The 57,214-nt window shown below is 66.5% G+C and carries 48 protein-coding genes, 1 tRNA gene and 3 pseudogenes (1 of these 52 cut by a window edge); 22 read left to right on the top strand and 30 right to left on the bottom strand.

The window, feature by feature from the left end; all coding sequences use genetic code 11:
- From U5775_RS32390 to U5775_RS32410, 5 genes are all read right to left on the bottom strand, one after another.
- Positions 1-221, bottom strand: a 221-nt coding sequence (locus U5775_RS32390) for a hypothetical protein (RefSeq protein WP_322062214.1), incomplete at its 3' end; no start/stop codon positions are given.
- 105 nt (positions 222-326) lie between these two features.
- Positions 327-605, bottom strand: a complete 279-nt coding sequence (locus tag U5775_RS32395) for a hemin uptake protein HemP (RefSeq protein ID WP_322062215.1) — start codon at positions 603-605, stop codon at positions 327-329.
- Positions 606-780: 175 nt separating this feature from the next.
- Positions 781-1,266 (bottom strand): SRPBCC family protein, encoded by a 486-nt coding sequence (locus tag U5775_RS32400; RefSeq protein WP_322062216.1) that lies wholly within the window; start codon positions 1,264-1,266, stop codon positions 781-783.
- Between the two features lie 36 nt (positions 1,267-1,302).
- Positions 1,303-1,701: an OsmC family protein gene (locus U5775_RS32405; protein ID WP_322062217.1), complete on the bottom strand. Its 399-nt coding sequence runs from the start codon at positions 1,699-1,701 to the stop codon at positions 1,303-1,305.
- A 116-nt stretch (positions 1,702-1,817) separates the two neighbouring features.
- A complete protein-coding gene (locus U5775_RS32410) occupies positions 1,818-2,699 on the bottom strand; it encodes a pirin family protein (RefSeq protein ID WP_322062218.1) in 882 nt (293 codons plus the stop codon).
- A 122-nt stretch (positions 2,700-2,821) separates the two neighbouring features.
- On the opposite strand from U5775_RS32410, the gene U5775_RS32415 reads away from it, so the two are divergent.
- Positions 2,822-3,880 (top strand): LysR family transcriptional regulator, encoded by a 1,059-nt coding sequence (locus U5775_RS32415; protein WP_322062219.1) that lies wholly within the window; start codon positions 2,822-2,824, stop codon positions 3,878-3,880.
- Between the two features lie 456 nt (positions 3,881-4,336).
- Here U5775_RS32415 and U5775_RS32420 read toward each other — a convergent pair whose 3' ends face one another.
- The 9 genes and pseudogenes from U5775_RS32420 to U5775_RS32460 form a co-directional block, all read right to left on the bottom strand.
- Complete coding sequence (locus tag U5775_RS32420) at positions 4,337-4,756, bottom strand: biopolymer transporter ExbD (RefSeq protein WP_322062220.1); 420 nt, start codon at positions 4,754-4,756, stop codon at positions 4,337-4,339.
- Positions 4,757-4,774: 18 nt separating this feature from the next.
- A complete protein-coding gene (locus tag U5775_RS32425) occupies positions 4,775-5,500 on the bottom strand; it encodes a MotA/TolQ/ExbB proton channel family protein (protein WP_322062221.1) in 726 nt (241 codons plus the stop codon).
- Positions 5,501-5,598: 98 nt separating this feature from the next.
- Positions 5,599-6,339, bottom strand: coding sequence for a TonB family protein (locus U5775_RS32430; RefSeq protein WP_322062222.1), 741 nt, complete (start codon positions 6,337-6,339; stop codon positions 5,599-5,601).
- A 265-nt stretch (positions 6,340-6,604) separates the two neighbouring features.
- Positions 6,605-6,856 (bottom strand): bacterioferritin-associated ferredoxin, encoded by a 252-nt coding sequence (locus tag U5775_RS32435; RefSeq protein WP_322062223.1) that lies wholly within the window; start codon positions 6,854-6,856, stop codon positions 6,605-6,607.
- A 282-nt stretch (positions 6,857-7,138) separates the two neighbouring features.
- Complete coding sequence (murI, locus tag U5775_RS32440; RefSeq protein WP_322062224.1) at positions 7,139-8,011, bottom strand: glutamate racemase; 873 nt, start codon at positions 8,009-8,011, stop codon at positions 7,139-7,141.
- 50 nt (positions 8,012-8,061) lie between these two features.
- Positions 8,062-8,541, bottom strand: coding sequence for a bacterioferritin (bfr, locus tag U5775_RS32445; RefSeq protein WP_322062225.1), 480 nt, complete (start codon positions 8,539-8,541; stop codon positions 8,062-8,064).
- Between the two features lie 249 nt (positions 8,542-8,790).
- Positions 8,791-10,314, bottom strand: coding sequence for a fumarate hydratase (locus U5775_RS32450; RefSeq protein ID WP_322062226.1), 1,524 nt, complete (start codon positions 10,312-10,314; stop codon positions 8,791-8,793).
- A 60-nt stretch (positions 10,315-10,374) separates the two neighbouring features.
- The gene (locus U5775_RS32455) at positions 10,375-10,992 is read right to left on the bottom strand and encodes a TIGR00645 family protein (RefSeq protein WP_322062227.1); all 618 of its coding nucleotides are present in this window, start codon (positions 10,990-10,992) and stop codon (positions 10,375-10,377) included.
- Between the two features lie 217 nt (positions 10,993-11,209).
- Positions 11,210-11,569: pseudogene (locus U5775_RS32460) on the bottom strand (EamA family transporter); the annotation flags it as partial.
- Positions 11,570-11,990: 421 nt separating this feature from the next.
- Here U5775_RS32460 and acs point away from each other — a divergent pair.
- The 3 genes from acs to U5775_RS32475 all read left to right on the top strand — a co-directional run bounded on the left by acs (position 11,991) and on the right by U5775_RS32475 (position 16,479).
- On the top strand, positions 11,991-13,973 hold the full coding sequence (gene acs / locus U5775_RS32465) for an acetate--CoA ligase (protein ID WP_322062228.1): 1,983 nt from the start codon (positions 11,991-11,993) through the stop codon (positions 13,971-13,973).
- A gap of 125 nt (positions 13,974-14,098) precedes the next feature.
- The gene (locus tag U5775_RS32470) at positions 14,099-14,464 is read left to right on the top strand and encodes a DUF4212 domain-containing protein (RefSeq protein ID WP_322062229.1); all 366 of its coding nucleotides are present in this window, start codon (positions 14,099-14,101) and stop codon (positions 14,462-14,464) included.
- Positions 14,461-16,479, top strand: coding sequence for a sodium:solute symporter family protein (locus tag U5775_RS32475; protein WP_322062230.1), 2,019 nt, complete (start codon positions 14,461-14,463; stop codon positions 16,477-16,479). Before U5775_RS32470 ends, U5775_RS32475 begins: the two co-directional genes overlap by 4 nt.
- A gap of 141 nt (positions 16,480-16,620) precedes the next feature.
- Here the strand turns inward: U5775_RS32475 and U5775_RS32480 are convergent, their stop codons facing one another.
- Together U5775_RS32480 and U5775_RS32485 are read right to left on the bottom strand one after the other, a co-directional pair.
- Positions 16,621-16,983 carry an FxLYD domain-containing protein gene (locus U5775_RS32480; RefSeq protein WP_322062231.1) on the bottom strand — a complete coding sequence of 121 codons (363 nt, stop codon included), beginning with the start codon at positions 16,981-16,983 and terminating at the stop codon, positions 16,621-16,623.
- 318 nt (positions 16,984-17,301) lie between these two features.
- Positions 17,302-17,392, bottom strand: a tRNA-Ser gene (locus tag U5775_RS32485).
- A 67-nt stretch (positions 17,393-17,459) separates the two neighbouring features.
- Here U5775_RS32485 and U5775_RS32490 point away from each other — a divergent pair.
- Positions 17,460-18,551, top strand: a pseudogene (locus tag U5775_RS32490) (porin); the annotation flags it as partial.
- 74 nt (positions 18,552-18,625) lie between these two features.
- Here U5775_RS32490 and U5775_RS32495 read toward each other — a convergent pair.
- Positions 18,626-19,042, bottom strand: a complete 417-nt coding sequence (locus U5775_RS32495; protein WP_322062232.1) for an HIT family protein — start codon at positions 19,040-19,042, stop codon at positions 18,626-18,628.
- 260 nt (positions 19,043-19,302) lie between these two features.
- Here U5775_RS32495 and cfa point away from each other — a divergent pair, with 260 nt between their 5' ends.
- Positions 19,303-20,469, top strand: coding sequence for a cyclopropane fatty acyl phospholipid synthase (cfa, locus tag U5775_RS32500; protein ID WP_322062233.1), 1,167 nt, complete (start codon positions 19,303-19,305; stop codon positions 20,467-20,469).
- Between the two features lie 103 nt (positions 20,470-20,572).
- On the opposite strand, the gene crcB is transcribed toward cfa, so the two are convergent.
- The 5 genes from crcB to U5775_RS32525 all read right to left on the bottom strand — a co-directional run bounded on the left by crcB (position 20,573) and on the right by U5775_RS32525 (position 26,647).
- On the bottom strand, positions 20,573-20,953 hold the full coding sequence (gene crcB, locus U5775_RS32505; protein ID WP_322062234.1) for a fluoride efflux transporter CrcB: 381 nt from the start codon (positions 20,951-20,953) through the stop codon (positions 20,573-20,575).
- Positions 20,954-21,137: 184 nt separating this feature from the next.
- Complete coding sequence (locus U5775_RS32510) at positions 21,138-21,899, bottom strand: SDR family oxidoreductase (RefSeq protein ID WP_322062235.1); 762 nt, start codon at positions 21,897-21,899, stop codon at positions 21,138-21,140.
- Between the two features lie 173 nt (positions 21,900-22,072).
- Positions 22,073-23,551 carry a phenylacetaldehyde dehydrogenase StyD gene (styD, locus tag U5775_RS32515; RefSeq protein ID WP_415913707.1) on the bottom strand — a complete coding sequence of 493 codons (1,479 nt, stop codon included), beginning with the start codon at positions 23,549-23,551 and terminating at the stop codon, positions 22,073-22,075.
- A gap of 32 nt (positions 23,552-23,583) precedes the next feature.
- Positions 23,584-24,654: a hypothetical protein gene (locus U5775_RS32520; protein WP_322062236.1), complete on the bottom strand. Its 1,071-nt coding sequence runs from the start codon at positions 24,652-24,654 to the stop codon at positions 23,584-23,586.
- Positions 24,655-24,661: 7 nt separating this feature from the next.
- Positions 24,662-26,647, bottom strand: a complete 1,986-nt coding sequence (locus U5775_RS32525) for a primary-amine oxidase (RefSeq protein WP_322062237.1) — start codon at positions 26,645-26,647, stop codon at positions 24,662-24,664.
- Between the two features lie 238 nt (positions 26,648-26,885).
- Here U5775_RS32525 and U5775_RS32530 point away from each other — a divergent pair, with 238 nt between their 5' ends.
- The 9 genes and pseudogenes from U5775_RS32530 to U5775_RS32570 form a co-directional block, all read left to right on the top strand.
- On the top strand, positions 26,886-27,887 hold the full coding sequence (locus tag U5775_RS32530; protein WP_322062238.1) for an AraC family transcriptional regulator: 1,002 nt from the start codon (positions 26,886-26,888) through the stop codon (positions 27,885-27,887).
- 314 nt (positions 27,888-28,201) lie between these two features.
- Positions 28,202-29,671 carry an APC family permease gene (locus U5775_RS32535; RefSeq protein ID WP_322062239.1) on the top strand — a complete coding sequence of 490 codons (1,470 nt, stop codon included), beginning with the start codon at positions 28,202-28,204 and terminating at the stop codon, positions 29,669-29,671.
- A gap of 199 nt (positions 29,672-29,870) precedes the next feature.
- Positions 29,871-31,094: a porin gene (locus U5775_RS32540; RefSeq protein WP_322062240.1), complete on the top strand. Its 1,224-nt coding sequence runs from the start codon at positions 29,871-29,873 to the stop codon at positions 31,092-31,094.
- A gap of 207 nt (positions 31,095-31,301) precedes the next feature.
- Positions 31,302-32,045 carry a (Fe-S)-binding protein gene (locus U5775_RS32545; protein WP_322062241.1) on the top strand — a complete coding sequence of 248 codons (744 nt, stop codon included), beginning with the start codon at positions 31,302-31,304 and terminating at the stop codon, positions 32,043-32,045.
- Positions 32,042-33,484, top strand: coding sequence for a lactate utilization protein B (locus tag U5775_RS32550; RefSeq protein WP_322062242.1), 1,443 nt, complete (start codon positions 32,042-32,044; stop codon positions 33,482-33,484). The genes U5775_RS32545 and U5775_RS32550 overlap by 4 nt, the downstream gene beginning before the upstream one ends.
- Positions 33,471-34,058: a LutC/YkgG family protein gene (locus U5775_RS32555; RefSeq protein WP_322062243.1), complete on the top strand. Its 588-nt coding sequence runs from the start codon at positions 33,471-33,473 to the stop codon at positions 34,056-34,058. The genes U5775_RS32550 and U5775_RS32555 overlap by 14 nt, the downstream gene beginning before the upstream one ends.
- Positions 34,059-34,088: 30 nt before the next feature.
- Entirely contained in the window at positions 34,089-36,371 is a 2,283-nt protein-coding gene (locus U5775_RS32560; protein WP_322062244.1) for a cation:proton antiporter, read from the top strand.
- Positions 36,368-37,198 carry a hypothetical protein gene (locus U5775_RS32565; RefSeq protein WP_322062245.1) on the top strand — a complete coding sequence of 277 codons (831 nt, stop codon included), beginning with the start codon at positions 36,368-36,370 and terminating at the stop codon, positions 37,196-37,198. The genes U5775_RS32560 and U5775_RS32565 overlap by 4 nt, the downstream gene beginning before the upstream one ends.
- 76 nt (positions 37,199-37,274) lie before the next feature.
- Positions 37,275-37,508, top strand: a pseudogene (locus U5775_RS32570) (hypothetical protein); the annotation flags it as partial.
- 327 nt (positions 37,509-37,835) lie between these two features.
- On the opposite strand, the gene U5775_RS32575 reads toward U5775_RS32570, so the two are convergent.
- Positions 37,836-39,380: an NYN domain-containing protein gene (locus tag U5775_RS32575; RefSeq protein ID WP_322062246.1), complete on the bottom strand. Its 1,545-nt coding sequence runs from the start codon at positions 39,378-39,380 to the stop codon at positions 37,836-37,838.
- 323 nt (positions 39,381-39,703) lie between these two features.
- Here U5775_RS32575 and U5775_RS32580 point away from each other — a divergent pair, with 323 nt between their 5' ends.
- Both U5775_RS32580 and U5775_RS32585 read left to right on the top strand, forming a co-directional pair.
- The gene (locus U5775_RS32580) at positions 39,704-40,987 is read left to right on the top strand and encodes an alkaline phosphatase family protein (RefSeq protein WP_322062247.1); all 1,284 of its coding nucleotides are present in this window, start codon (positions 39,704-39,706) and stop codon (positions 40,985-40,987) included.
- Positions 40,988-40,991: 4 nt separating this feature from the next.
- Entirely contained in the window at positions 40,992-42,398 is a 1,407-nt protein-coding gene (locus tag U5775_RS32585) for a cytochrome-c peroxidase (protein ID WP_322062248.1), read from the top strand.
- Here the strand turns inward: U5775_RS32585 and U5775_RS32590 are convergent.
- Positions 42,368-43,261: an IclR family transcriptional regulator gene (locus U5775_RS32590; protein ID WP_322062249.1), complete on the bottom strand. Its 894-nt coding sequence runs from the start codon at positions 43,259-43,261 to the stop codon at positions 42,368-42,370. The two genes, U5775_RS32585 and U5775_RS32590, sit on opposite strands and share 31 nt — an antisense overlap.
- 134 nt (positions 43,262-43,395) lie before the next feature.
- On the opposite strand from U5775_RS32590, the gene U5775_RS32595 reads away from it, so the two are divergent.
- Positions 43,396-45,834, top strand: coding sequence for a cytochrome P450/oxidoreductase (locus U5775_RS32595; protein ID WP_322062250.1), 2,439 nt, complete (start codon positions 43,396-43,398; stop codon positions 45,832-45,834).
- A 44-nt stretch (positions 45,835-45,878) separates the two neighbouring features.
- Entirely contained in the window at positions 45,879-46,739 is an 861-nt protein-coding gene (locus U5775_RS32600) for an FAS1-like dehydratase domain-containing protein (RefSeq protein ID WP_322062251.1), read from the top strand.
- A 42-nt stretch (positions 46,740-46,781) separates the two neighbouring features.
- On the opposite strand, the gene U5775_RS32605 is transcribed toward U5775_RS32600, so the two are convergent.
- The 3 genes from U5775_RS32605 to U5775_RS32615 all read right to left on the bottom strand — a co-directional run bounded on the left by U5775_RS32605 (position 46,782) and on the right by U5775_RS32615 (position 49,849).
- On the bottom strand, positions 46,782-47,786 hold the full coding sequence (locus U5775_RS32605) for a ferritin-like domain-containing protein (protein WP_322062252.1): 1,005 nt from the start codon (positions 47,784-47,786) through the stop codon (positions 46,782-46,784).
- Positions 47,787-47,859: 73 nt separating this feature from the next.
- A complete protein-coding gene (locus U5775_RS32610) occupies positions 47,860-48,966 on the bottom strand; it encodes a hypothetical protein (protein ID WP_322062253.1) in 1,107 nt (368 codons plus the stop codon).
- Positions 48,967-49,231: 265 nt separating this feature from the next.
- The gene (locus U5775_RS32615) at positions 49,232-49,849 is read right to left on the bottom strand and encodes a LysE/ArgO family amino acid transporter (RefSeq protein ID WP_322062254.1); all 618 of its coding nucleotides are present in this window, start codon (positions 49,847-49,849) and stop codon (positions 49,232-49,234) included.
- 181 nt (positions 49,850-50,030) lie between these two features.
- On the opposite strand from U5775_RS32615, the gene U5775_RS32620 reads away from it, so the two are divergent.
- Positions 50,031-50,939, top strand: a complete 909-nt coding sequence (locus U5775_RS32620; RefSeq protein ID WP_322062255.1) for a LysR family transcriptional regulator ArgP — start codon at positions 50,031-50,033, stop codon at positions 50,937-50,939.
- A 964-nt stretch (positions 50,940-51,903) separates the two neighbouring features.
- The gene (locus U5775_RS32625) at positions 51,904-52,212 is read left to right on the top strand and encodes a DUF3331 domain-containing protein (RefSeq protein WP_052148040.1); all 309 of its coding nucleotides are present in this window, start codon (positions 51,904-51,906) and stop codon (positions 52,210-52,212) included.
- A 372-nt stretch (positions 52,213-52,584) separates the two neighbouring features.
- On the opposite strand, the gene U5775_RS32630 is transcribed toward U5775_RS32625, so the two are convergent.
- A complete protein-coding gene (locus tag U5775_RS32630) occupies positions 52,585-53,853 on the bottom strand; it encodes an MFS transporter (RefSeq protein WP_322062256.1) in 1,269 nt (422 codons plus the stop codon).
- Positions 53,850-54,824 carry a PRC-barrel domain-containing protein gene (locus U5775_RS32635; protein WP_322062257.1) on the bottom strand — a complete coding sequence of 325 codons (975 nt, stop codon included), beginning with the start codon at positions 54,822-54,824 and terminating at the stop codon, positions 53,850-53,852. The genes U5775_RS32630 and U5775_RS32635 overlap by 4 nt, the downstream gene beginning before the upstream one ends.
- A 519-nt stretch (positions 54,825-55,343) precedes the next feature.
- Here U5775_RS32635 and U5775_RS32640 point away from each other — a divergent pair.
- Positions 55,344-56,753: an NCS2 family permease gene (locus tag U5775_RS32640; protein ID WP_322062258.1), complete on the top strand. Its 1,410-nt coding sequence runs from the start codon at positions 55,344-55,346 to the stop codon at positions 56,751-56,753.
- Between the two features lie 179 nt (positions 56,754-56,932).
- Here the strand turns inward: U5775_RS32640 and U5775_RS32645 are convergent, their stop codons facing one another.
- Positions 56,933-57,214 carry the 3' portion of a hypothetical protein gene (locus U5775_RS32645; RefSeq protein ID WP_322062259.1) on the bottom strand. Its footprint extends 129 nt past the window's final position, so only the last 282 of its 411 coding nucleotides appear in the window; the start codon falls outside the window, past its right edge — the gene reads right to left on this strand; its stop codon occupies positions 56,933-56,935.

Here is a 57,214-nt window from a genome sequence, read left to right on the forward strand (position 1 = left end):
GGCGGGCTACCCGGCCGGGGCCGGGTTGAAAACCCCGGCGGCGTGGCGGGCTTGCGGCGCGCCACGACGTGTGCAGATGCAGCAAAAAGCAAAAAGCCGCGGACATGCCGCGGCTTTTTGCTTCGTGCGGCCAGCGCTTCGCGCGCCGCCACGATGGTCACAGGTGAGAACAAAAAAATGGCCTGGCTGGCTGCGACGGCTGGCTTGAAGGAAATGTGCACGAAGGGGTCTAGATCTCGCGTGCAAGCCGTCGTTGCTGGCTAATGCCTAACGCCTCTCAGGGAGGCGGTCCCCACAATACCCGGTATTTACCTCAATTTTTTACTTCATTTGGTCAGAATCAGCTTGCCCAGACGCGTCGCGCGCAACTGGTAAGTCTCGCCGTTGTGCACGATGCTCACGTGGCTGCGGCCTTGCAGCAGCGCCGTGCTGTCGAGCGCGCGCTCGCTGCCCGCCGGTGCGCCGGCTGCGCCAGCCGTCGTGCTGGCCGGGCTCGCGGTTTTACGCGTGACGGCGGGCGCTGCGGGTTTCTGCGGACGCGAGCCGGTGAGCGCGGAGCCGGTGCGGGGCAGGCTGAGTGTCGGCGAGCGGTTGAATTCAGTCATGACGTTGCGTAGGCGTGTCTTGATTCGATGGGTTGATATTAAATGATAATCGTTCCCATTTGCAACTTCGCGAAATTCATCGAAACCGTCCAGCGATAGCGTGATGCCCAAAAGACAACGCCCGGCATCGAGCCGGGCGCGCGAGAAGCGTGCGGGAGCGTCCGCCCGAAGCGGCTCAGTGCAGCGGCGCTTCGGGCTCGCCCGGACCTTGCACGTACTGGCGAATGAGCCGCACCGTGTCGATATCCGATTCGCGATACGCCGATTTCACGATCTCCGAAGTCTGTCGATCGTCTTCGGTGTCGGCCGTCGGCAGCGTCGTGCGGTATTCGAAGCGCAGGAATAGCTGGAGCTCGTCGGGCTGCTCGATCGTCATCGTGAGCGAGCCGCCCACGTACTCGGCGGTCGCGAGGATGTCGTAGCGCACGTTCTCGTTCGGCGTGAGCGTGACGCGGTCGCGCACCGTGGCATGGCCGTAGTGCAGCTCGCGCTCGAGCGTGTTGCCCTCGCGCGAGAGGATCGTGCAGCTGTCGAGGCCGATCACGAAAAGCTGCGGCTGCTCCGCGCGTAGCACGAGGCCTTCCCAAAGCTGCTCGCGCGTCATGGGCAGGACGAGCGGGTTCAGCGGGTCGTTGATCTGGATGAGGTGTTCGAAATTCAAGGCGGCGCCTCTAAGTCTGTTTCCGTCCGCCGCCGCTCACGCGGCGACGAGGCCCGAGCGGATCGTGATCGCGTGGGTCAAGACCTTGTGGACCGGGCAGGCGTTGGCGATCTGCAGCAGGCGCTCGCGCTGCTCGTCCGAGAGCGGGCCTTCGAGCGCGATCTGGCGGTCGATCGTGGTGCCTTCGTTGCCGGTTTCCATCGAGAGCTTGACGCGCACGCCTTCGAGCGGCCACTCCTTCCTCTGCGCATACATCTTCAGCGTGATCGACGTGCAGGCGCCCAGGCTCGAGAGCAGCAGCGAATAGGGCGAAGGGCCGCGGTCGCCGCCGCCGAGCGATGCCGGTTCGTCGGCGAGCCACGTGTGGGTGCCGTCGTCGAACTGGACCTGGTAGTTGGTCGAGCCAATGTGTGCGGTGACTGCGGTTTCGGCCATGCGCTCCTCGCGGGCGGAACGGTTGAAAGGAAACACGCCGCGGCCGTCGGGCGCGCGGCATGGAAAACCTTATTGTGACGGAAAGCGGATGAAGCTGCGGAGGTGACGACGGGGACTCAGTGCGCGATGCGTCCCATGCGCCCGGCCTGATAGTCGAGCACGGCGTCGCGGATCTCCTGCTCGGTGTTCATCACGAACGGGCCATAGCGTACGACCGGCTCGTTGAGCGGCAGACCGCCGATCAGCAGCACCTCGACGGGGCCGGTTGCGTCGGCGGGCGCGGCGATCGTGACGGTGTCGCCATCGCCGGCGAACGCCACCATCTGCTGCGCGCCGATGATCTCGCCGGTTGCGCCATACTGCGCCGCGCCGGAAAGGCCGTAGGCGAAAACATTCCAGCCGGCAGGCACCGGCTGCTCAACCTGGGCGCCGGGCGCGAGCGTGAAGTGCAGGTAGAGGATGGGCGTGCGCGTCTCGATGGCCGCCTTCGCGCCCAGCGACTCGCCCGCGATCACCTTGACCGTGGCCTTGCCGTCGGCCGAGCGGCCCTGCGGGATCTGCGCGTGCGGCATCTCCTGGTAGCGCGGCGCGATCATCTTGTCGCTCGCGGGCAGGTTCACCCACAGCTGCAGCCCGTGCATGCGGCCGCCCGTGCGCGTGAATTCGGGGTCGGGCATCTCGCTGTGGATCACGCCGGCGCCGGCCGTCATCCATTGCACGTCGCCGGGCGCGAGCGTGCCCGAATGGCCCGCCGAATCCTTGTGGCCGAAGCGGCCCGCGAGCATGTAGGTGACCGTCTCGAAGCCGCGGTGCGGGTGGTCGGGCGCGCCCTTGGCCGCGCCGGGTTCGTAATCGACGGGGCCCATCTCGTCGAGCAGCAGGAACGGGTCGAAGTCCATCAGCTGACGGGTGGGGAAGGGGCGATTGACGACGAATCCCCCGCCTTCGGTGGTGCGAACCGCGGGAAAAACGTGAGCGATCGAGCGGAGGGCCGACATGGATATCACCTCGAAAAAATGGGAATTACGCGATATGCGAAACAAACCGCTATTATAGGTAGCCGATTTGGCCTGTTTGGCGGCCTGATCGCAATGGATTGTCCCATCGCTGGAACGACGACATGAAAATCGATTCGCACAACCTGAACGACCTGATGTACTTTTCGCAGGTCGTGGAGCACGGCGGATTCTCGGCGGCCGAACGCGTGCTCGGCATTTCGAAGTCGCGCCTTTCGCGCCGCGTGAGCGAACTCGAGGCCTCGCTCGGCGTGCGCCTCTTGCAGCGCTCGACGCGCAAGCTCGCGCTCACCGAGGCCGGCGAGCTCTTCTACCAGCATTGCCGCGCGATGCTCTCGGAGGCGCAAGCGGCCGTGAACGTCGTTCAGTCGTTGCGCTCGTCGCCGCGCGGCACCGTGCGCGTGAGCGTGCCGGTCACGCTCTCGCAAACCATCTTTTCGCAGATCATCCCCGAATTCATGCATCGCTACCCCGAAGTGCGGGTGGTGATGCGCGTGACGAACCGCGTCATCGACCTCTTCGAGGACTCGGTCGATATCGCGTTGCGCGTGCGCTCGGAGCCGCCGCAGAACGCCAATATCGTGGTGCGGCCGCTATGGCGCACCGAGCAGATGCTGGTGGGCGCGCCCAGCTTGCTCGCCCAGAACGCGCCGCCGCTCACGGCCGCCGATCTCTCGGGCTTCGAGACGCTCGACACGCCCACGAGCGACGGCCGCCACGTGTTCCATCTGATCGCGCCGGACGGCACGCACCACGCGCACGAGCACGAGCCGCGGCTCATCAGCGCCGACCTCACGACGGTTCGCGAAGCCGTGCTGGCGGGGCTTGGCATCGCCGCGCTGCCGGAGATGATGTATGGCGCCGCGCTGCGCTCGGGCAAGCTCTCGCCGGTGATGCCGGGCTGGACGCTGCCGGTGCCGCAGCTCTATGCGGTTTTTCTTTCGCGCCAGGGCATGGTTCCCGCAGTGCGCGCGTTCGTCGACTACCTGGTCGAGGTGCTCGATGCGGACAAGAACCTTCAGCAGGAATGCCCGCTCAGGAGCGACGTGGCCGCGCTGATGGCCCAGGGCGGCGCGCAAGGATCGCATGGGGCCCCGGGCGCACAAGGCGCCGCGGGCGGCCTGCCGCAAACAAAGTCCGTGCGCAACATCGAAACCGCTTGAGGAGGGCGCGGCCTGTGTGGCGCATCGCGCGTCGCAGCGCTTCGATATCAAGCTTTGCGAACGTGTACGCGCGTGCGCTTGTATGAAGCATGAGCCGATACAGAGCGCAGATTGCAGGGCGTTTGCATTTTGGCATTTAAGCGTCGCCGGCAATCGTTACTTTCAATGGCCGAACTATTGAACGTGTGCCGCGAGAGGAATATATTGAAATCCCTCTCGCCAAGCACCGGTCTTGAGCGGGAATTGATGGCCGCTATCATAGCGAGCCTTCAGGGCTGAACGCGCAGTCCGTGTGGACCACGGCAAGTCGCATGTGCCGACGTGAACCGAGCGATTGTCGGGGAGTGTCGCCACCGCCCGAATGCGCCGCGTGCGCACGAAAAAAGGCCCTCATCTGACGATGAGGGCCTTTTACTTTGGACTTCGAAACGCGCCTATACGTGCTATACGCGCGGCTCAATGATGGGCGGGATCGGTGACGAAGCCGAGCTTCGTGAGGCCGCCGCTTTGCGCCGCCGACATCACCTGCGCGACTTTCTCATAGGCGACCTTGCGATCCGCGTTCAGATGCAGTTCGGGCTGCGGCTGCTGCTGCGCCGCCGCGGCGATCTTCGCCTTGAGCGCGTCGTCGCTGACGGTCGTGCCGTTCCACAGCACGGTGCCGTCCGCTTCGATCGATACGTTGACCGAAGCGGGCTTGGTGTCTTCCTTCTGGCTGCTCGCGTGCGGCAGGTCGATCTTCACGGCGTGACGGATCACGGGAATCGTCACCATGAAAACGATCAGGAGTACCAACATGACGTCGACGAGCGGCGTCATGTTGATTTCGTTCATGAGGCCATCGTCGTCGTCGCTGGCAAAGGGGCTCATCGCCATGTTGCTTGCCTCCGCGGGTTAGTGGCTGCGTGCGGCGACGCGCAGACTGCCGCCCTTCGCCGTCGACGACAAACGCGCGCCCGTCACGAAGAACGCGTGCAGGCCGTGCGCGAAGCGATTGAGCTTCGAGACGATCGCCTTGTTGGCGCGTGTGAGCGCGTTGTAGCCGAGCACCGCGGGAATCGCGACAAAGAGGCCGAACGCCGTCATGATCAGCGCTTCGCCGACCGGGCCCGCGACGGCGTCGATCGAGGTCTGTCCCGTCGCGCCGATGGTAAGCAGTGCGTGATAAATGCCCCAGACCGTGCCGAACAGGCCGACGAACGGCGCCGTGCTGCCGATCGAGGCGAGGATCGCGAGGCCCGACTGCATCTTCGCGACCGAGTCGTCCATGGTGTCCTTCAGGCAGCGGGTGACCCAGTCCGACACGTCCATGCGGTCGTGCAGATGCGGCTGCGTCTGGTGATGGTGGTCGGCGGCTTCCTGGCCCGAGAGCGCGAGCGCGAGGAACGGATTGTCTTCGCGGGTGCCGCTGCCGAGCTTCTTCACGCCGTCGCTGAAATCGTCCGAATGCCAGAACGAGGTCTCGGCATTCTTCGTGAGGCGCTTCAGGCGCGCGACGTTCCAGCCCTTCACGACGATCACGCACCACGAGAGCACCGACATGATCAGCAGTGCGAGCGCGATGCCGCGCGTCACGAAATCCCCTTGCGCCCAGACGTGGGCGATACCGTAGTTCTGCATGGTTGTTCCTTTATTTCAATTCGTCTAAACGGTGTAATTCTCTGGCGGCCGCGGTGCGGGCGCGTTGCGGCCCCGCTGTGGCCTCGGGCCCGCGCGACTCAGTCCTGCAGGCTGAAATCGAACGGCTGCGTGTAGGCCGCGCGCACGGGCTGGCCGTCTTCCATGTACGGCTTGCACGCGCTGTTGCGCATGGCGTCGAGCGCGGCGTCGTCGAGGCGACTGTAGCCGCTGCTCTTCTTGAGCACGATGTTCTCGAGCTTGCCGGTGAGCCCCACCACGAAGTGCACGTAGGCAACGCCGGTCTCGCCGCGGCGCTTCGAGAGCATCGGGTAGTCGGGCTGCACGATGTTGCAGTCGAGGTGCGAGACGTTCTTCGGTGCGGAGAGGGCCATCGTCGGCTTGCCTTGCGCGGGGGCGGCCGCTTGCGGCGCCGGGGCGGGCGGCGTGGGTGCGGGTGGCGCCGGATCGGCGGGCGCGGGCGCCTCGACCACGTGCTGCGAGGGGGCCTCGGCGACGGGCAGTGGCGTGGGCTTGGGCTTGGGCTGAAGCTTGGGTTTTTCGCGGCTCACGTGCGGGACCGGCTTGGGCGGAGGCGGCGTGGGTATCGACTGGATCGCGGCCGGTGCGGCCACGGGCTCCGGCTGGAGGAGCTCGGCCGTAATCGTGCGGGATTCGAGCGCGACGGGCGTGACGGTGTTGCGCTGGCTCAGGACGAAGGCAATGAGCGCGGCGTGCAGGGCGATGACGATCGCGCCCGCGGTCACGACGCGGCGGTTCGAGCCGAGCGTACGAAAAGCGGGAAGCACTGGCGCGTTGGCGGTGGTTTGGGAAGCCTGCATGTGTTAGCGTGGCCGGCCGGAAAACGACGGCGCACAGGCAGGGCAACGCGTCGCGACGGGCGGCTTTATTTGCGAAAGATCAACAGCGAGATGCACACGGTGGTCACGAATCCGATCAGCAATTCCATCCCGGCCTCCGGCTTTGGGAATGAGGGCTAGCTGGCTGGTCGTGAAACTGGCTTGCTGTCGGCAGTAAAGCGCCCGGGCGTGCGAGCGGTGAAGCAAAGGCGAGCGTCGTGAAGGGCGAGACACGCGCCGGGGTCTCTCAGGCGGCCTTGCGCTCGTAGAACGTCAGGGGCACGGCCTGCGGCACGTGCGCCGGGTGCGCATGGCTCACGCCGCAGCGGGTCGCGCAGGCGCCGCTTTGCGCCATCACTTCGCGAACGGATTCTTCGCACTTGCCGCAGCAGGTCGCGACGCCGAGTTCGAACTGCAACTCGTCGAAAGAATCCATGCCCTCCTCGATAGAGGCACGGATCGTCCGGTCGGAGACGGACTTGCATACGCAGACAATCATGATGGACCGCAATAGAGAGGGTTAATGCGAATTATTATCATTATGTTTGCTCGCTTTGGCAAGCGTGCAGGCGGTTTTTTTGTAACAAAACCGGACCCTTAGCAGGGATTTTGCTGGGGATCAGCGTGGGCGGGGGGTTAGCGGGAAGGGCGTAAAGCGGGGCCGGAAGGTGAGCGGCCCAAAAGGGATTTGGGGCGCGGTTGGGGAGAGGCGCGTGCGCGTGGCCGGCGCTTCCCGGCCAGTGTTTGTGACCGGCGCCTCTGATCGACGCTTCTAGTCGACTCAGGCTGTGTCGGCTTCGAACTCGCGCGTGCGCCGCGAAGGGATGCTCACGCGTTCGACTTGCGCATCGATACCGAGCAGCGCCGCCGCGAGCATCCGCAGATGGGCGCCGTCACTGGTCGAGCAGAAACGCGCCGGGATGCCACCGGCCGCGCATTCCTCGCCATCGCCGACGGGTTGCGCACGCAAGCCATGCTGATCGAGCACGCGCTCGAGCTGGCGCGCGATGGCCACGCTCGTGTCCACGAGCGTCATGCGCTCGCCCACGATCGAGCGGATGGCCGTATCGAGAAACGGGAAGTGCGTGCAGCCGAGCACGAGGGTGTCCGCGCCCGCGTCGAGCATTGGCTGCACATAGCCGCGCAGCAGCTCGACGAGCGCCGGCGAGCTCACGTCGCAGCGCTCGACCGCCTCCACGAGGCCGTGGCCCGGCTGGCACAGCACGCGCAGATCGGCGGCGTGGCGCTCGACCAGCGCCTGAAAGCGCGCGCTGCGCAGCGTCACCTGGGTGGCGAGCACGCCGGCCACGCGCGACTTCGAGAGCGCCGCCGCGGGCTTGATGCCGGGCTCCACGCCCACGAGCGGGATGCAGAGCCGCTCGCGCACGAGCGCGATGGACTGCGCGGTGGCGGTATTGCAGGCCACCACGAGCGCCTTGGCCCCCTGCGCGGCGAGCCATTCGCCGATCGCGAGCGTGCGGTCGGCGATGAAGTCGTCGTCGCGCGCGCCGTAGGGCGCATAGCGCGAGTCGGCCACATAGACGATGCGCTCGGCGGGCAATTGCGCGCGCACGGCGCGCAGCACCGAGAGGCCGCCGAGCCCGGAATCGAAGATGCCGATGGGCGCGGCGCAGGAGGGAGCCGGAAGGTTCAAATGAGTCTGGATGACGGAAGTGAGGGCGGCCGGGCTGGCCGCCGACGCGATCAGGATTCTACCGAACCCATCGCCGTCTGCTGGTAGTTCTGGATGCCGACCTTGTCGATGAGATCGATCTGGGTTTCGAGCCAGTCGATATGTTCTTCGGTGTCGTCGAGGATCTTCACGAAAATCTCGCGCGAAATGAAGTCGCGCACGGATTCGCAATAAACGATGGCTTCCTTGCAGGTCGACTGCGAAATCTGCTCGAGCTTCAGATCGCATTCGAGGATTTCCTTGGTCTCTTCGCCGATCAGCAGCTTGTGCAGGTCCTGCAGATTGGGCAGACCGTCGAGCATGAAAATGCGCTCGATAAGCCAGTCGGCGTGCTTCATTTCGCCGATCGACTCGTCGTACTCGTGCTTGCCGAGCTTTTCGAGGCCCCAGTGCTTGTACATGCGGGCATGCAGGAAATACTGATTGATGGCGGTCAGTTCGTTCTTGAGCTGGGCGTTCAGGTATTCGATGACTTTTTTATCGCCTTGCATGATGTTGTTCCTTTGGTGGGGCGTGCGGAGTTCAAAGACTGGTTTCAAACAATAAACGCTCGAAACACAAAAGCCAAGGCCAAATCTGCATTCAAATCCAGCTGAATCAGGCATTTGTGCGGTCCTGAGAATTAGTCTCAGTCCCGTTCGCGTTAATCAAGCATTATTCAAAAGAAAACCGGGGCGCTGGGCCCCGGTCTTTAGATCGGCTCAATCCATCACTGACCGATTCACAACTTCAGGTACGCATCAGGCGGCCGCGACCGGAATCTTGCCGATCTTCGCCTGCCATTCGGCGGGGCCGGTCTTGTGGACCGAGGTGCCCGACGAATCCACGGCGACCGTCACCGGCATATCCTGCACGTCGAATTCGTAGATGGCTTCCATGCCGAGGTCTTCGAACGCGAGGACCTTCGAGCCGCGGATCGCCTTCGAGACGAGGTACGCGGCGCCGCCCACGGCCATCAGGTAAGCGGCCTTGTGCTTCTTGATCGCCTCGATCGCGACCGGGCCGCGCTCGGCCTTGCCGACCATCGAAATGAGGCCCGTTTGCGAGAGCATCAGTTCGGTGAACTTGTCCATGCGCGTGGCCGTGGTGGGGCCGGCCGGGCCAACGACTTCGTCGCGCACCGGATCGACCGGGCCAACGTAGTAGATCACGCGGTTCTTGAAGTCGACGGGCAGCTTCTCGCCCTTCGCGAGCATGTCGGCGATGCGCTTGTGCGCCGCGTCGCGGCCCGTGAGCATCTTGCCCGAGAGCAGCAGCGTCTGGCCCGGCTTCCACGAAGCGACTTCTTCGGGCGTGAGCGTGTTCAGGTCGACGCGCTTGCTCGTTTCCGTGTTCGGTTCCCAGTTGACCTTCGGCCAGGCGTCGAGCGAGGGCGCTTCGAGCTTCGCGGGACCCGAGCCGTCGAGCACGAAGTGCGCATGGCGCGTGGCCGCGCAGTTCGGGATCATCGCGACGGGCTTCGAAGCCGCGTGCGTAGCCGTGGCCATGATCTTCACGTCGAGCACGGTCGCGAGACCGCCCAGGCCCTGCGCGCCGATGCCGAGCGCGTTGACCTTCTCGTGCAACTCCACGCGCAGCTCTTCGACCCAGTCCTTCGGGCCGCGCTTGATGATGTCCTGAATGTCGATGGACTCCATCAGCGATTCCTTCGCCATCAGCATCGCCTTTTCAGCGGTGCCACCGATGCCGATGCCGAGCATGCCCGGCGGGCACCAGCCTGCGCCCATCGTCGGCACGGTCTTGAGCACCCAGTCGACGATCGAGTCGGACGGGTTCAGCATCACGAACTTCGACTTGTTCTCCGAGCCGCCGCCCTTGGCCGCGACCTGCACATCCACCTTGTCGCCCGGCACGATCTCGTAGTGGATCACGGCCGGCGTGTTGTCCTTGGTGTTCTTGCGGCCGCCTTCGGGCGGATTCACGATCGACGCGCGCAGCACGTTGTCCGGGTTCAGGTAACCGCGGCGCACGCCTTCATTGATCATGTCGGTGACGCCCATCGTGGCGCCGTCCCAACGCACGTCCATGCCGACCTTCACGAAGATCGTGACGATGCCGGTGTCCTGGCAGATCGGGCGCTTACCTTCCGCGCACATGCGGCTGTTCGTGAGGATCTGCGCGATCGCGTCCTTCGCGGCCGGGCTCTGTTCGAGCTCGTACGCGCGGCCGAGCGCCTCGATGTAATCCTGCGGATGGTAGTAGCTGATGTATTGCAGCGAATCCGCAATGCTCTGGATCAGGTCTTCCTGTTTGATGACGGTCATGGCTAGCTTCTGTGGGGACAGGGGTGTTTTGAATATCGTGCTGGGGGCGGCGCGCCGGCGTTAGTCGGAGGTTGCCGCGTCGCGTACCGCGGCGCTCTCGGGCACCGGGTGGCGCGCGGCGAGGTCGTGGTAGTGCTCGGGGTGCGTATGCGTGGTGAGGCGGTCGATCCATGCCATCACGAGCGCGGAGAGCAGGAACGCGAGGTGAATGGCCACTTGCCAGATCACCGTGCGCTCGGACACCGCGTCGGGATTGATGAAGGTTTTCAGCAGATGAATCGACGAGATGCTGATGAGCGCCATCGCGAGCTTCACCTTGAGCACGCCGGCGTTCACGTGGTCGAGCCATTCGGGCTCGTCGGGATGGCCTTCGAGACCCATGCGCGAGACGAAGGTTTCGTAGCCGCCCACGATCACCATGATGAGCAGGTTCGAGATCATCACCACGTCGATCAGGCCGAGCACCGCGAGCATGATGCTCGTCTCGTCGAGCGACATCGCGTGGGTGACGAGGTGCCAGACTTCCTTGAGGAACAGCACGCAATAGACGGTCTGCCCGACGATCAGCCCCAGGTAAAGCGGCACCTGGAGCCAGCGGCTCATGAAGATGATGCTGGGCAGCAAGCGCATGCGGCGAGGGCGCGCGGCGGACGGCGGCTGAGGACGTGCAGCGGACATGGGCATTTCACGAGTAGCGGAAATCGGGCGCGGACCTGGGGCACGGGCGGCATGGGGCGCGCCGCAACAAGCCGCGAGGGCCGGGCGGGCGCTATTGTAACGCGTCGGCGCGCCGCTTCGCCGGGACGCCTGCAGCTTGAAATTACAAAATAATTACGACGCCGCGGGCGGCACCGGTTTGGTTTTGAGGGTCTTGATGCTCGCGAGCGCGATGCCGTGCGCGCGCGTCGGGCCGCTCGCGCAGGAACAGCCACGAGAACAACGCGACCACGGCCGGGATCGTGCTCGTGATGACGCCCGCGGCCACGGCACTTGTGCGATGCACGCCGCCGAGCATCAGCAGCGTAAACCCGAATGTACCGAAGAGGGCCTGAAGGAACAGATTGAGCCATTCGCCGCGCTTCACGCGCCGCATGCGCGCGACGCGCAGCAGGGACCAGAGCACGGCGAGCGCGATCACGAAGCGCAGCAGCGCGAACAGCGGAACGGGTAAAAACGCAACGATCGTTTTGCCGATGCCGACATTGCTGCCCCCCAGCAGCATGGCGGCGGCGAGGAAGAGGGAATGACGATTCAAGCTGGAATCCGGACATCTAGATCAGTTAGCATTCTAAATGGCCGCTTAACTGACTGCCATCGCGTGATGATCGGCATGGTTCGGATAGGTCGGCATGAGTCGGCGCGCTCGCACGGCGACGTACCATCGGCACGCTCGACATCATCAGCGAAGTTGTGCGCCGCGTAAGTAGCGGGTAAGTTGCGGCGCTTACTCTCGCGTGAGCGGGTTCGCGCACGGACCCGTGCGAGCGCGATTGCAACTTGTTGCAATGCGAGGCGTGCCGGGTAGCCCGGCCGCGGGAATGAGAAATGCCGCCCTCGCGCCGGCGCCCGGAATCGAGGCGATGGCGCGGCGGCGCAAGGAGACGGCGTGCGGCAGGGATCGAAGATCCTGCGCGCGTCCACGAGTTTGACGTTTCATCTTCACCAAGGGGTTGTCGATGTCTGCGATTGAATCGGTTCTTCAGGAACATCGTGTGTTTGCGCCTTCCGCGCAAACGGTGGCGGACGCTACGGTGTCGGGCATGGACGCCTACAAGGCGTTGTGTGCCGAAGCCGAACGCGATTACGAAGGTTTCTGGGCGCGTCTCGCGCTTGATGCGCTGACCTGGCAAAAGCCCTTCACGAAGGTGCTCGACGAGTCGAAGGCGCCGTTCTACACCTGGTTCGAGGACGGCGAGCTCAACGCCTCGTACAACAGCCTCGACCGCCATGTGGAAGCGGGCAATGGCGAGCGCGTCGCGATCATCTTCGAAGCCGACGACGGCACCGTCACCAACGTCACCTACAAGGACCTGCTCTCGCGCGTTTCGCGCTTCGCCAACGCGCTGAAAAAGCGCGGCGTGAAGAAGGGCGACCGCGTGGTCATCTACATGCCGATGTCGGTCGAAGGCGTGGTGGCGATGCAGGCCTGCGCGCGCATTGGCGCGACGCACTCGGTGGTGTTCGGCGGCTTCTCGTCGAAGTCGCTCAACGAGCGCATGGTGGACGTGGGCGCGGTCGCGCTCATCACCGCCGACGAGCAGATGCGCGGCGGCAAGGCGCTGCCGCTGAAGAACATCGCCGATGAAGCCATCGCCATGGGCGGCTGCGAAGCGGTGCAAAGCGTGATCGTCTACCAGCGCACGGGCGGCAAGGTCGGCTGGACCGAAGGCCGCGACCACTGGATGCACGAAATCTCGCAGGCCGAGAGCGACACCTGCGCGCCGGTGCCCGTGGGCGCGGAGCACCCGCTCTTCATCCTCTATACCTCGGGCTCGACTGGCAAGCCCAAGGGTGTGCAGCACAGCACGGGCGGCTATCTGCTGTGGGCCGCGCAGACCATGAAGTGGACCTTCGACTGGAAGCCCACCGACGTGTTCTGGTGCACGGCCGACATCGGCTGGGTCACGGGCCACAGCTATATCACCTACGGGCCGCTCACGGTCGGCGCGACGCAGGTGATGTTCGAGGGCATCCCCACGTACCCGAATGCGGGCCGCTTCTGGGAGATGATCCAGAAGCACAAGGTCACGGTGTTCTACACGGCGCCCACGGCCATCCGCTCGCTGATCAAGTCCGCGGAAGCCGATGCGAAGGTCCACCCGAAGAGCTATGACCTCTCCTCGCTGCGCATCCTCGGCACGGTGGGTGAGCCGATCAACCCCGAAGCGTGGATGTGGTACTACGAGAACGTGGGCGGCAAGCGCTGCCCGATCGTCGACACGTGGTGGCAGACCGAAACGGGCGGCCACATGATCACGCCGCTGCCGGGCGCCACGCCGCTCGTGCCGGGCTCGTGCACGCTGCCGCTGCCGGGCATCATGGCGGCGATCGTCGACGAAACCGGCCAGGACGTGCCCAATGGGCAGGGCGGCATTCTCGTCGTGAAGCGCCCGTGGCCCGCGATGATCCGCAACGTCTGGGGCCAGCCCGAGCGCTACAAGTCGGCCTACTTCCCCGAGGAGCTCGGCGGCAAGCTGTATCTGGCCGGCGACGGCAGCGTTCGCGACAAGGACACCGGTAACTTCACGATCATGGGCCGTATCGACGACGTGCTGAACGTCTCGGGCCACCGGCTGGGCACGATGGAGATCGAGTCGGCGCTCGTGGCCAACCCGCTCGTGGCCGAAGCCGCCGTGGTGGGCCGCCCCGACGACACCACCGGCGAAGCCGTGGTGGCCTTCGTGGTGCTCAAGGCCACGCGTCCGCACGGCGACGATGCCGTGAAGCTTGCCGCCGAACTGCGCGCATGGGTGGGCAAGGAGATCGGGCCGATCGCCAAGCCGAAGGACATCCGTTTCGGCGAGAACCTGCCGAAGACGCGCTCGGGCAAGATCATGCGCCGTTTGCTGCGCTCGCTTGCGAAGGGCGAGGCGATCACGCAGGACGTCTCCACGCTCGAGAACCCCGCGATTCTCGATCAGCTCGGCGAGTCGCTTTGATCGTCGGTTGATGTCTGGAGCCGGCGCTTCAGTGCTGGCTCCGGCTCCATAGCGTCTGACGAAGGCCCCCTGCAAGGCCGGATGTTCCCAATTGCCGGCCATGCGCGTTTTTGCTACACAAGCGCATGGCCGCGCCACACCCCTCACCCCAGAACAACATCAACCCGTTGCCCGAGCCGCCGCCGGTGAGCGAGGCGATGGCGCTCGCGCATCGGCGCTACTGGCGCTTCAACGTGGCGCTGATCGCCGTGCTCATGGGCATCGGCTTTGCGGTCTCGTTCATCGTGCCGTTGTTCGCGCGCGCGCTCGACAGCGTGCGTTTCGCCGGCTTCAGCCTGCCGTTCTATATCGGCGCGCAAGGGGCGATACTCGTCTACATCGTGCTCGTGGCCGTGTACATCGTGCTGATGCAGCGCGCCGACCGCGAACTGCAAGCCGCGCGCGAAGCCGACACGGCCATTCGCGACGCCAGCCAGGCACCGCAACGATGAAGCTCGCGCACCGGCTGATCCGCTCCTACGCGCTCTATACGCTCGGCTTTCTCGCCTTCGTCTTCGTGATGTGGCGCATCGAGCTTGCCACCGGCCCCGGCATGTGGATCGGCTACGTGTTCCTGTTCGTGCCGATCGCCGTCTATGCCGTGATCGGGCTGCTCTCGCGCACCTCGGACCTCGTCGAATACTACGTCGCGGGACGCCGCGTGCCCTCGCTCTTCAACGGCATGGCGACGGCCGCCGACTGGCTCTCGGCGGCGTCGTTCATCGGCCTCGCGGGCTCGCTCTACGCGAGCGGCTACGACGGCCTTGCCTACCTGATGGGCTGGACGGGCGGCTACTGCCTCGTCGCGTTCCTGCTCGCGCCCTACGTGCGCAAGCTCGCGCGCTACACCATCGCCGACTTCCTCGGCACGCGCTTTTCCAGCAACCTCGTGCGTGCGCTGGCCGTGCTGGCGACGATCATCTGCTCGTTCGTCTATCTCGTCGCGCAGATCCAGGGCGTGGGGCTGATCGCGGTGCGCTTCATCGGCGTGGATTTCGCCATCGGCATCTTCTGCGGACTGGCCGGCATCCTCGTGTGCTCCTTTTTGGGCGGCATGCGCGCCGTTACGTGGACCCAGGTCGCGCAATACATCATCCTGATCGCGGCGATCCTGATACCGGTTTCGTTGATCGCGCATCGAGATGGCCTGGGCTGGCTGCCGCAACTCGACTACGGCAAGGTGATGCAGCGCGTCCAGACGCTCGAGCGCGACGTGCGCGACACCAGCGCGGAGGCCAACGTGCGCGACGAGTACGCGCGCCGCGCGGCGCTCTGGCAGTCGCGGCTGGACGCGCTGCCGCAGTCGTATACCGAGGAGAAGACGCGGCTCGTCGACGCGCTCGCGGACATGCGCCGCCACAACGGCCCGCTGCGCGACATCGATTCGCTCGAGCACGAGATCGCGCATTTCCCGCGCGATCCCGAAGCCGCGCGCGTGGCGTGGACGCAGCAGCGCGACGACCTGCTCGCGCGCGCCGCGCCGCCCGTGCCGATGCACGAGCCGTTTCCCGCCGATAACGCCGAAGCGCGGCGCATACACGAACGCAATTTTCTTTCGCTGCTGCTGTGCCTCTCGCTCGGCACGGCGAGCCTGCCGCACATTCTCACGCGCTATAACACGACGACCTCGGTGGCCTCGGCGCGGCGCTCGGTGGGGTGGACACTGTTCTTTGTCGCGCTGTTCTACCTGACGGTGCCGGTGCTCGCGGTGCTCATCAAGTTCGAGATTCTTTCGCATCTGGTGGGGCAGCACTTCGCCGATCTGCCGCACTGGGTGATGCAGTGGCGGCGCATGGAGCCGACCATGATCGGCATTGCCGACATCAACGGTGATGGGATCGTGCACTGGAGCGACATCCAGATGCAGCCCGACATGGTGGTGCTCGCGGCGCCCGAGATCGCGGGGCTGCCGTACGTGATGTCGGGGCTCGTGGCCTCGGGCGCGCTCGCGGCGGCGCTTTCCACGGCGGACGGACTGCTGCTCACGATCTCGAACGTGCTTTCGCACGACGTGTACTACCACATGGTGGACCCGAACGCGTCGAGCCAGCGGCGCGTGACGATGTCGAAGATCCTGCTGCTGGGCGTGGCGCTGTTTGCTTCGTGGGTGGCTTCGCTCAATGCGGGCAATATTTTATTTCTGGTGGGCGCGGCGTTTTCGCTGGCGGCTTCGAGTCTGTTTCCGGTGCTGGTGCTCGGCGTGTTCTGGAAGCGGACGACACGGCTTGGCGCCGTGGCGGGGATGGTGGCCGGGCTTGCCGTGTGCGTGTATTACATCGTTTCGACGTATCCGTTTTTTACGCAGCTCACGGGGTTTGAAGGCGCCAGATGGTTTGGCATCGAGCCGATCAGCTCGGGGGTGTTCGGCGTGCCGGCGGGGTTTTTGGTGGCGATCCTGGTTAGCTTGATCGACAGGAAGCCGGACGAGTATACGGTCGCGCTGGTGGATTATATTCGGCATCCTTAGTAATTGCGCGGGCTTTGGGTTGTCGCGTGGATGTCGTATTCGAGCTTACGGATGTTTCGTCGCGATGGCAGATTGGCCGAGGACGCGGCTGTGAAGGCGCGGCCCGACGAACAGGGGGCCGCGCTCCGCGACGCAATACGGCTATGAGGCGATGACCGAGGCGACCACGGCGCGGTTGTACGGCTGGGTAGTGGGCGCGCGGAATTTCCATTGCTGACCCGGCTCGATACCCATGGCGCTCGCCGAGGTGGTGCCGATGATGGCGCCGCTCGCATCGAGGAGATTGATCGCGATCGTCGCGGTCTGAATTCTACGTGTGGACGTGTTGGTGGCCGTGCCGCTCACATAGCCCGAGCCTTCGCCTTGATAGACAGTGGCCCCCAGGTCGCTGATTTGCAGCGCATCGTTGGCGTAGGCTGCCGCGGCCGCGATGGCCAGCGTGGCGCCGAGAACGAGCTTCTTCATCATCATGTAGACCCCCTTCCGGTAGTTGTGGGTCGTCATATTGAAGCGCAGCGGCGCGCAACGTGGCCTGCGTTACGTCAAGGTAAGGGGAAAGAGTGGCTGGTTTGGCGTGCGCTTGTTGAGCGCGAGCCTGGGATGAGTGCGATGTGAATCGGGGCGATCAAGATGATCGGATCGCGCAGACGCTGAAGCTCGCGGGGCGCGTGTGCGGCGAGTGGTTTGGGCGTGGGTGATTGGTGATCGAGAGGGCTGAAACTATGGCATTAGATGCCGTCATTCCGTGGCTGTTTTTTAGCGCTTCGATCTGAGGTGATGTTTTGAAGGACCTTGTCCAGCAAGGCCTTCAAAGGAATGCTTTGGCGGAGAGAGGGGGATTCGAACCCCCGATAGGCTGTTAACCTATACACGCTTTCCAGGCGTGCGACTTAAACCGCTCATCCATCTCTCCGGCGGGACGCGAATTATAGCAGACTCTTTGCGGCAAGGGGAGGGCGCAGGAAACGCCTCGCTTGGGAACGCTCTACGGCATCGTCGATGCCGGCATAGCCGTGGTTCACAACGCGCAGGGCGCGAGCGGCCAGAACGAGAGCACGCTCGTGAAGTTCAGCAGCGGCAATCTCTCGGGCAGCCGCTGGGGCCTGCGCGGCACCGAGGATCTCGGCGGTGGTCTCGCGGCCATCTTCCAGCTCGAAAACGGCTTCAACGTAGGCACGGGCGTCGCGGGGCAGGGCCAGCGCGAGTTCGGACGCAAGGCCATCGTGGGACTCGCGAGCAACACGTGGGGCACGCTCACGCTGGGGCGTCAGTACGATCCGCTCGTCGATCTCGTGCAGCCGCTCACGCAGGATGGTCCATTCGGCGGCGTATTCGGCACGCCGGGCGACCTCGACAATTACGACAACAGCCTGCGCGTGAGCAACTCGGTCAAGTATACGAGTCCCGTTATCGCGGGCCTGCAGTTCGAGGCGCTTTATGGTCTGGGCGGCGTGGCGGGCGCGAGCGGCAGCGGGCAGACCTTCAGCTTCGGCGCGGCGTACGCGAACGGGCCGCTCGCCCTCGCGGCGGGCTACTTCTTCGCCAACGGCGGCAACACGGTCACGAACGGCGTGCGCGCCTGGACGAGCAGTTCGGACAGCCTCTTCAATACGGTGATCAACCAAGGCTTCGCGAGTGCGAATTCAATTCAGATCGTGCGCGCGGGCGGCAGCTATGCGATTGGTGTGCTGAGTTTCGGTCTCGCGTATTCGAACACGCAATACGGCAGTGACGGCTTTTCCGCCTTCCATCAGACCGCGAAGTTCAACAACGGCTCGGCCTTCGTGAACTATCAGGTCACGCCGGCGTTGCGCGCGGGCGTCGGCTACAACTACACGTCGCTCACGGGGCCGGCGTCGGCGCATTACAACCAGGTGAATGTGGGCGGCGATTACGCGCTCTCGAAGCGCACGGAACTTTACGCGCTGGCCGGGTGGCAGCAGGCGAGCGGCCACACGCTCAATGCGAAGGGCGCCGCTGTCGATGCCCAGGCGTCGATCGGCGACTTCGGCGTGAACTCGGGCACCGATACACAGGCGCTCGCCGTCGTGGGCATCCGTCACAAGTTCTAGGTGGACGGCGCGCGCGGCAGGGGGCCGTGCGCGCTCATTCGCTTATCGGCTCGACGCGTGACCCAATACGCGGCTCACAGCGCCGCGCGGATGCGCTGCGCGATCGCTTCGAGCTCGGCCTTGTCGGCCATGTCGCGCGCATGCAGGCGCAATTCTTCGCCCTTGCGGCGCGGAATCAGATGGAAGTGCACGTGCGGCACGGTTTGTCCCGCCGCTGCGCCGTTGAACTGCGCGATCAACAGCCCGTCCGGTGCGAGCGCCTTGCGCACCGCGAGGGCCAACTTCTGCACCATCGCCATCGCGGCGCCAAGCGCTTCGGGCGAGAGCTCGTAGATCTCTTCGGCCGGCTCCTTCGGCAGCACCAGCACGTGGCCCTCCGATTGCGGCATCACGTCCATGATCGCGACCGCCGCATCGTTCTCGCACAGCTTGATGGAGGGGATTTCGCCACGCAGGAGTTTCGCGAAGATGTTGTTGTCGTCGTAAGCCATGGGTTCCTCGGTAGGGTCTCGGGCGCGGCATTTGCTTGCCACGCGGATGAAGCAGGGGTCTTCCCGCAGGCGGCCGCCGATGCGGGGGCGCCCTGCGCTGATCGGCCTGCGCGGGCCGCCCGCCTTGCGATGCGGTGCTCAGCGCCGATTATCGCCTGGGCCGGCCCGGCTGTCGGGGTTCCTGCAGTTTTTTTGAAGTGGGTGCATCATAGTGGTTCTCGCAGTGAGCGCGACGATGAATGTCTTGACACGGAGCACGTATGGCAACGACTGATCTCGAAGCAATCCAACCCGCCCGCGAGGCCACTGGTTCAGGGGCCTGGCGGTTCGCAGCCCAGCTATTGGCGCGTGCCGATGTGAGGCTCAACGGTACGCGTCCCTGGGACATGCGCATTCACGATCCGCAGGTGCCGGAGCGCGTCCTCGCGCTAGGCAACCTGGGCCTCGGCGAAGCCTATATGGACGACCAGTGGGACTGCGAACAGCTCGACGAATTCTTCGCGCATGTGTTGCGCGCGCATCTGGATGACCAGATCGATCCCGCCCGGCTCGTCTTTCATGCGCTCAAGGCGCGCCTCATGAACCGGCAGACCGCGCGCCGCGCGTGGAAGGTGGGGCAGCAGCACTACGACATCGGCAACGCTTTCTATGAGGCCATGCTCGACAAGCGCATGACCTACACCTGCGGCTACTGGGCGGGCGGCGCGAAGACGCTCGACGAAGCGCAGGAAGCCAAGCTCGACCTGATCTGCCAGAAGCTCGGGCTCAAGCCCGGCATGCGTCTGCTCGACATCGGCTGCGGTTGGGGCAGTCTCATGAAGTTCGCCGCCGAAAATTACGGTGTTTCGTGCGTGGGCGTCACGATCTCGAAGGAGCAGGCCGCGCTGGGCGCCGGGCGTTGCGAGGGCCTGCCCGTGGAATTCCGCCTGCAGGACTATCGGCTGCTCGACGAGAAGTTCGACCGCATCGCGAGCGTGGGCATGTTCGAGCACGTCGGGCCCAAGAATTACCGCACTTATATGGAGGTGGCGCATCGCTGCCTCGCCGACGATGGCATCTTCGTGCTGCACACGATTGGCAAGAACCGGCGCGACACCACGCCCGATCCGTGGGTCGACAAGTACATCTTCCCCAACGGCGAGCTGCCCACCATCGGCCAGATCGCCGATGCTTCGGGCGGGCTTTTCGTCGTCGAGGATCTGCATAACTTCGGCGCCGATTACGACCGCACGCTCATGGCCTGGCACGCGAACTTCGAGGCTGCGTGGCCGCGCTTCGAGGCCGAGATGGGGCATCGTTTCTACCGCATGTGGCGCTACTACCTGCTGTCGTGCGCCGGTGCGTTCCGCGCGCGCGACATTCAGTTGTGGCAGTACGTGCTGACGAAGAACGGATTGCCCGGCGGCTATCGCCGGCCGCATGCGTGATCGCTGCGAGCGCAACGATGCCCTGAAACCGGGCCGATCCGTCAAAAGCAAAGGCCGCGTGCATCGCGGCCTTTTTCATGCGCTCGCGGGACGCGGCGCGGCGTTAGCGCATCACGGCGGCGACCGTCGCGATGCCGAGTATCGTCATCAGCAGGGAAGCGCCTACGTGTATGACGATCTGGCCCAGGGCCCAGCCGAAGCGCCCGTTTTGCAGGTGCGCGACGACTTCGGCGGAGAAGGTCGAGAACGTCGAGAGCCCGCCCATGCAGCCGGTGATGACGAACAGGCGCCATTGCGGCGAGACGTCGGGCAGGCGCGCGAAGGCGGCGAGCGCCACGCCGATGATGTAGCCCGCGAGGACGTTGGCCGCGAGCGTGCCGAGCGGCAGCGTGGGGAAGACGGCGTTCAGGCGCAGGCCGAGCACCCAGCGCAGCAGCGAGCCGAGCGCGCCGCCAATGCCGACGGCGAGAATCGAAAGATACATGGCGTGGAGTCGTTGTAGGCGCAATGAAAGGAGACGCTGTGCGGCCGGTCGTGGTCTGCCGTTGCGTCCCGATTTCGACTCCGGAGTTTAGCACTGCGACGCGTGCGGGCCGGCGCGCCTGGTTTGCGTCCGGCTGGCGCCGCGTTCGCCCACCCGGCTGCTGTCGCGCCGCGCGCCGGCCGCTTCAGGCGAGGCCGCCGTTGGCGCGCAGCGTCTGTCCGTCCACCCAGCCGCTATCCGGGCCCGCGAGGAACGAGACCACGGCGGCGATGTCGTCGGGTTTGCCGAGGCGCTCGAGCGGCGGCATGCTCGCGAAATGGCGGATCTGCTCCTCGGTCTTGCCTTCGAGGAAGAGGGCCGTGGCCACCGGCCCCGGCGCGACGGCGTTGACGGTGATGCCGCGTCCGCGCAATTCCTTGGCAAACACGCGCGTGAGCGCTTCGACGGCGTTCTTGGTGGCGTTATAGAGGCCGTAGCCGGGCAGGTTCAGCGCGAGCGCCGTGCTCGAAAAATTGATGACGCGTCCGCCGTTCGCGAGCTTCGCGGCGGCCTCGCGCATCGTGTTCAGCGTGCCGCGCACGTTGATGTCGAACATTTCGTCGTAGAGCGCATCGGTCGATTCGGCGATCGTCGTCACTTTCATGACGCCGGCATTGTTGACGAGCACCGCGGGCTGGCCGAGCTGGCCCGCCGTGGTCTCGAACAGATGGCGCACTTCATCGGCTTTGGCGATGTTGGCCTTCACGGCGATCGCGCGGCCGCCCGCGGCGGCGATCTGCGCGACGAGCGCCTCGGCTTCGCGCGCGCTCGCGGCATAGTTGACGGTGACAGGGTGGCCGTCGCGCGCGAGCCTGAGCGCCACGGCGGCGCCGATGCCGCGCGAGGCGCCCGTGACGATGGCGACGCCGCGCGCGTCGTTCGCGGTGGTGGGGATCGTGGTGGTCATGATCGGGTTCCTTTCGTTCGGGTTTGAGCAAGGATGAAACGGGAACGGGATCGATCATGAAGGAATTCGGGCGCCGGATCATTGCCTGGCGCCGGGCTTCATTATTCCATTTCGATTAACAATGCGTGAAACGCCGCGCGGGGAGGAATCGCGGTCTCCCCGCGCGCGCGGCATCAATACGCGATGCAGACCGACTTGGTCTCCGTGTACGCGTCGATGATGGCGCGGCCATGCTCGCGGCCGATGCCCGAGGACTTGAAGCCGCCGAACGGCAGCGCCGGGTCCACCATATTGTGCGTATTGACCCAGACGGTGCCCGCCTGCACGGCGTCCACCACGCGCAGCGCGCGGTCGAGCTGGTTGGTCCAGACGCTGGCGCCAAGGCCGTATTCGGACGCGTTCGCGGCGGCAATCGCTTCTTCGACGTCGTCGTAGGGCATGGCCACCAGCACCGGGCCGAACACTTCTTCGCGCACCACGGTGAGCGGTTTGTTGGCGGCGTTCGCGATCACGGTGGGCTCGACGAAGTAGCCCGCGCGGTTGCCGTCGCCGCCGCCCGCCACGATCTCGCCGCCTTCTGCGCGGCCCTGCGCGATCATGCCGGCCACCTTGTCGCGATGGCGCGCGGAGACGAGCGGACCCATCTGCGTGGCGGCGTCGAAGCCCGAGCCCAGCACGGTTTGGCGCGCGACCTGCGCGATGCCGCCGACGATCTCGTCAAAGCGCGCGCGCGGCACGTAGAGGCGCGATCCGGCCGTGCAGACCTGGCCGTGGTTGAAGAAGATCGCGCCCGCTGCGCCTTCGATCGCGCGTTGCGGATCGCAGTCGTCGAGCACGATCACGGGGCTCTTGCCGCCGAGTTCGAGCGAGACGCGCTTGAGATCGCTGGCGCACTGCTTGCCGATGATGCGGCCCACCTCGGTGGAGCCGGTGAAGGTGACCTTGTCGACGCCGGGATGGCGCACGAGCGCCGCGCCCGCGGTTTCGCCCTGGCCGGTGACGACGTTGAACACGCCCGGCGGAAAGCCCGCTTCGTGCGCGAGCTCGGCGAGCCGGATAGCGGTGAGCGGCGTTTCCTCGGCGGGCTTGAGCACGACGGTGCAGCCGCAGGCGAGCGCGGGGGCGATCTTCCAGACCGCCATCAGCAGCGGGAAATTCCACGGCACGATGGCGGCGACCACGCCCGCGGGCACGCGCCGCGTGGAGGCGTTGTAGCGCACGCCGGGCGGGAACGCGAGCGAGAGGTCGACGGTGCTGCCTTCGATCTTGGTGGCCCAGCCCGCCATATAGCGCAGCCATTGCACGCTGCCGCCCACTTCGAGCATCTTCGAGAAGCCGAGCAATTTGCCCTGGTTGAGCGTTTCGAGCGCGGCGAGCTCGTCGCCGTTGCGCTCGACGAGATCGGCGAGCTTCAGCAGCAGGCGCTCGCGTTCGGCGGGCGGCAGACGGCGCCACGTGTCGGCTTCGAAGGCGCGGCGCGCGGCGGCGACGGCCGCATCGACGTCGGCATCGGCGGCGTCGGGCACCTGGGCGATCTCCGCGCCCGTGGCCGGGTTGAATACGGCGAACGTGCGGCCATTGCCGCTGTCGCTAAAGCGGCCATCGACGAACATCTGCGTGCGGATCGTGTGCGTGAAGTCCTGGCGGTCCATGTCGTTTCCTCGGTTCGGTTCTGTGCGTAGGGTCAGCGAATGTCGATCCCGCCGCCCGAGGCGAGCGCGGGCGTTGCGGGGTGATCGGCGAAGTGCGGTAGGTAGTGCTGCGTGGAATGCGGTTGGTGCAGATGAGGCGTGCCGCCGGCGCGGCGCGCCGCGAGTGTGCATGCACACAGAAGATTGAGCGCGGCGCCTGCGAGAAAGAGCGCGTAGAAGCCCTGGCCGAAGCCCCACGACGTCGTGGCCAGCGCGGCGCCCGCGAGCATGCCCGCATGGTGCGCGAGGCCGGGGCAGCCCGCTTGCGCCGCGCGGCCGGTGCGCAGGAGCGTGGGCAGCGTGAGCGCGTCGAGCACGGCGAACGCCGGCGCGGCGAATATCGTCCAGGGCGCGAGCGTATCGAGCGTGAGCGCGGCCAGCAATGCGCCGCGCAGCACGAAGAGCGCGAGCAACGCATAACGATGATCGACGCGCTCCGCGAGCAGGCCGAAGCCGATCACGGCGCCAAGCGATAAGGCCAGTTGCGCAAACGAAAAAGGCCCCGAGCCGCACACCGCGAAGAACTGAAAGCGCGCGAGCACGCCGCTCGAAAGCCCCGCGAGCAACGCGGGCGCGAGCAGGGCGACGCTGCCGGGCAGCGCGGCCCCGAAACCTTGCTGCGCGCGTTGAAACGGAGTCCTATGTATTTGTGCAGATGGCGCTGATGACGCGATGCGCCGCGCGGGCAAGCACGGCCACGCCGCCGCAAGCAGGGCGCAACCCGCCAACGCGAGCGCAGCGGGCATGACGCCAGCGATCGAACCCGCGCGCGCCTGCGCCGCCGCTGCCGCCATCGCCGCCATGGTGAGCACGAGCGAGGCGGCCACCGGCACGGTGGCGCGCGAGTCGAAGCGCCGCGTGAGCGTCGCGGGCAGCAACGCCATGGCAAAGAGCGCCACGGCGCTTCCCGCGACCGCGGCCGCATTCGCGTCGATCTGCATCGACGCAAGCATGACGCCCGCCGCGAGCGCCGCGGCGCCGCCCGTCACCGCGCACCAGATCCACGCGGCAGCGAAGGCATCGCGGACTTGGGGCGTCACGAGGCGGCGCGCGCGGGTCGTCATCGCAGGCTTACTGCTTGCTGTGGCAGCACGAAGGCGCGTCACCCGCGTCCGGCGCGCCGTCCTGCACGCTATGCGGATCGCGCCCGCCCGGCAGGTCCATCGCCGGATTGCCGTAGAAGAAGTTGTTCGGCTTGAGCATGAAGCCGGCGTACTCCACGGGCATGACCGGGAAGTCCTCGGGCTTGCACACGTGCGTATGGCCGAAGCTGTGCCACAGCACGATGTCCTCGTTCTCCACGTTGCGGTTCGCCTCGATATAGCGCGGCAGGCCGTCGCCGCCCGCGTGCTGGTTCGGATAGTCGCCGCTCGCGTAGCGCTGCGTCGTGTCGTACGGCGTGACCCAGACGTGGCGTGTCGCGAAGCCGCCGCGCTGGCGCACCTTCGAGTGCGGATCGGCGAGCATCAGCGGCGAGTCGTTGATGATGAGCTTGTAGCCGGGGTTCGCGCCCACGCGATTTTTTACGTTAGGATTCACGACTTTCCAGAAGCGGCCGGTCTGCCCGTTCGCGTTGCGCGCCGCTTCCTGCTCGGTCCTGAGCACGCGCTTCGTGGTGTCGAAGACGTTGCCGTACGGGTTCTCCGCGCCCATCGGACGCGGCACGAACTCGTGCTCGGTGACGGAGTTCTTCTCGCCGTCGACCATCATGTGCAGGCGCGCGTTGAAGAAGTGCTGATGCGTCGGGCCGCCGAGATTTTCGGTGACCATGCCGCCCCACGGGTACGCGTCGCCGTCCGCGACCGCCGAGGTCTGGACGATGCCCGTGAGCTTGCATTCGAGCTGGATCGTGCCGTCCTGATAGAAGTACCAGTAGAAGCCGTAATCGTAGTTGCCCACCGTCGCGAAGAACGAGATCACGAGGCGGCGCGAGCGGCGCATCTCGAACACGCCGGTGCGGAATTCGTAGTGCTTCCAGAGCGTGCCGTAGTCTTCTTCATGGAGGCAGACCGCGTTCTTCATCGCGAAGCTGTTGCCGAAATCGTCGGCGGACGGAATGTCGAAATAGCGGATCGTGCCGAGACAATCGCAGCCCAGTTCGAGCTGGTTCGCGAGCTTGCCGAGGCCGTACTCGCCCGCGTCGAAGGCGCTCTTCCAGTAGTGGTTCGTGGTGGGATCGGAGTAGGGCACGCACATTTCCGTCACGCTCGCGCGGTAGACGATGGGGCGCGGCGCGTTCTTGCCGTCCTCCCAGGTGATCTGGTGCAGCACGAGGCCCTCGCGCGGCGTGAAGCCCACGCGGAATTTCCAGTTCTGCCAACTAACCTGCCAGCCGTCGATCGTGAAGCTCGGCCCTTCGGGCTGACTGATCGAGAGCGGCTTGACCGTATCGCGCGGCTTGCCGATGCTCGGCGTGTCGTAGTTGTGCCTGGCGCGCGGAATCGGAATGATGCGGCCATCGTCCACGAGCTCGATCACCTTGTGTTCGAGCAGGTCCACCACGGCCACCACGCCTTCGATCGGATGCGCGTAGCCGTTGTCGGTCAGGTTCTCGCGGTAGTAGCTCACGCAGCGCACGAGACGGCGGCCGCCCTCGTTGGGACGATCGAAAGCGCCCGCCGAGAACGGGTCGACCTGCACGCGTTCGAGATCGTCTTCGCTGAGGCCGCGCTTCTTGACGGCCTCGCGCCACGCAGGATCGGCCTTCACGATGCGCTCGGCGTTCATGAAGTCTTCGATCATCACCGGCGGCTGGCCGAATGGCGCGCTGTGCAGCGCGAGCGCCTTGCGCGACTCTACTTTCTTTTCGCGCAGATCGACGACCAGTTCGAGCGTCTGGTTGCGCGTGCGATCGATGGCGATCGTGAAGGCGCGGCGCGAATAGTAGCCGCCGGGCTGGTAGGCGACGACTTCGGCCTTGGGCGGCTCCTGGAGCTCGGTGACGGGAAAGCGCGCGTATTCGTCGAGCTGCTCGGCGGCCTTCACGATGTCACAGGCGAGCTGCATTTCGGTGAGGCTCAGCGGATCGAGCGGATGCGAGTTCGGATTCGTGTTCATAAGCTTTTCGTAAGGATGACGTTGGACCGCAACAGCGCATGAAAGGCGTCAGGCCGGCCGCGTTTTTTTGGGGGCGGAGGGCATGGCTGCAATGGCGATGTCGTGACGTCATCGTAGAAACGCCATATTTTTTTCGCGCTTGCAAAACGCGCCAAAGGGACGATAGAGTGCGCCATAGACAGAGCGAACAAACCCGGGGCGTATTCGATTGCGAAACATCGGGAGAATGGAGAGAGACATGAAAAGAGTGCCTGTCAGCAACGGTTTTCCGATGATTCGCGGCGCGGTGATGGGCCCGATCGTGCGCGCGCTCGATGCAGCGGGCGCGGACTGCGACGCCTTGCTGGCCGAGTTCGGCCTGAGCCGCAAACAACTTTCCGATCCTTATGAAATCCTGCCGCTCGGGCGCTATGTGGGCGCTTTCGAGCGCGCGGCACAGGTGCTCGACGAGCCCTGGCTCGGCCTGCGTCTGGGCAACGAATTGCAGCTCACCGAGCTCGGGCCCGCGGGGCTCGTGTTCATGTCGTCGCCCACGCTAGGCGCTGCGATCCGCAAGTTCACGGACGCCTTGGGCTCGTGGCAGAGCGGCACGCTCGTCGATCTGGTGCGCGACAACGCGTGGCCCATGTGGAGCTATCGCATCGCGCCGGCGCAGATCTGGCCGCGCCGCCAGGACGCCGAATACAGCGTGAGCGCGATGTGCCACATGATCCGGCTCGTGCGCGGCGCGGCGTGGACGCCGGTCGAGATCCATTTCGAGCATGCCGCGCCCGCGGATCTCAAGCCCTATCTGCGTATTTTTCGCGTGCCGGTGCGCTTCCAGCAGCCGGCGAGCGGGGTGGTGATCCATCCGCACGATCTCGACGCGCCGCTCAAGAGCGCCGACACGCAGCTCGCGCGCATGATGGAACGCCATGCTACCGACCTCATTTCGCGCGATACGGTGCCTCACGATCTCGTCGACCAGGTGCGCGATCTGGTGACGCGGCGGCTCGCGCGCGAAAAGCTCGTGGTCGCCGACATCGCTCGCGATCTCGGGCTGTCGAACCGCTCGCTGCAGCGCCATTTGACCGAGGCGGGCACCTCCGTGCGCGAGATCATTCGCGAGGAGCGCCAGCGCAGCGTCGCGGTGCTGCGCGAGCAGGAGGGCATGACCAACGCGGCCGTTGCGCGCGCGGTGGGCTATGCGGATGCCACGGTGCTATGGCGCGCGACGCGTAACTGGGGTCGGTCTAATTAGCTCACGAATAGATGTAAGTATATTGAAGGCATGTAGACTGAAGAAAGCCCCGGCAAATCGTTCGTCATCCGAAGCGATTTTCCGCGCCGCGATTCGGGTGAAATAGCGTTAAGTAAAAACCCGCAGGTCCCTTGGCGCAATTTATCGAGAATTTGGCGCGGTCCGCCAGGTCGTCAGAATTTTTAGCTGCCTACCATGCGCTCCTGTCGGTCTCGCAATTGAATACGCGAGATCCGCTCTCAAGAGCGCCAGAGGCACGCGGTCCTTCATCGTGTCGCACGGCGCAATTCAAAAAGACACCAGCAGAGGCAACGATGAACGAACCGCAAATACCCGTCGCGCCACCAGGCTTCGGTGGCGACGCCGTGGCAAACGATGCCGCCGTGCCCCAGCGCAGCCTGCTCGGCCTGTGGCAGATCGTGTTTCTCGTGATCTCCGCGGCCGCGCCGCTCACCGGCATGCTGGGCGCGGTGCCGCCCGCCATCAGCCTTGGCAATGGCGCGGGCATTCCCGGCGCCTTCGTGATCGCGGGCGTCGTGCTGCTCGTGTTCAGCGTCGGCTTTGCATCGATGAGCCGGCACATCGTGCGCGCCGGCGCGTTCTACGCGTACATCACGGCGGGCTTCGGTCGGCCGCTCGGCATGGCGGGCGCGCTCGTCGCGCTGCTCTCGTACACCTGCATCCAGATCGCGCTCTACGGGCTGTTCGGCTTCTTCTGCACCGTCGTGCTCGGGCCGCTCTTGCATAGCACGATGCCGTGGTACGTGTATGCGTTCGCGTGCATCGCCATCGTGCAGATCACGGGCCTGCGCGGCATCGACCTGAACAGCCGTTTGCTCGGCGTGCTGATGTGCCTCGAAATGGGCATCCTGCTCGTGCTCTCGATCGCCATCGTGATCCATCACGGCGGCCCCGATGGCCTTACGCTCGCGCCATTCGCTCCGAAGCACGTGTTCAGCGGCCACATGGGCATTGCCGTGATGTTCGCGCTCGCGTCGTTCATCGGCTTCGAGGCCACGGCGATCTACGGCAAGGAATGCCGCGATCCGAAAGTCACGGTGCCGCGCGCGACCTACGTGTCGGTCACGCTGATCCTCGTGTTCTTCGCGTTCGTCACGTGGGCCATCGTCTGCGCCTATGGCCTCAAGGACGTGGCCGACGTGGCCACGAAGCAGCCGGGCGACTTCTGGTTCATCCAGTCCGCGAAGTACCTGGGCGGCGCGATGACCACGACGATGAGCTTCCTGCTGCTGTCCAGCATCTTCGCGAGCCTGCTCTCGTTTCACAACACGATCGTGCGCTACATTCACGCGCTGTCCGTCGAAGGCATCCTGCCCGCGAAGCTCGATCGTCTGCATGCGAAGTACGGCTCGCCGTATCTCGCGAGCTATCTGCAGACGCTCAGCGTGGCGGTGCCGGTCGGGCTCTACGTGGTCGCGGGCGCCGACCCGTTCAACATCGTCTTTAGCTGCACCTCGGCGCTCGGCACCATCGGCATCGTGATGCTGCAGGCCGTGACGAGCTTTTCGGTGGCCGCGTTCTTCCGCGCCACGAAAAAGGACACGCGCGTATGGCATGCGCTCGTCGCGCCGGTGCTGGGCGGCCTGGGTCTGCTGTGGATCGGCTTCGTGCTGATCGGCAATCTCGACGCGCTCTCGGGCTCCGATAGCCCCATCGTGCGCGCGTTCCCGTGGATCGTGCTCGCGGTGGCGCTCATCGGCATCGCGCTGGGGCTCGTTTTCAGGCGTCACCGGCCCGACGTCTACGCGCGCTTCGGTCAGTAGCGCACGGCTAGACGGATTGGGGCGGGGCTGGCACCCCGCGCTTCACCCCACGCGTTTTCCCCGCATTTCCCCGGCAGTCAAACCGCACGCGGTGCGCGCATTCGAGCCGCGCGCCGCGGCCCGGCCGCGCTCGGCCGTAAGGGCTGAGTCGGGTCGCGGCGCTTGTGCGATCTCTCACTTCGAAACGAACGATACCGACATGAAAAATACATTCGTCACGCGCACGGCGCTGGCGCTGGCTTCGTGCGCCCTTGCCACCTTCACGCAAGGGGCCCACGCCCAGTCCTCGGTCACGCTCTTCGGCACGGTGGACGCCGGCCTCGTCTATTCGACCAATCAGCAAACCACGCACGCGGACGGCCGCACCGACGGCCATTCGAACTGGCAGCTGGGCGGCGGCAATCTCGTGCCGTCGCGCTGGGGCTTGTCGGGCAGCGAGGACATCGGCGCCGGCACCACGGTGAATTTCACGCTGGAAAACAGCATCTTCACGCAGAACGGCGCGCTGCTGCAGAGCGGCACGCTCTTTAACCGCAACGCGTGGGTGGGCGTGGCGAACGCGAACTACGGCACGCTCACGCTCGGCCGTCAGTACGACCCGTTCTCCGACGACATGGGCGCCTATGCGTCGAGCAACAACTGGGCGACGCTCTACGGCTCGCATTTCGGCGACGTCGACAACCTCAACGAAGCCTTCAACTTCAACAACTCGATCAAGTACCTGAGCCCGAGCTTCGGCGGCCTCACGCTGGGCGGCCTGTTCAGCTTCGGCGGCGTGGCGGGCGACTTCTCGCAGAACCGCGGCTGGTCGCTCGCGGCGAACTACACGCACGGACCGCTCTCGCTCTCGGCAGGCTATCTGCAACTGCGCAATCCGCTTCAGGCGGCGCTGGGCGGGGAGAGCGGCTATATCGGCGACCTCAGTTGCGCCAACGCAGATGCTTCGTATTGCGAACTGCAGAACGCGCAGAAGATCGACATCTACGGCGCGGGCGGCTCGTACGCGTTCGACAAGGTCACGCTCGCGCTCAGCTACACGCATACGCGGCTTTCGCAGAGCCAGTATTTCGCGAGCACGGCGCAGCCGCAGGGCGCCGATATCTCGTTCGACATCGCCGAGCTCAATACGATGTGGCAGTTCTCGCCGGCGCTGCAATTCGGCTTCGCGTACATCTTCAACGACGCGCATCCCGACCAGGGCTCGTCCACGCGCATCCACCAGATCAACCTGGGCGCCGTGTACAACCTCTCGAAGCGCACGGCGCTCTACGCCGTGGCGATCGGCCAGAAGTCGTCGGGGGCCGGGCTCGGCGTCGACGCAACGGGCAGCGGGACGAGCAATCTCGCGCAGATCCCGAATCTCGTGAACTCGGATACCGACAAGCAACTGGCGATCATCGCGGGCCTTCGGCATAACTTCTGATCGAGGGCGCACGCGTGCCCGCCGTCGCACGGCGGGGCACGCGGCTGGGCGGCCGCCTCGTTGCAGTGCGGTAAATGAGCGGGGGCGGTGCGGGAAGCCCGGCGCGGCCAGTCTCGCGTGGGGAGAAGCGGCGCTGTCAGCCTCGCGCGCCTGTCCGACGGATCGGCGCTAGAATGTTCCGGTCCGCTTTCCCGCGCGAGTCCCCGCATGAAAGTCGCCCTTTTTGTTCCCTGCTTCATCGACGCGTTCTATCCCGAGGTCGGGATCGCCACGCTCGAATTGCTGGAGCGGCTCGGCTGCGAGGTCGACTATCCGCTCGAGCAGACCTGCTGCGGCCAGCCCATGGCCAATAGCGGTGCGCGTGCCGAGGCGGCGGCCGCGGAGCGCGTGTTCGCGCGCGCCTTCGAGGGCTACGACTTTATCGTCGGCCCCTCGGCGAGCTGCGTGAACCACGTGCGCGACCATTTCACGGCCATCGAGCAGACCGAGGCCGTGCGGCGCGTGCGTACCCATACCTTCGAGCTCGTCGAGTTCCTGCACGACGTGCTGCGTGTGCGCGAATTTCCGTGGGCCGAGTTTCCCTGGCGCGTGGGCCTGCACAATAGCTGCAGCGCGTTGCGCCATCTGCACGAGGCCTCGGTATCCGAGGTGCCGGGCGAGCCTTTTTCGAAGCCGCTCGCGTTGCTGCAGGGCGTGAAGGGCATCGAGTTCGTGCGGCCGGCGCGTCCCGACGAATGCTGCGGCTTCGGCGGCACCTTTGCGGTAACCGAAGAAGCGGTTTCGGTGCGCATGGGGCAGGACAAGGTGATCGACCACGTGAGCGCGGGCGCGCAATACATCGTCTCGGGCGACATGTCGTGCCTCATGCATCAGCAAGGCTGCGCGGAGCGCATGCAGTCCGACGTGCGCTTCATCCATATCGCCCAGGTGCTCAACGGAGCGCGCGAATGAGTACGCCGAACGATCGTCCGAAGCGCGTGGAGCACGCGAAGCTCGCGGGCTCATTTCTCGCGCATCCCGAGCATGTCGACTTCCACGACAAGCGGCTCTGGGACTTGCGCACGAAGCGCGATGCGCAGGCCCATGCCATCCCCGAATGGGAGACGCTGCGCGAGCTCGCCTCGGCGATCAAGGCGCACACGCTCTCGCATCTTTCCGAATATCTCGACCAGTTCTCGCGCGCCGCGGAGGCGAACGGCGTGCAGGTCCATTGGGCCGATACGGCGGGCGAGCACAACGAGACGGTCGTGCGCATCCTGAGCGAGCGCGGCATCACGGCGCTCGTGAAGAGCAAGTCCATGCTCACGGACGAGTGCGAGATGCGCCCCTACCTCGAGCAGCATGGCATCGCGGTGATGGAAACCGACCTCGGCGAGCGCATCCAGCAGCTCGACCGGCAGCCGCCGAGCCATATCGTCGTGCCCGCCGTGCACAAATTGCGCGACGACGTGGCCGAAGTGTTCGGCCGCACGATCGGCACCGACCCGTCCAATAGCGACATTCACTATCTCGCCGAGAGCCAGCGCATGAACACGCGCCCGTGGTTCGTGCGCGAGAAGACGGCGGGCATGACGGGCTGCAACTTCGCGGTGGCCGAGACCGGCACGGTGGTGGTCTGCACCAATGAAGGCAACGCGGATCTCTCGGCCAACGTGCCGCCGGTGCATATCGTCTCGATGGGCATCGAGAAGCTGATTCCGCGCGTATCCGACCTGGGCGTATTCATCCGCATGCTCTCGCGCAGCGCGCTGGGCTCGCCGATCACGCAATACACCTCGCATTTCCGCGCGCCGCGCGAGGGTGCCGAAATGCATTTCATCCTCGTCGACAATGGCCGCAGCGCGCGGCTCGCGATGCCGGACTTCTGGTACTCGCTCAAGTGCATCCGCTGCGGCGCGTGCATGAATACGTGCCCGGTCTACCGGCGCAGCGGCGGCCTCTCGTATGGCAGCACCTATGCGGGGCCGATTGGCGCGATCATCAATCCGACCTTCGATCTCAAGCGCTTCAGCGCGCTGCCGTTCGCGTCCACGCTCAACGGCAGCTGCACCAACGTGTGTCCAGTGAAGATCAATATTCACGAGCAGATCTATCAATGGCGCGAGGTGATCGCTGCGCAGCACGAAGTGCCGTTCGTGAAGCAGGAAGTGCTCAAGATGGCGGGGCGGCTGCTCGGGAGTCCGAAGCTTTATCGCGCGGCGGTGTCGTCGCTCGACGGCGCGTTGCGGCGCCTGCCCAACTTCGTGCTCTACAACCCGCTCAATATCTGGGGCCGGCAGCGCACGCTGCCGCACGCGCCGTCCACGACGTTTCATGCGTGGTACCGCAAGAATCGCAAGAACCGCAAAGACGACAAAGGCAGCAACGGAGGCGACGATGGCGAGCCGTGAAGCGTTCCTCGCGCGCGTGCGCGCCGCGCAGCCCGCAGCCCAGGCGCTGCCCGAGGTGCCGCTGTTCGATTCGCCGCCCGGCGACTTGCGCGCGCGCTTTGGCGCCGCGCTCGCGCTGATGGGCGGCAAGGAGGCGCAGGCCGAATCGGGCGAGGCCGTGCTCGCGCTGATACACGAGCGCTTCGGCGCGCAGGCGTCGATTGCTTCGGCGGCGCCCGAGGTGCGGGGTACGGTCGCGCTCGATGCGGCCACGCCGCCCGCCTCGCTCGAAAACGTGGAAGTGGGCGTCGTGCGCGCGCGCTTCGGCGTGGCGGAGACGGGCTCGGTGTGGCTCTCCGAGCGCGAGTACGGCGTCAATGCGCTGGGCTATCTGGTCCAGCATCTCTATGTGCTGCTCGATCCCGGCGCGCTCGTGGCCGGTCTTCAGGACGCCTACCGACGCGACGATTTTCGCGGCGCGCGTTACGCAGCGCTGGTGACGGGGCCATCCGCGACCGCCGATATCGAGGGCGTGCTCATTCAGGGCGCGCAAGGGGTGAGATCGCTGACCGTGGTCTGGCTGGCGGCGCGCTGAGCGGCGCGCGCCCAAGTAACGCGAGTCACGATGATCATCCACGTTCTACTGCTGAGCGGCTTTTTGCTGGCGAGCATCGCGCTCGTGCAGGCCGTGAGCCTGCGCTTCGCGCTCTCCGAGTCGGTGCTGCTTGCGGCTTGGGGCTTCGCGCTCGGCGGCATCTATCTCGTGAGCGGCGAGGCCTGGCCGCAACTGGCCGCGAGCGTCTTCACGCCCGCGCTCGCGCCGCGTCTGCCGCCTGAAGCCTATCTGTGGATCTTCCTGCCGCTCCTGCTGTTTCAGGCCGCGCTCAGCGTGAACGTGCGCGAGATGCTGGGCGACGCCGCGCCCATTCTGCTGCTCGCCGTGGTGGCCGTCTTCGTGGCCACGGCGATGGTGGGCGGCGCGATCCGCCTCACCGGGCTCGGCCCGCTCACCGACGGCCTGCTGCTCGGCGCGATGATCGCGACCACGGACCCCTCGGCCGTGCTCGCCGTGTTCCGCGAGGTGGGCGCGCCCGAGCGTCTCGTGCGCCTCGTCGAAGGCGAGAGCCTGCTCAACGACGCGGCCGCCATCGCCATCGCGACCGTGCTGATCGCCGCCATCACCGGCGACACCGCCGCCGCGACGGGCGGCGCCGCGCTGCGCACGCTCGCCGTCGAGCTCGTCGGCGGCTTTGCCGTGGGCGCGCTCGCGGGGCGCGCGTTCGCGTATCTGCTGCCGGCGCTCGGCGGCGAGGGCAAGGCCGAGATTTCGCTGAGCTTCGCGTTGCCGTATCCGCTCTATCTGTTCGCCGATCAGATGCTGCACGTCTCGGGCGTAGTCTCGGTGGTGGCGGCGGGCCTCGTGATCAGCGGGCTCGGACGCACGCGGCTGTCGCCCGTCAACTGGCAGCACCTGCAACTGATCTGGGAGCAGGTGGCGGCCATGGCGGGCGCGGCGATCTTCTTGCTCGCGGCCATGCAGATTCCCGCCACGCTGCGCGACGCGCACTGGCTCGATCTCGTGGCGCTCGCGGTCGTGGTGGTGACGGCGCTGGCGGCGCGCCTCGTCGTGGCGTTCGGCATGCTGCCGCTCTTGAGCCGCCTGAAGCTCACCGAGCCCGTGAGCGCCGCCTACAAGCTCGTGATCGCATGGGGCGGCCTGCGCGGCGCGGTCACGCTCGTGCTCGCGCTCGGCCTCGCGCACAACGCGGCGCTGCCCGAGACCACGCGCCGCTTCGTCGCCATCCTCGCGACCGGCTTCGTGCTCGTGAGCCTGATCGTGAACGGCTCGTCGCTCAAGCTGCTCATCAAGCGGCTCAAGCTCGACCTGCTCTCGCCGCAGGAAGAGGCGCTCCAGCAGCAGGCGGTGCGGCTTTCGTCGATCGGCGTCTCCGAGCAGGTGCACGTGGCGGCGCGCACCTTCCGCATACCCGACTCGATTGCCGACGACGCCTGCAGCACCTTCCGCCGCAGCATCGACCTGAGCGCGACGGCCTTCGACATCGAGGCGGCGCTGTCCGAGCGCGAGCGCCTGGCGATCGGCCTCGTCACGCTCGCGACCAAGGAGCGCGACCTGATTCCGCAGTACGGCAGCGGCATCATCACGATCGGCAATCTCGACGCCATGATGCGCAACACCGACGCGATGATCGAGGCGGCGCGCGAAAGCGGGCGTATCGGCTACCAGCGCGCGGCGGCGAAGATCCTGGCCGATACGGCGAGCCTGCGCGTCGCGCGCTTCGTGGCGCGCTGGCTGCACATCAACCAGCCCTATGCCGATGCGCTCGCCGATCGTTTCGAACTCCTGATGTGTCGCCGCGTGGTGCTGCATCAACTGATCGAATTCGCCGACACGAGTCTCACGCCGCTCTTGGGCGAGCGGCTGGCCAAACTGCTGGGCACCATCTTGAGGAGCCGCATCGAGAAGGCCGAGCGCGGGCTGGACGGCGTGCGCCGGTGCTTCGCCCACGACGGCGCGGACGTGCTCGAGCGCCGCATGATGCTGCTCTACGCGCTGCGCGAGGGGCGCGCGCGCGTGGCGGCGATGTACGAGGACCGGTCGATTTCGAAGGAGATCTACGATTCGATCCGCCGCGAGCTGGACGCGGCGTGGAAGCGGGCGGTGCCGCGCGCGCATCCGGACCTGCTGCTCGCGGGCGGTGGCGAGGCGCGGGCGGCGGATGCCGCCGAGGCGGGCGCATCGGCCGATACTGGCGCGGATGCGAGTGTGCGTGCGCAGGCAGCGCCGATGCCGGAGCAGCAGGCTACGACCGCATCGGTCGCGATGGCCCCGAGTAGCGCAGCCACGGATACTGCCGCAAGCGAAGCGCAGCGAGGCGCCGCGCCATGACCGAAATCGGGACCGCGCTGGTGGTGTTCGTGCTGCTGCTGGGCGGCACGGGACTCGGCGTGCTGCTGCGCCCGCTGCTGCCCGAGGAGCATCGCAAGCACGAAACGGTGCAGCTCGTGCAACTGGTGCTCGGCATGCTCGTGACGTTCGCGGCGCTGGTGCTGAGCCTGCTCACGACCTCGGCGAAGAGCAGCTACGACACCGCCACCGACGACATGCGCGCCTACGCGGCGGACCTGATCCAGCTCGATGCGAGCCTGCGCGACTTCGGCCCCGGCGCCGAGGACGCGCGCGCCGCGCTGCGCCGCTACACGGCGGCGGCGATCGCCTCCACGTGGCGGCAGGAACGGCCGCCGCCCGGCGACGACTATCCGCGCGTGCCGGGCGCGGGCGACGGCGAGCTCGAAAGCGTGCAGCTCGGCGCGCTGCTCGCCTCGGTGGGGCAGCGGATCGCGGGCTTCGAGCCGCACGGCCGCTATCAGGCCGCGCTCGAGGCGCGCCTGATCGATTTGTTCGCGCGCGTGCGCGACACGCGCTGGCGGCTGATCGAAGAGGCGCACGGCACGCTCTCGCGGCCGTTCTTCGCGATGCTCACGCTCTGGCTCATCCTGATCTTTCTGAGCTTCGGGCTGATCGCCCCGCGCAACGCGCTGGCCTTGGTGATGATCGCCTTGGGGGCGGTGTCGATATCGTCGTCGGTGTATGTGATCGTCGATCTCGATACGCCGTTTACCGGGCAGATCGTGATCCCCAGCGATTCGATGCGCGATGCGCTGGCCCATATGAATCGTCCGCTCGCACCGCAGGCGTTGCAGCCAGCGGGCTAATCGATCGTTTGTGCGTTCATGCGAAACGTTGCGCTAGACTCGCTCATCGATTCGAGCATGGAAAAGGAGGTGCCCGATGCTGCGCAAGAGCCTCAACGCGTCGCGGCTGCAGGAAGAAGTGAAGCGCCGGATTCACCGGTTGCAGGAAGTCGTCGATGACGGCGTGAAGATTGGCGTGCCGCGTCCGCAACTGGAGACGCCCGATCGCACGGGCTGCAACTGGACGATGCGCCATTTCGGCAACGCGGCGGGATTCGAGGCGAGCATCGCGGGTGTGCTCGCGCAAGTGCAGGCCGAGTACAACCTCGCAGCGCTGGCGGGGGAGGAGAGCGAGGCGCCGCCCGCGCCAGCCGATGATCCGTTCGGCGGCACGCACGCACCGGCGAGCGTCGATCCGTTCGGCGAGGCGAAGCCTGCGCCGGCAGCGAATCCGTTTGGCGAAGGCAACGCATCCAACGCCCCGAAGGCGGGCGCCGATCCGTTCGGCACGCCTTCGTCGCCGAAGGAAAGCGCCAGCGAACCGGCGCCGCACAAGCGCCCGGCCAATCCGTTCGGCGACTGACGCCGCCTCGTACGCTGTACTCGACACGAACCGCACGCCGCTTCTTGCGTCACGGCGTACGTCCGCTCGCGGCGTTCAGCTTTCTTCAGCGGCCTTGCGCGGGCGGCGTGCACGCGCCGTCGTCTTCCTAGGCGCTTTTTCCTTCTTTTTTTCGGGTTCGCGATCGGAGTCGGCTGGGGGCGCGGGTGGCTCCGTCACCTCGCGCGGCTCGGCCTGGGCTTCCTGCGCGGCGGGCTGGGCAGCCTTCTTGCGTGCGGGGCTCTTGCGCGACGCGGTCTTGCGCGCGCGCCGCGGTGCTTCGGGGGCTTGCTGCTCTTGATGCGCCTCGGCGCCGGGGTGTTCGGACGCGTCGCGCGGCGGCTGCCCGAAGAGCGGCATGTCGGCTGCGTGGTGCGCCGCGTCTTGCTCGTGTGCGCGCTCATGCGTGCGTTCACGTGCACGTTCATGCGCGCGCGCGCCGCGCGATCGCGTCTCGCCGGCCTCGGTGAAGAGCTCGCCGTTCGACATCGCAGCGCTGGTTTCAGACTCGCGCGTGGGCTCGAACTCGAACGACACATGCGCCTCGGCCGTTTCCTGAGTCTCGCGGATCTCGGTCGCTTCGTTTGTTTCGCTGGCTTCGCTCGCCTCGCGCGCCTGCTCGTGCCCATTCTCGCCCGCCGCAGCCGCACCACGGCCCCCGCGCCGGCCCTTGCGGCGCGAGCGTGCATCGTCCGCGCGCGGCGCCGCGGTTTCCTCCACGGGGCTCGCGGGCGCGGCGCTCGCCGGCTGGCTCGTGCGCGTCACATAGGTGCCCGACTTCTCGTCGCGGCCCACTTCGAGCAGGCCGCGCGCCTGCGCCTCTTCGAGCAGATTGCCGAACGCGCGAAAGCCGTAGCGCGCCTCGTTGAAGTCGGGGCGCCGCCGCTTGATCGCGCTCTTGAGCACCGAGGCCCAGATCTTGCCGCTGTCGCCGCGTTCGTAGCCGAGCGCGTCGAGCGTCTCCACCACGAGCGTGATTGCCCTGGACTTGCGCTCTTCGCCACGTTCTTCGCCGCGTTCCTCCGCGTTTTCGGCCGAGGCGCGCCGCTCGTCGCCGCCCTGGCGCTTCGCGTTCGCGCCGCCTTCGCCGCGCGCCTTGGCGCGCTCCTTTTGCTCGCGCATCAGTTCGCGCACGAGGTCGTCATAGAAGATGAACTCGTCGCAGTTCGCGACGAGCAGGTCCGAGGTCGAATGCTTCACGCCCACGCCGATCACCTTCTTGGCGTTCTCGCGCAGCTTGGAGACGAGCGGCGAGAAGTCGGAGTCGCCGCTCACGATCACGAAGGTGTCGACGTGCGACTTCGTATAGCAGAGATCGAGCGCGTCCACGACGAGCCGGATATCGGCGGAATTCTTGCCCGACTGGCGCACGTGCGGAATCTCGATGAGCTCGAAGCTCGCTTCGTGCATCGACGCCTTGAAGCCCTTGTAGCGCTCCCAGTCGCAATAGGCCTTCTTCACGACGATGCTGCCTTTGAGCAAGAGCCGCTCGAGCACGGGCTTGATATCGAAGCGGTCGATCTTCGCGTCGCGCACGCCGAGCGCGACGTTCTCGAAGTCGCAAAAGACCGCCATGCTGACGTTTTCCTGGGGGGAGGCCATGTGATTCGTTCGTTCCATCTACAGTTCGAACGCACATGATAGCCCCTTGCCGCGACGCGGGCGGAAAACACGGGCCGCCACCATGCATGCGCACATATCGGCGCTCGCATGGCGTTCATCTGCGGCGGCCGCTGGACAGCGCTCGCGCATGTGTGCAGGACCTTAGTTCATTTGGACGATGCCCGTGTTTTAACGGCAGATCAGCATCGCTTTTCACGCGTTTGTCACATGGCGTACCTAACCTTGCGCGCTTCGAACGAGGCGTACCGGCGCGCATTCACCCACAAAGAATCCCACAACAACTCCACAAACAGAGGACTTCCATGGCTCTACGCTTCAGGGGCAAGCTTTGGGCGCTTTACGCGTCCGTTTTTGGCGCGCTTTGCGCGGCGCTCTTCGCGAGCGCGTGCGGTTCATCGTCGTCGGCCGCGACTGGCCAGCAGCAAATCCGTCACGTCTTCGTCATCACGCTCGAAAACGAGAACTACGCGAGTACCTTCGGCGCGAGCACGAAGGCGCCGTATCTGGCCCAGACCCTCGCTTCGCAGGGGGCGCTCGTGCAGAACTACTACGGCACGGGCCACGTGAGCCTCGACAACTACCTCTCCATGCTGAGCGGCCAGGCGCCCACCCAGCAAACCGATAACGACTGCCCGACCTACGACGACTACAACCTGAGCGGGACAACGTCCGATGGCCAGGCGATCGGCACGGGCTGCGTGTTCCCGGCGAGCATCAAGACGCTGCCCGACCAGCTCAAGGCGGCGGGCTTCACGTGGAAGGGCTACGAAGAGGACATGGGCAACGACCCGTCGCGCGAAGCCGCCACCTGCGGCCACCCGGCGCTGAACACCGCGGACCTCACGCAGCGCGCCGAGGCGCCGAGCGCGGCCGTGCCGCAAGGCGACCAGTACGCGACGCGCCACAATCCGTTCATGTACTTCCACTCGATCATCGACTCGCCCGACTGCGGGACGAACGTCGTGAACCTGGAAAAGCTGCAGAGCGATTTGCAGTCGATCGCGAGCACGGCCAACTTCAACTTCATCACGCCGAACCTCTGCGACGACGGCCACGACTCGCCCTGCGTGAGCGGCGAGCCGGGCGGCCTGACGAGCGCAAACGCGTTCCTGGAGAAGTGGGTGCCCATCATCACGGCGTCGCCGGCGTTCAAACAGGACGGACTCCTGATCATCAATTTCGACGAGAGCAGCTACGCGAGCCAGACGCTGGACACGAGTTTGAGCCCGGCTACGCTGACGCTGACCTATTCGGGCGGCACCTGCTGCAGCGAGCAGCCGGGGCCGAACCTCGCGCCGTTTCCGCAATCGCAGGCGTATGGCTCGGTGCCGGCCAGCTCGATTCCGGGGTTGCCGGCCTCGCTCGGCAATATCTCGCTCGTGATGACGAAGGCGAACTACGGCGGCGACCAGACCGGCGCGGTGATGATCTCGAAGTTCATCAAGCCGGGCACGGTCTCGACGGTGGCGTACAACCACTATTCGATGCTCAAGAGCATCGAGGACATCTTCGGCCTCAGTCATCTCGGCTATGCGGGGCAGGCGGGGCTCGCGGGCTTCGGCAACGACATCTTCACGAACCTGTAAGCGCATGATGACCTGTTTCTCGACCCGGACCGCGGCCGGGAGTGCGGTCCGGTCGGCGCGTGGCGCCGTCAAGGCCGCGCTCGCCGCGGGAGCTACTGTCAGCGTCACTGCTGGAACGTTCGCGGCGGTGGCGGCTGTTGTCGCCGTCGTGACCTTGAGCACACCGGACGCCGCCCATGCGCAGGTCCAGCGCATCCCGTCGCCGGCGGCGGCCCCGCAAGCCATCGCCAGGCCCGTCTATAGCGACGCGGCGGCGCTCGGCAAGCTGCTGTTCTACGATCCGTCGCTCTCGGCGTCGGGGCGCATGTCCTGCGCGAGCTGCCATAGCCCCGCGCATGCCTACGGGCCGCCGAACGGTCTTGCCGCACAGCTCGGCGGCGCCGATCTGCGCTCGCAGGGCACGCGCGCCGTGCCGACGCTGCGCTACGTGCTCGACCGCACGCCGATCTGGACGCACGTGCAGGCGGCGAGCCTCGGCGAGCGCTTCGAGGACGACGACGCGCCCGCGGGCGGCTTCGGCTGGGACGGCCGTTTCAACCGGCTGCGCGACCAGGCCACGTTCCCGCTTTTCAATCCCGGCGAAATGGCGAACCGCGACGCCGCCGCGGTCGTCGCGAAGCTCGCGCGCGCACCGTACGCGGCACGCTTCAAGCAGGTCTTCGGCGAGACGGTATTCGACTCGCCGCAGGCGGCGCTGAGCGAGGCCATGACGGCCATCGAGCGCTACGAGCTCGAAGAGCCCGACTTTCATCCGTACACGAGCAAGTTCGATGACTACCTTGACGGCAAGGCGCAACTCACGGCGAGCGAGTTGCGCGGCAAGAAGCTCTTCGACGATCCCAACGGCGGCAATTGCGCGTCGTGTCATATCGACCAGCCCGGCGCGAACGGCGCGCATCCGCTCTTCACGGATTTCCAGTTCGAGGCGCTTGGCGTGCCGCGCAATCCGGAGCTGCGCGTCAATCGCGATCCGGCGTACTACGACGAGGGACTATGCGGGCCGTTGCGCCACGATCTCGTTGCGGACCCAACGATGTGCGGCCTGTTCAAGACGCCCACGCTGCGCAACGTGGCGACGCGCGCAGTGTTCTTTCACAACGGGCGCTTTCATACGCTGCGCGACGCGCTGCGTTTCTATGTCGAGCGCGACACGAATCCGGAGAAGTGGTATCCGCGCGATCGTCAGGGCCAGGTCGTGAAGTTCGACGACTTGCCGCCGGCCTTGCGCCGCAACGTCGACGTCACCGACGCGCCGCTGACCAGCAAGCGCGGCGGCAAGCCGGTCTGGAACGCGCGCGATATCGACGACGTGATCGCCTTCCTGAAGACGCTCGACGACGGCTATCGCCCAGCCGCGCAGCCGGCGCGCGCGCCGATGCCTCAAGCGGGCCGCGCGGCCGGCGGCGCGTAGCCGAGCAGGGCGCTCGCGGCGGCCGCTTCGCGGCGCAGCGCGTCGGCCACGGGGGCGGCGGGCGAGGCGTCGAAGCCGCCCGTTGCGCCGAGCGCCGTGAGCACGGCGCAGAGCCGGCCGCTGTGATCGAAGAGCGGTGCGGACACGGCGCTGATGCCCTTGAGGTTCGTGTCCTTCACGCTCGTGCAGCGGTGCGTTTGCAGTTCGGCCTGCACCGCGCGGCGCAGGGCGTCGACCGGGGTGCGGGCCGGGGTTTCGCTGGCATCTAGCAGCGCGCGCAGCGCGGGCGCCGCTTGCGCGAATTCGTCCTGCGCCAGCGCGAGCACGCGCGAGTCGTCGAGCAGCCCGAGAAAGACGCGGCCCGTGGACGACCACAACAGCGACATCACCGACCCCACGCGCACATTCACCGTGACCGGCAGCCCCGGCTCCTCGAAGCGGACGATGGTGGGCCCCATGTTGCCCATCACGGCGACGAACGAAGTCACTTCGAGCGCCTCGCGCAGCCGCACGAGCGCGGACTCGGCCGCGCGCACGGGATCGGCCTGACGCATGGCGGCCACGCCGATCATGATCGCTTCGGTGCCGAGCAGATATTGCTGCGTCGCGCTGTCCTGCGCGACGAGCCCTTCCTCGATGAGACTCACGAGATAGCGATGCACCTTGGCGGGGCTCTCGCCCACATGGCCCGCGAGCGCCGAAAGGCTCGCCCGGCCGCCCAGACGCGCGAGCCCCTTGAGCACGGCCATGCCGGTCTGCGCGGACTGTACGCGCTGGCGGCGCTCGCGCGTGACGGCGCTGGCGGGTGCGCCGGCTTGAGTGCCGGCTGGCGCGGGCGTCGCCGATGCGGTCTTTTTGATCATTGAGCGATCCTGTTGACGCTGCCGCGCCGTGCGCGTGACAGCTTGCGTGGAGGTTAACCCCAATCTTGGCGTTACGCAATGCGTACTAGAGTTACGCAAAGTGACATGCGCGCAAGCAGGCAGGAGGCGACACCATGAGCGAGACACGAGGCGATACAACAGTACCCACCCCCGATTCCCGGCCCCAAGGCGCGGCGGACGGGCGCTGCCCCTTTTCCCGTTCGACGCAAGCGGCCCCGGACGCTCAAGCCGCCCGCTGCCCGGTGAGCGCGAACGCGGCGGCGTTCGACCCGTTCAGCGACGGCTACCAGCAGGACCCGCCCGAGTACGTGCGCTGGGCGCGCGAGCAGGAGCCCGTGTTCTTCAGCCCGCAACTGGGCTACTGGGTGGTCACGCGCTACGACGACATCAAGGCGATCTTCCGCGACAACCTCACGTTCTCGCCCTCCATCGCGCTCGAAAAGATCACGCCCACGGGCCCCGAAGCCAATGCGGTGCTCGAATCGTATGGCTACGCGATGAACCGCACGCTCGTGAACGAAGACGAGCCCGCGCACATGCCGCGCCGCCGCGTGCTCATGGAGCCGTTCACGCCCGAGCAGTTGAGGCGCCACGAACCCATGGTGCGGCGTCTCGCGCGCGAATACGTCGACCGCTTCATCGACGCGGGCCGCGCCGATCTCGTCGACGAAATGCTCTGGGAAGTGCCGCTCACGGTGGCGCTGCATTTTCTCGGCGTGCCCGAGGAAGACATGGACATGCTGCGGCGCTACTCGATCGCGCACACGGTCAACACATGGGGACGCCCGCGTCCCGATGAGCAGGTGGCAGTGGCGCACGCGGTGGGCAACTTCTGGCAGTTCGCGGGCAAGGTGCTCGACAAGATGCGCCGCAATCCCGAGGGCCCCGGCTGGATGCAATACGGCATCCGCAAGCAGCAGGCGCATCCCGAAGTCGTCACGGACTCCTATCTGCATTCGATGATGATGGCCGGCATCGTGGCCGCGCACGAGACCACGGCGAACGCCACGGCCAATGCCATGAAGCTGTTGCTGCAGCATCCGCGCGCGTGGCGCGAGCTCTGCGAAGACCCGAGCCTGATCCCGAACGCGGTGGAGGAATGCCTGCGCCACAACGGCTCGATCGCGGCGTGGCGGCGGCTCGCGACGAAGGACGTGCAGATCGGCGGCATCGACATTCCGGCGGGCTCGAAGCTCCTGATCGTGACGTCGTCGGCGAATCACGACGAGCACCATTTCGCCGATGCCGACCTGTTCGACATCCGCCGCGACAATGCGAGCGATCACGTCACGTTCGGCTATGGCGCGCACCAGTGCATGGGCAAGAACCTCGCGCGCATGGAGATGCAGATCTTCCTCGAAGAATTCACGCGGCGTCTGCCGCATATGCGTCTTGCCGGGCAGACGTTCACCTACGTGCCCAATACATCGTTTCGGGGTCCCGAGCATCTGTGGGTCGAATGGGATCCGGCGCGCAACCCCGAGCGCGTGAATCCCGCGTGGCTGGGTGCGCAAACGCCGGTGCCGGTCCGTATCGGCGAGCCGTCGTCGCATGCGCTGAGCCGTCCCGTGGTGGTCGAGCGCGTGGACACCGTGGCGCAAGACATCGTGCGGCTGCGTCTCGCCGCGCCCGAGGGCGCGACGCTGCCGCGCTGGGCGCCCGGTGCGCATATCGACGTGGAATGCGGCGAGTATGGCAAAGGCAGTGGCAAAGGCGTTGGCAAAGGTAGCGGCGGCGCGCTGTCGCGCCAGTATTCGCTGTGCGGCGACCCTGCCGATACCTCCGCGTTCGAGATCGCGGTGCTGCGCGAAGCGCAGGGCCGCGGCGGCTCCGCATGGGTCCACGACACGCTGCGCGAAGGCATGCGGCTGAGGATTCGCGGGCCGCGCAATCATTTCCGTCTCGACGAGCAACGCGAGGCGGGGCACCGCGCCATTTTCATCGCGGGCGGCATCGGCATCACGCCGATCAGCGCGATGGCGCGCCGCGCGCGCGAACTCGGCATCGACTACGAACTGCACTACAGCGGCCGCTCGCGCCGGACCATGGCGTTCGTCGCGGAGCTTGCGCAACTGCATGGCGAACGGCTGCGCCTCTATGTCTCCGATGAAGGCACGCGCAACGATTTCGGCGCGCTGCGCGTGGACGGGCACACGCGCGTCTACGCGTGCGGCCCGGCGCGCATGCTCGATGCGCTGCAGGCCGCGAGCGCCGCGTGGCCCGAAGACGCCTTGCGCATGGAGCACTTCGCCGCGCGCGCCGGCCAGCTCGATCCGGCGAACGAACACGGCTTCGAAGTCGAACTCAAGGATTCGGGCGTCGTGCTCGAGGTGGGCGCGGACCAGACCGTGCTCGACGCGCTGCGCCGCGCGAATATCGACGTGCAGAGCGATTGCGAAGAAGGCCTGTGCGGCTCATGCGAGGTGCGCGTGCTGGCGGGCGAGATCGATCATCGCGACGTGGTGCTCACGCGCGCCGAGCGCGAGGCGCAGACGCGCATGATGACCTGCTGCTCGCGCGCGAAGGGCAAACGGCTGATACTCGAGCTTTAGGCAAACGGGCGAAGCCGGATCGCGGGTCGCCACGGAGGATTGCAGTGTCTCAATCAGAACCGGAAGTCCCTCAAACGCCGCCGCTCGAAGCGTGGCTCGACAAGACCGAAACGCTGACCGACGAGATCACGTCGTTCCCGCTGCGCGCGCTCGCGGCGACGCTCGATCGCGATGCGCCCGGCGACGTCGTGCCGCCGCTGTGGCACTGGCTCTATTTCCTGCCCGTGGCGCCGCTCGCCCAGGTGGGCGCGGACGGCCACCCGAAACGCGGCGGCTTCCTGCCGCCCGTTGCCTTGCCGCGCCGCATGTGGGCGGGCGGCCGCTTCACGTTCCACGCGCTGCTGCGCGCGGGCGAAACGGCGCAGCGCACCTCGACGATCGCGAGCATCGAAGACAAGACCGGGCGCAGCGGCCGGCTCGTGTTCGTGACGGTCCAGCATCGCTACGAATCGGCGGACGCGCTGTGCATCGAGGAGGAGCACGACATCGTCTATCGCGACGTCCCGCAGCCCGGCGCGAGCGCGCTGAAGCCTGTCGCGGCTCCTGCAGGCCATACGTGGTCGCGCACGCTCGTGGCCGATCCTGTGCTGCTGTTCCGCTATTCTGCGCTCACCTTCAACGGTCATCGGATTCACTACGATTTCCCGTACGTCACGCAGGAGGAGGGCTATCCGGGGCTCATCGTCCATGGTCCGCTCATCGCCACGCTGCTGCTCGATCTCGTGCACCGCGAGCGCCCGGACGCGACGCTCGCTTCGTTTGCGTTTCGCGCCGTGCGTCCCACGTTCGGCGGCAATGCGTTCACGCTGTGCGGCAAGCCCGCTGAAGACGGCCGCTCGGTCGAGCTCTGGGCCAAGGACCACGAAGGCTATCTGACGATGCAGGCCAGCGCGACCTTCGCCTGAAGCCGACCACTATCGAACGAAGGTGCCCGCATGGGCACCGTATCAGTGCTGCTGCGCAGAGGATTTTTTGCCGATGAAGCGCAGCGCGAAGCGCACGAGCTTCGGCATGGTCTCCGGGCGCAGCAGGCGCGTATCGTAGCCCGAGAAGCGCCGGTCGTTTTCTTCCAGACACAGACGCATGAGTTCGGGCACGCTGATGTCGATGTCCGAGACCGACTGCGCGCCGTTCACCGTGAAGTTGTTGTCTTGCTGCTGCTCGTTGCCGTCGGCATCCATCGTGCGCGCGAGGCCGATGCGCTCCCAGCCCAGAAGCACCCACACGCGCGCCACTTTCAGCTCGAAGCGCACGCGCCGCCACCACGACAGCCGCGCGCGGTGCCACGCGATCCAGTTCGCGAACAGCAGGATATGGCGGCACTCCTCCTGCATCACGGGCTCGAACGTGTCGATCAATTCGGGCGGGAAAAGCCCCGAGCGCTTCGCGACTTCGAAGAGCCCGAACGCGAAGAAGCTGTCCACGCATTCGCTATAGCCCGTCACGAGATAGGCCCACTCGGCGTCCCTGGGAAACACATAGGGCGGCTCGTTCGCGAGCGTGATGCCATAGGCTCGCACCATGCGCGAAAGCACTTCCTTGTGGCGGTTTTCTTCCCAGGCGTTGAGCGCGAGCGCGGCGCGCATGTCGGCGTCCTCGACCGTCGCGGCGTAGGCCGCCATGCGCAGGCGCGCCTTGCCCTCGGTCTGCACCGCGATGTCCCAGATCGGCAGCTCGACGATGCGCTTGAGCGCCGCGGGCTCGAGCGTCGGCCATTCGAGCACCGAAGGCCGGTAGGGGTTGAAGGTCTCGCGGAACATGCGGCACGCTTCGCGGCGATGCGCGTCGGAACCGGGCGTGAGCGGACCGCTTTCGCGGCCCGTCCAGTGGCGCGTGTTGTGCTCGGCGGCGTCGAGCGTCGCGCGGTCGGGGCGCTCGCCAGGCAGTTGCGGCGCGCTGAAATCGGGAATCCACTGCGCCGTGTCGAAAGTGTCGAGTACCTGATCGTCCATCTGAAGCCTCTCCAGGCAAGGCTTGTAGCGGTGGTCGGGTGGGCTGGCCGTAGCGGCGGGCGAGGCAAGGTTGTCATCGATGCGCCGCGGGCGCGTCGGGGTGGGCGTCGTCCGCGCCGGGCGCCGGGTCATCGGCATGCGTCACATGGGTGCCGCATTGATTGCAGAACGGGAAGAACGCGAAATTGCGCGCGCCGCACTTGCAGACTTCGAAGAGCCGCAGCCCGCAATGAATGCAGAACGAGACCTGATCGCCGCCCAGATGCCATGGCTTGTCGCAAGACGGGCACAGCTTCTTCTGATAAGCGCCGATGGCCTTTTCGTAGACCACGGCGCGGGCGCGCTCGCTCTGGCTCTGCTGCATTTCGGCGCGCTTGCGCTCGACGTAGCGCTGGAACGCCCGCAGCATGTAGAGCCCCGCGAACACTGTGAGCGCAATGCCGACGAGCACGCGCACGTAGCCGCCGAAATCGGGCAGATACGGCACGAGCTCGACGAAGAACGCGCAGAGTGCAAAGAGGCCGAAGCCATAGATGAACGGCCAGTAGCGGCTTTTGCGGTGACGGATGAACAGCCAGAGGGCGACGAGCAGGATCGGCAGCGTGAGCGCGAGGCGCCAGCCGAACACCGTGAGTTCGTAGCGCCGCTCGGCGGCGGCGTAGCGCGCGTCGGCCGCGCTCTGCAGGCGCGCGAGCTGGGCGTTCAGTTGCTCGCTGCGGGCATCGAGCGCGCGTTGCTGGTCGGCGAGTGCGTCGCGCCGGCGCTGCCAGTCGATCGTGCTCGCCTGGAGCAGGTCGAGCTTGCGCGTGCGCGCGAGCAGCTCGATGTCGTTGCGGTTGTCGCCCGTGGCCGTGCGCGTGGCGATCCAGTTGCGCAGGCTCTCCTGGGCGTCGCGATAGTCGCTGTTCGCACGGTCGTACGCGGCGCGCAGCGTCTGCGCCTTGTCGTCGAGCGCGCTGCGCTGGCGCTCGATGTCGCGCGTTTGCGCTTCGAGCGGCGCGACGGCCGCGTTGTCGACGAATTGCTCGGCGCGTGGCGGTCCGCCCTGCGGCGCGAACATGAGGTCGCGGATCACGAGGCTGCCGAGCATGTCGAGGAACATCGCGAACACGATGGCGACGATCCACGAGGCGACCTGCAGCAGGCGGGCGGGCCGCGAGTAAGCCTGACTGGTGTTCATGGGCAAGAGGAGCGTGAAGGAACGATTGCAGCCGGCACCGACGTGCCGCCGCGAGGCCACGTGGCGTGGGTCGCGTGAAGGCATTGTAAGACGTGCGGCGCGGCGGGCACGCCGTGTGCGGCCAGGCGCCCCTTTCGTCGGCTGTGCGATCGTGCGGGGCGCGCGGGGAGGCGGGAGGGAGATTCTAGTGAGGCGCGGAAAAGGCGATCCGCGTTACATGAGGCGATATCGGTAAAGCGCCGCGTACCGCACGCGGCGCCGCGCTTCAGCGCAATTGCGCGAACGCGATGAAGAGCACCATGCCGCCGATCGCGCCGTCGAGCACGCGCCACGCGCCGGCGCGCCGGAACAGCGGGGCGAGCGCGCGCGCGCCGTAGCCGAGGCCCACGAACCACACCGCGCTCACGCACATCGCGCCGATCGCGAACGCGAGCCGGCTGCCTTGCGGCTCGCGCGCGCCGGCCGTGCCGATCAGCAGGAAGGTGTCGAGATAGACGTGCGGATTGAGCCAGGTGAACGCGAGCGTCATCAGCATGATCGGCCAGGCGCGCTGCGCGCTCGCATCGGGGGAGCCCGCCGTTTCGAGCACGGCGTGCGTGGGCTTCACCGCGCGCCGCAGCGCGCCGATGCCGAACCACACGAGCCACGCGAGCCCCACATAGAGCACGAGATGCACGAAGGTGGGGTAGCGCTCGACGAGGGCCGACGCGCCGCCCACGCCCGCGCCGATCAGGATGAAATCGGAGAGGGCGCACAGCAGCACGATCTTGCCGACGTGCGAGCGCTGAATGCCCTGGCGCAGCACGAAGGCGTTCTGTGCGCCGATGGTGACGATGAGCGAGGCGCAGAGCGCCGCGCCGTGCGAAAAAGCGAGCCAGTTCATGATGGTTATGCGTTCGGTAGCTGAAATGGGGAGCAAAGCGCGATGCGCTGCCGTGAGCACGTCCTGCGGGTGCTGAGGATGTGGCGGCAGGCGTCTCGACAGAAGCACTAAACGGCGCTAGTCTGCCGCTGGGGCTCGATTAAGCAAAGCTCATTTTGTTAAACCAGATTAAGGAACGCTAATGCTCGACTACGCGCTGCTCGACGCGCTCGCCGCCGTGGTGCGGCATGGATCGTTCGACCGCGCGGCCGGCGCGCTCAACGTCACGCCTTCGGCGGTCTCGCAACGCGTGAAGCTGCTGGAGGAGCGCGTGGGCGCCGTGCTCGTGAAGCGCGGCCAGCCTTGCGTGGCCACGGCGGCGGGCGCGCTGCTGTGCCGCCACACCGAGCGCGTGCAATTGCTCGAAGCGGAGCTGGGCGGCGGCATGCCCACGATCGCGGGCGCGCTTGACGCATCGCGGCCCACGCTGCGCGTCGCGGTCAACGACGACAGCGTGGGCACCTGGTTCATCGACGCCGTGGCGGGCTTTTGCGTCGAGCGAGGCATCCTGCTCGATCTCGTGATCGACGACCAGGACCATACCGCGCAGCGCATGCGCGACGGCAGCGTGCAGGGCGCGGTGACGACCCAGGCCGAGCCCGTGCAGGGCTGCCGCTCGACGCGCCTTGGCCGCATGCGCTACCTCGCGGTCTGTTCGCCGGCGTTTTTCGAGCGCTATTTCGCCGAAGGGGTGGGGCGCGAGGCGCTGCGTCGCGCGCCGTGCGTGGAGTTCAACCCGAAGGATCAACTGCAAAAGCGCTTCGTGCGGCGCATCACGCGCGCGCAGGTGGACGCGCCGCTGCACTGGATTCCGCACGTGGCGGGCTTTCTGCGCTGCTGCGTGAGCGGGCTAGGATGGGGCATGTGCCCCGAGCGCATGATCGCGCCGCACCTCGCGCGCGGCGAGCTCGTCGAGCTCACGCCGGGGCGCACCCTCGACGTCGAGCTCTATTGGCAGAGCTGGCGTCTGTCGATTGGCTGGCTCGACGATTTCGGCGCGATGCTCAAGCGGCGCGCGGCCGAATTCCTCGATCAAGGGCGCGGGGCCTGAACCGCGCGCGAGGCAGGCCCGCTTCGGCAAACTGGTTCGTTGCGCTGCCAACGGAATGCACGCTTTACGCGAGTTTGCTTCCCATTCACGGGAACTTTGGATATCCATTGAATCGCCAATTTTCTGGCCGGGAATCGTCGGGGCTATTGCACGCGCTTCGCCAATTTGGTGCATTCGAGTGGGATGCATTCGATCGTGACAAAACGGCTAAAGCGCAATTTATTTTCGATTAATACTTGATGAAATAGAGGCCGGTCTCGAAACTCTGTACTCCGGGGATGCGCATGCCGTGTGCGACAATTCCTCGCGTCCCGGACGACCCGCATGATGTGAAATCCCAATATGCATATGTCACGGAGCCGTCATGCGTTTCATTGATTGGACGACAGCGGCCAGTCTGCGCGCAACTGCCCCCGGCTGGGCACAACGCCTGCTGGGGCCGATTGGGCGTAGTGCAGCGCCGGTGGGTCGCATGCCTTTGCATGACGCGCAATAGTATTGCTAATGCCTTGTTGTCTTACACGCCGGACCTTGGGTCCGGTTATTTTTTCCTGGCAGAAAATGTTAAAGATCAACAAATCGGCAAAAAAGTGATGCGAGTAAATGTAAAGAAACCAGCATTGCTGTCTTACAATTACGCCTGAAAGTCCGATGGCTTCATTTGTCACGCATCCGGCATTATCGTGTGAGTATTCAGTTTTTTCTGTGGACTGCGAGAATCGCACGCTATAATCCGGACGTGGCAGAGTGCTTATTCGACCGGCATATTTGAATCGTTTCCACGTGCACGAGGTGCATTATGACGAAATTAGATACCGGCAGCGCATGGCAACAAACCATTGATCTTCTGTCCGCTGCCTCGGAGCCTTTTAGCCCGAGCGGCGAGCCCGATGGCATCAGGAGTTGCAAACCGGTACCCATCACACGCGGCGCATCGGAGGCGGCCAATCGGCGCCGCGCGACCGTGCGTTCGTGGGATGCGCAGGGCATCACCTTGATCCGGCGTCATGATCCGGAAAGCATCACTGTCTGCTGGAGCGACGCCACGTATGGGCGCTACTCCGACCAGTTGTGGCGGGTTTGCACCGCACGCCGCAGCGCGGTGTGTGCGTTGACCGGCGAGAAGATCCGCCGCGGCGACGCCGTATTCCGCCCGAGTCCGAACCGCCGCCATCGCCCGGCCAACGCCGACGCGATGATCCTCGCGAGCAAGCTGGACGCCTTTCCCAGCGGCGTCGTGGCCGCGCGTCTCGACGAGGCGCTTGCGGCTTAGGCGTTGGCATAAAAGCAACCTCTGGGTTGCAGCGGCCGCTCCGCTGTTCGAGCCTGCATCGAATGTTCGATGCGGGCGGTTGTGCTTTTATCGCTTCCGCTAGCCGGTTCAGTGCTTTTCCCCGCCTGGCGCATCGCCCGGCGCGTTCCGCAAGACATCCCAAACCCTGTTTCAACGCCAGCCGGCGTGGCGCGAGCGTGGCAGGCCGGCCGCGCCGGATGCCATGCATCGCGGCGCTTCGCCATTTGCTCGCGTCTTTGCGTCTTTCTTTTCGTTCGGGAAGGGTGACGCGCTCGGGTGCGCGCGCCGCCGGCCCGTTTCCGGGCCAGCCCGCGCCGCACTCAAGCCGCTTTCGGCCGCCTTCAGGCGTCGTCAGGCGCCTTCGGCCGTCTTGTCGCCGGTGGTTTCCTCTTCGAGCGCGTCGCGCGTCTCGGGCATGACGAGCCACACCATCAGCACCGCCGCCGCGCCCGCCGCGGCGAGGCCGAGGAAGCTCACGGTATTGCCGAAGTGGTCGGCGACAAAGCCCGCGAGCCCCGTGGAGAGCGTGGCGCCAATGCCCGCCGATAGCCCGAACAGCCCAATGCAGAGGTTGTAGCGCCCCTTGCCGCCCGCCACGTCGGCGGCGATGAGCGGCAGCATCACGCCGAACACGGCGGCCGAGAGGCCGTCGAGCATCTGCACCGGCACGAGGAAGTACGGGTTGCCGACCGCGGCGAACAGCAGCGCGCGCAGCGGCAGGGCGCTGAAGCCGAGAATCAGCACCGGCCTGCGGCCCCAGTGCTGCGCGGTGCGGCCCACCCACGGCGACATCAGCGCGACGATCGCCTGCGGCACGATGATGCACGCCGCGATCACGAGCTGGACGTTGTCGCCCATGCCGGCCGTCACTTCGCCCGCCGCGAGGTTCAGCATCGCGGCGTTCGAGAGGTGGAACAGCACCACGCAGGCCGCGAAGGTCAGCATGCGTTTGTCGCGCAGCAGATCGAAAATGGTCTCGCGCGGCTCGTCCGCGAGCGTTGCCTGCGCGGCCTTGCCGGCTTTCAGCGGCCGGGGCGCGTTGGCGTGCTTGTCGTACTCGATCATCGCGAGCGCGACGAGCGCGGGCAGCGCGAGCGCCCCCGTGAGCCAGAACACGGCGCGCGGCGAGACGTATTCGCCGCACAGCCCCATCAGGCCTGCCGCGACGGCGCTGCCGATCGAGGCCCAGCGCGCGTTGCGCCCGAGCCGGTCGCCGAGGTTCTGCCGGCCCACGAGCGCCAGCGCGAGCGCCGCCATGGCCGGCACGAGCATGCAGCTCGCGAAGCCGTGGAAGACTTCGGCGGCCATCACGGGCACGACGGTCGGGCTCGAGGCGAGCAGCACCGCCGAGAGGATGATCGCGATGATCGCCCAGGCGGCGGCGGCTTTCTTGTTGCGCAGGGCGTCCACGGCTGCGCCGCCCGGCACCTGGCTCACCATGGCGCTGATCGTGCCCACCGAGAGCGCGAGGCCGATCTCGCCCTGGGTCCATTTGTGCGAGGCGAGATACGAGGCGATGAACGGGCCGAAGCCGGTCTGCACGTTCGCGACGAAAAAGTTCAGCCAGTCGAGCGCGCGCACGCTGCGCAGACTGGGCGTGGGATGCGTCGTACCTGTCATTGGGCACCGCGCGCAGGAGCTGCGGGAGCGGCCGGCCCCGCGGCGGCGGGGCTGACGGCCCGCACGGGCTGATCGTTCGCATAGGCGGGCGAGGCGTCGATCTGCTGGTCGCTCATCTCGAGCTGGGCTTCGAGCGCATTGTTCTTCGTGACGAAGTGCAGCGCCGACCAGTCCGCGGCGATGGTGCGGCGCTTTTCCAGCGTGCCGCTCACGTCGAGCACGACCGCGAGCGGGTCGGCGCTGCCGTCGAGCAGCACGTCCACCACGCGGCCCACCTTCGCGCCGTTGGCGCGCTCGACGTCGGCATCGAGCATCGGCAGGCGCGTCGGGCTGGCCTCGGAGGTGCCGGGCTGCGGCGCGCCGGGCTTGGGCCGGTCGGGGATCTGCAACTGGGCCGGCGTGAGCGCGAGCGTGATGGCGGGCGTCTTCGGCTGCGTGTTGACGCGCACGGCGCCCCACGGGAAGTTGGCCTTGCGGTCGCCCACGCCCATGAAACCCTGCAGGTTCACGACCACTTCCTGCGGCTTGCCGCCGGGGCCGGCGACCATGTCCACGGCGCGGCCCACGACCTTGCCGTCGGGCTTTTGCACTTCACTGTCGAGCAGCGTGCGGAAGGTGCCGCGCACGATGGTGTGCATCTGCACGAGCGGGGCCGGGGCGGGCGCGGCGGGCGCGCTCGCGGGCGCAGGCGGCGGCGGTGCGGGGCGGGGACGGCGGATGGGCGCGGGGCGCGGCTTCTTCGGCGCGGGTTTCGCAGTCGTCTCGGCCGGCTCGCTCGCGACCTCGGGCGCGGAGGCGGCCTCGGGCTCGCTCGCGGGAGCCTCGGGCTCGCTCGCGGCGAGGGACTCGTCGACGATGGGCGCGGGCGGCTGGGCTGACTGGAACAGGCTGCAGCCCGACAGCGCAATCAGGACGAGCAGGGCGAGGGCGTGCTGCAAGGTTAGAACGGGACGTGCGAAACCGCCTCTCATCAACAGAAACTCCAGGAGCGGCCGGCGCGTGGCGCACGGCGAGGGGAAAACCGGGTCGGGGTGCGTGAGAGTTTAACCCGCATGGGGCCCGGTTCCGGCTCAAACCGGCCCAATCCAGCTCAAACGGCTGCTAATCCGCTGACAAAACACCTGGCGCCGTGTCGACGGGGCGTGTCCGGAGCGGCGGTTTTCCCCCGCGCGACCTGCCGGGAGCCGCGCGGGCGCCCCCGGGAGGCACCGGGGTAAACGCGAGGCCCGGTGGTGCGTCGCGCCTTGTGTACGGCGATATAAGCGTCGCGGCATGACCTCAATGTGTTTCGCGCGATGGGAGCATAAGTCGCGTTCGCCTAACCTTCGACCCTGTAAAAAGATGTCAAAAAAATGAATGGGTATAGCGCGTCGCAAGACGCGCCTGGCTGGCGTCGACACCCCTAGTCAATCCAGACGAGACGAACCTGATGGCGGATCCGCACATGAAACGCGGACCGTTTCAGCCCGCTGATAAAGGAGGCACTCACCATGATCGAACCCCACGCACAGCCGCTGGCCGACGTTGCCAATGCTGCGATCCGCGAGGGCGACGCCGTCGACGCCATTGGCGCCGCCGGTTTCCTCGACCGTTATTTCGACATTGCCGCACGCGGCAGCTCGGTGCGCCAGGAGGGCATCGCCGGCATCACCACCTTCCTTGCGATGGTGTATTCCGTGTTCGTCGTGCCGGGCATGCTCGGCAAGGCGGGCTTCGACACCAGCGCGGTCTTCGTCGCCGTGTGTCTGACCACGGCGTTCGGCTCGCTGCTGATGGGCCTGTGGGCGCGCCTGCCGATCGCCATCGGCTGCGCGATCTCGCTGACCGCGTTCACCGCGTTCGGCCTCGTGCTCGGCAAGGGCCTCAAGCCCGAAGTCGCGCTCGGCGCCGTGTTCCTGATGGGCCTCGTGTTCACGGGCATCTCGGTCACCGGCGTGCGCTCCTGGATCCTGCGCAACCTGCCGCACGGCATCGCGCACGGCACGGGCATCGGCATCGGGCTGTTCCTGCTCCTGATCGCGGCCAACGACGTGGGCCTCGTCATCAAGAATCCGGGCGCCGGTCTGCCGGTCACGCTCGGCCATATCACCGCGCTGCCCGCGATGCTCTCCGTGGTCGGTCTCGCCGCGATCTTCGGCCTCGTACGCCGCCGCGTGCCGGGCTCGATCCTGATCGTGATCGTCGCGATCTCGGCGCTCGGCCTCGCCATCGATCCGGCCGTGACCTACCACGGTGTGTTCGCGTGGCCGTCGCTCTCGAGCCCGGGCCATGCCTCGCTGATCGGCGCGATGGACATCAAGGGCGCGCTCTCGCTCGCCGTGCTGCCCAGCGTGCTCGCGCTCGTGATGACCGCCGTGTTCGACGCCACCGGCACGATCCGCGCTGTGGCCGGCCAGGCGGGCCAGCTCGACGCCAACGGCCGCATCATCAACGGCGGTCGCGCGCTCACGGCCGACTCGCTCAGCTCGATCTTCTCGGGCTTCTTCGGCGGCGCGCCGGCAGCGGCGTATATCGAATCGGCGGTGGGCGTCTCGGCAGGTGCGAAGACGGGCATGGCCGCCGCCGTGGTGGGCGTGATGTTCCTCGCGGTGATGTTCTTTGCGCCGCTCGCAGGCCTCGTGCCTTCCTACGCCACCGCGCCGGCGCTCATGTACGTGGGCCTGATGATGCTCTCGAGCGTCGCGAAGCTCGATATGGGCGACATGGTGGATTCGATGTCGGGCCTCGTGTGCGCCGTGTTCATCGTGCTCACCGCCAACATCGTCACGGGCATCATGCTCGGCTTCGCCACGCTCGTGATCGGCCGCGTGGTGAGCGGCGAGTTCAAGAAGCTCAACGTCGGCACGGTGATCATCGCCGCCGTGCTCGTGGCGTTCTACCTGGGCGGCTGGGCTATCTGATGCGCGACTAGCGTCCACATAGCCCGGTCATTCGGCAAGACGGACCCACGGCGGCCCGTCCTGCCGGCTTCACGGCCCGCGTCCGCTTTATGGCGGCGCGGGCCGTGCGGCATTTGGGGCGTGAGTTTTGCGGGGTGCGCCGATTCTGCAGGATTGCGCCGGGCCCGCCGCTCGATGCGCTACTTCGGCAGCACGCTATTGCCGCGCGCCTTGCCCGATTTGCCCGCCGCGTTGCCCGATTTCCGCGGCTTGGGCTCCACGCCCACGCGCGGGTCGCGCGCCAGCACGAGCCCGGTCAGATGCTGCGCCGTGGCTTCGAACTCCGGATCTTCCTGCGTCACGTAGAGCCACTTTCCCAGCACCGGATGCGGCCGCAAGGCAGGCATTTCGGCGATGAGCGCCGCCTGGCGCTCCCGCGACGTGCAGACCAGCAGGCCGTTAAAGGGCTTGTCGCGGTCGGC

Source organism: Paraburkholderia sp. J63, assembly GCF_905220245.1.
Taxonomy (GTDB): domain Bacteria; phylum Pseudomonadota; class Gammaproteobacteria; order Burkholderiales; family Burkholderiaceae; genus Paraburkholderia.

Excerpts from the sequence above, each read along its gene's own strand:
- U5775_RS32630 (WP_322062256.1), bottom strand. The coding sequence starts at position 53,853 with ATGACAGGTACGACGCATCCCACGCCCAGTCTGCGCAGCGTGCGCGCG.
- U5775_RS32425 (WP_322062221.1), bottom strand. The coding sequence starts at position 5,500 with ATGCAGAACTACGGTATCGCCCACGTCTGGGCGCAAGGGGATTTCGTG.
- U5775_RS32545 (WP_322062241.1), top strand. The coding sequence starts at position 31,302 with ATGAAAGTCGCCCTTTTTGTTCCCTGCTTCATCGACGCGTTCTATCCC.
- U5775_RS32605 (WP_322062252.1), bottom strand. The coding sequence starts at position 47,786 with ATGGACGATCAGGTACTCGACACTTTCGACACGGCGCAGTGGATTCCC.
- U5775_RS32640 (WP_322062258.1), top strand. The coding sequence starts at position 55,344 with ATGATCGAACCCCACGCACAGCCGCTGGCCGACGTTGCCAATGCTGCG.
- U5775_RS32435 (WP_322062223.1), bottom strand. The coding sequence starts at position 6,856 with ATGATTGTCTGCGTATGCAAGTCCGTCTCCGACCGGACGATCCGTGCC.
- U5775_RS32530 (WP_322062238.1), top strand. The coding sequence starts at position 26,886 with ATGAAAAGAGTGCCTGTCAGCAACGGTTTTCCGATGATTCGCGGCGCG.
- U5775_RS32520 (WP_322062236.1), bottom strand. The coding sequence starts at position 24,654 with ATGACGACCCGCGCGCGCCGCCTCGTGACGCCCCAAGTCCGCGATGCC.
- U5775_RS32450 (WP_322062226.1), bottom strand. The coding sequence starts at position 10,314 with ATGACCGTCATCAAACAGGAAGACCTGATCCAGAGCATTGCGGATTCG.
- U5775_RS32615 (WP_322062254.1), bottom strand. The coding sequence starts at position 49,849 with ATGAACTGGCTCGCTTTTTCGCACGGCGCGGCGCTCTGCGCCTCGCTC.
- U5775_RS32525 (WP_322062237.1), bottom strand. The coding sequence starts at position 26,647 with ATGAACACGAATCCGAACTCGCATCCGCTCGATCCGCTGAGCCTCACC.
- acs (WP_322062228.1), top strand. The coding sequence starts at position 11,991 with ATGTCTGCGATTGAATCGGTTCTTCAGGAACATCGTGTGTTTGCGCCT.
- U5775_RS32430 (WP_322062222.1), bottom strand. The coding sequence starts at position 6,339 with ATGCAGGCTTCCCAAACCACCGCCAACGCGCCAGTGCTTCCCGCTTTT.
- U5775_RS32455 (WP_322062227.1), bottom strand. The coding sequence starts at position 10,992 with ATGTCCGCTGCACGTCCTCAGCCGCCGTCCGCCGCGCGCCCTCGCCGC.
- U5775_RS32590 (WP_322062249.1), bottom strand. The coding sequence starts at position 43,261 with ATGATCAAAAAGACCGCATCGGCGACGCCCGCGCCAGCCGGCACTCAA.
- U5775_RS32475 (WP_322062230.1), top strand. The coding sequence starts at position 14,461 with ATGAAGCTCGCGCACCGGCTGATCCGCTCCTACGCGCTCTATACGCTC.
- U5775_RS32635 (WP_322062257.1), bottom strand. The coding sequence starts at position 54,824 with ATGAGAGGCGGTTTCGCACGTCCCGTTCTAACCTTGCAGCACGCCCTC.
- U5775_RS32540 (WP_322062240.1), top strand. The coding sequence starts at position 29,871 with ATGAAAAATACATTCGTCACGCGCACGGCGCTGGCGCTGGCTTCGTGC.
- styD (WP_415913707.1), bottom strand. The coding sequence starts at position 23,551 with ATGGACCGCCAGGACTTCACGCACACGATCCGCACGCAGATGTTCGTC.
- U5775_RS32480 (WP_322062231.1), bottom strand. The coding sequence starts at position 16,983 with ATGACGACCCACAACTACCGGAAGGGGGTCTACATGATGATGAAGAAG.
- U5775_RS32510 (WP_322062235.1), bottom strand. The coding sequence starts at position 21,899 with ATGACCACCACGATCCCCACCACCGCGAACGACGCGCGCGGCGTCGCC.
- bfr (WP_322062225.1), bottom strand. The coding sequence starts at position 8,541 with ATGCAAGGCGATAAAAAAGTCATCGAATACCTGAACGCCCAGCTCAAG.
- U5775_RS32555 (WP_322062243.1), top strand. The coding sequence starts at position 33,471 with ATGGCGAGCCGTGAAGCGTTCCTCGCGCGCGTGCGCGCCGCGCAGCCC.
- U5775_RS32565 (WP_322062245.1), top strand. The coding sequence starts at position 36,368 with ATGACCGAAATCGGGACCGCGCTGGTGGTGTTCGTGCTGCTGCTGGGC.
- cfa (WP_322062233.1), top strand. The coding sequence starts at position 19,303 with ATGGCAACGACTGATCTCGAAGCAATCCAACCCGCCCGCGAGGCCACT.
- U5775_RS32415 (WP_322062219.1), top strand. The coding sequence starts at position 2,822 with ATGAAAATCGATTCGCACAACCTGAACGACCTGATGTACTTTTCGCAG.
- U5775_RS32410 (WP_322062218.1), bottom strand. The coding sequence starts at position 2,699 with ATGTCGGCCCTCCGCTCGATCGCTCACGTTTTTCCCGCGGTTCGCACC.
- U5775_RS32395 (WP_322062215.1), bottom strand. The coding sequence starts at position 605 with ATGACTGAATTCAACCGCTCGCCGACACTCAGCCTGCCCCGCACCGGC.
- U5775_RS32535 (WP_322062239.1), top strand. The coding sequence starts at position 28,202 with ATGAACGAACCGCAAATACCCGTCGCGCCACCAGGCTTCGGTGGCGAC.
- U5775_RS32560 (WP_322062244.1), top strand. The coding sequence starts at position 34,089 with ATGATCATCCACGTTCTACTGCTGAGCGGCTTTTTGCTGGCGAGCATC.
- U5775_RS32585 (WP_322062248.1), top strand. The coding sequence starts at position 40,992 with ATGATGACCTGTTTCTCGACCCGGACCGCGGCCGGGAGTGCGGTCCGG.
- U5775_RS32580 (WP_322062247.1), top strand. The coding sequence starts at position 39,704 with ATGGCTCTACGCTTCAGGGGCAAGCTTTGGGCGCTTTACGCGTCCGTT.
- U5775_RS32550 (WP_322062242.1), top strand. The coding sequence starts at position 32,042 with ATGAGTACGCCGAACGATCGTCCGAAGCGCGTGGAGCACGCGAAGCTC.
- U5775_RS32495 (WP_322062232.1), bottom strand. The coding sequence starts at position 19,042 with ATGGCTTACGACGACAACAACATCTTCGCGAAACTCCTGCGTGGCGAA.
- U5775_RS32595 (WP_322062250.1), top strand. The coding sequence starts at position 43,396 with ATGAGCGAGACACGAGGCGATACAACAGTACCCACCCCCGATTCCCGG.
- U5775_RS32620 (WP_322062255.1), top strand. The coding sequence starts at position 50,031 with ATGCTCGACTACGCGCTGCTCGACGCGCTCGCCGCCGTGGTGCGGCAT.
- U5775_RS32420 (WP_322062220.1), bottom strand. The coding sequence starts at position 4,756 with ATGGCGATGAGCCCCTTTGCCAGCGACGACGACGATGGCCTCATGAAC.
- U5775_RS32575 (WP_322062246.1), bottom strand. The coding sequence starts at position 39,380 with ATGGCCTCCCCCCAGGAAAACGTCAGCATGGCGGTCTTTTGCGACTTC.
- U5775_RS32405 (WP_322062217.1), bottom strand. The coding sequence starts at position 1,701 with ATGGCCGAAACCGCAGTCACCGCACACATTGGCTCGACCAACTACCAG.
- U5775_RS32610 (WP_322062253.1), bottom strand. The coding sequence starts at position 48,966 with ATGAACACCAGTCAGGCTTACTCGCGGCCCGCCCGCCTGCTGCAGGTC.
- U5775_RS32470 (WP_322062229.1), top strand. The coding sequence starts at position 14,099 with ATGGCCGCGCCACACCCCTCACCCCAGAACAACATCAACCCGTTGCCC.
- crcB (WP_322062234.1), bottom strand. The coding sequence starts at position 20,953 with ATGTATCTTTCGATTCTCGCCGTCGGCATTGGCGGCGCGCTCGGCTCG.